The following is a 57,671-nucleotide window of genomic DNA, read 5'->3' as shown; positions in this document are numbered from 1 at the left end:
TTCATCTTTAAGTGCCTGTTTTGCTTTTATTTGAGCGACAATTCTAAGACTAAAAATAGTAATGCATATAACCGCAAAACTAATGGCAATCGCAACTAAACTAGTGTTAGATAATGATAAATATGACATGCTGATCCTAAGTAGAGATAACCTTTCTTGGTTTTAGTTATTCTAGTATGGTTAGCGCATATATAAAAGAGAGGATTGATGAGTAACAAAATGCAACTTCCTATTCAATTACAAAAACTTGGCTCAACACGCTTTGCACAGCTGTATCCGCAGCAACCTATACAAGAAGAAGTTGTAAAATTATGTGCTTTGAGCGACTTTGCTTTTCGCTGTTTAGAGTCGCAACCTCAACTAAAAGACTGGTTAATAAACCCCGATGAGCAATTTAGCCGAGATGTTCCCGCGCCATTCGACGGCCTTGACTTGCAGCAGGTAGATGAAAACCAGTGCAACAAAATTTTAAGGCAGTACCGAGAAAAATACTGGCTAAAAGTAGCGTACCTCGATTTGTGTTGCGATAACCCAATCAGTGACAGCATTAAATACATAAGCCTATTAGCTGATATGCTTATTAATAGCGCAAATAGATGGGCCCATGCGCAAACGGCAAAAACAGCAGGGGAGCCATTAGATGAGCAAGGTAACTCTTTGCCTTTAATGGTTTTAGGCATGGGTAAATTGGGCGGCCACGAGCTTAATTATTCATCAGATATAGATTTAATTTTTGCCTACCCGCGCAATGTACCGACCCAAGGTGGGCGCAAACGTATTGAAGCCCAAGTGTTTTACACCAAAGTAGCACAAAAACTGATTAATGCACTTAATCAAGTAACCGGTGATGGCCAAGTATTTAGGGTTGATATGCGCTTGCGTCCATTTGGTGAAAGTGGGCCTTTAGTGATGAGCTTTCACGCCATAGAAGATTACTACCAAGAGCAAGGGCGCGATTGGGAACGTTACGCCATGTTAAAAGGGCGGTTAATTGGCACACCCAATCAATATTGGGATGAATTTATACAGCTTTTAAAGCCCTTTGTTTATCGTCGATATATTGATTTTTCGGTGATCGAATCGCTGAGAAAAATGAAGCTTATGATAGCCCAAGAGGTTCGCCGAAAACGCCTGACCAACAATATAAAACTAGGTGCTGGTGGTATTCGCGAGGTTGAATTTATTGTACAAGCTTTACAAATGGTGCGTGGTGGGCGAGAAGCTAACTTACAAACCCAATCACTACTGTACGCCTTAGAGCAGTTAACGTTAAACCAAGCGATGGATGAGCAAGAAGCGAATGAGCTAAAGCGCAACTACTTACACTTACGTAAAGTAGAGCAATACTTGCAAATGTTTGACGATCAACAAACACAAACCCTGCCCGATGATGAGCTTAATCAAGAGCGCTTAAATTACTTACTCGAGTCTGAAAGTTTTAACCATACCATGAGCGATATTGAGCAGGTCATGGCCAAAATTCACGATGAATTTTTATTGGTGATAGGGGAGGAAACCGTTCCCCTTGATACCTGCGAAGGTGCGTTTATAAGTACTTGGGATCATGGTGATGTTAGCTTTTTAAACGATATAAAAGAGCAATGGCAAGTGCCACTTCATGATTTTAAACAACGTTTGAGTAAGGTAAATATAGGTAATCGTGGGCGAGATATTCTCGACAAACTAATGCCTTTATTGCTCAAACAGCTCAGTGACTTTAATGCTAGTGGTGAAACATTTACCTTGGTATGCCAAATTTTAAATAAAATTGTATCTCGTACTGCTTACCTTGAATTACTGTACGAAAACCAAGGTGCGCTAAAGCAGCTTGTTTTATTATGTTGCCATAGTAAATGGATAGGGGAGCATATTTCCCGTTATCCTATTTTGCTTGATGAACTAATAGACCCTGCTGCGCTTTACAAACCTACGCCGTTGAGCGCCTATAAAGATGAAATACGACAATATTTTTTGCGTATAGAACACGACGACCTAGAGCTACAAATGGAAGCGCTTAGGCAATTTAAGCAAACACATCAATTACGTATTGCGGCTGCCGATGCAACCGGTGTGATTGATGTTATGAAAGTAAGCGATCACTTAACGGCTCTTGCCGAGGTTGTGGTAGACCAAGCCGTTAATATAGCGTGGTATAACACGGTTAAGCGCTTTGGCATGCCGCCAAATACAGATGATGAACACAAAGGCTTTGCCGTTATTGCGTACGGTAAAACGGGCGGCTTTGAAGTAGGCTACGACTCCGACCTAGACCTTGTGTTTGTGCATAATCACGATGGTAATAGCAGCACCAATGGCGATAAATCGATTACCTCACGACAGTTTTATTTAAAACTTGCACAGCGCTTAATGCATTTATTTAATACCCGTACCGCCTCGGGCATATTGTATGAGCTTGATACACGCCTGCGCCCTGAAGGCGCCTCTGGTTTATTGGCTATTAACTTAGAGAGCTTTAATCATTATCAGCAAACCCAAGCATGGACTTGGGAGCACCAAGCGCTTGTGCGCGCCCGCGTTATATTAGGCCAAGATGAGCTAAGAGCGCGCTTTGCACAAATTCGTAAAGAGATATTATGTGCCCCACGCGATGTAGATACACTTAAGCAGGATGTGCTTAAAATGCGCGAAAAAATGCGCACGCACTTAGCTAAGGGAAACTCTGAGCAATTTGATTTAAAACAAGATGTAGGCGCCATGACCGACATTGAATTTATAACTCAATACCTAGTGCTCAAAAACGCAAATCAGTTTAGCCAGCTAACGGTGTTTTCCGATAATGTAAGAATACTCACAGACGCTGCCGCGATTGGTTGTATCACTAAAACCCAAAAGCAGCAGTTAATTCAGGCGTATATTGATTATCGCTCACGTTACCACGTTTTAAGCCTAAATCAGCAAGGTCGCTTGGTGTCGCGTAAGGAGTATCAAACCGATATAGAAAGTGTAACGGCATGCTGGAATGCAATATTTGAACTAGAAGCATAAACACTAAAAACCTAAGCACAGGCTTGGGTTTTTATTATGTATGGGTTTGGTTTATTTACGCTTCTAAGTATTAAGCTTTAAACAATTGCTGCGCACAAATTCAGAGGGCAGCTCAGTGATTACCGCTGCGCGCTGTCTGAAGCAAAAAAAAGTATAAACTTCATTTTCAAAGTCATCATTAATTGCACTACCAACTTGGTAAAGCGCTGAGGTAAAACTGCTATCAACCCTAAAATAATCTTTTACAACGTAGTCTTTACTCAAATACCAATATAATTGAATACCTTCGCTTTTAGCGTATTGGTCCAGTACGCCTTTTAACGTTGAGCCGTTTTCAAAGCGTCTTGGTTCACTTGTTCCTGTCCAGCTAGCTGGCATAGGGTCAACGGCTCTGCCGCGCTCTGCTAAAACACGATCAAGTGTTTGCTCGGGCTTTTTAAGCTGCAGTACAAACTTATCGCGCTCCTTATCGGATTTAACTTGGTTACGGATAGACGAATAAAAGCGAGAAAGCCCCTCGGCAGCTGCGTTTTTAGTCTCTTTTATGTCAAACAGTGGTCCCGCTCCGACTAACACATAGATAGCCAGTAAAATTAATGCAACTGCTAGTATTAAATGCTTAACCCAAAACCACATAACTCATGCTCATTTATTATCATTATTTATTTATACCACTACTTTTTATAAAAAGAAGGAGTATTTTTATCTGGGCGTGTTTTAAAACGGCGGTGCAGCCACATGTATTGCTCAGGCGCTGCGTTAATTGATTGCTCAACGCGCTGATTAACACGTGTTACATCTGCTTTATCATCGCCGCTTGGGAAGTTCTCAAGCTCAGGTACTATTTCTAAATGGTATTTACCGTGCTCATCACGTCGACTAATTAGGCTCATGGTTTCGCAGTGTTTACTTGCTGCAAAAAGTAATGTGCCTGTGGTGGTGGCTGTATCTGGCACTGCGTAAAAAGGCACAAATTCACAGCGGTTACGGCCGTAGTCTTGGTCGGGTAGGTAATAACACACCTTTTTATTTTTTAGTGACTTTAACAAGCCTTTTACGTCCTTTCGTCCAATTAAATACTCGTTAGAACGAAGGCGGCCATTGGTTGTAAAGTATTCCATGAGTGCATTGTTGTGTGGGCGGTAAAACCCAAGCCCTTGGCATTTGGTGCCCATAACACGACTCGCCATTTCTAAATGCAAAATATGCGGCACCAATAGCAATACGCCTTTACCTTGAGCCTGCACGCGCTCAAAGTGCTCTAATCCTTTGATAGAGCCATATGCTTTTTTAACGCGCCACTGCGGCCACCACCAGGCCATGCCAGTTTCAACCATGGCAATACCGGTATTTTCCATGTTTTTTAGCACAAGCTGTTGTTGCTCGACTTCGCTCATATCAGGAAAACACAGCTTTATATTAACCTCGGCAATATGGCGACGACGTTTCATAAATTTATGTACTAAGCGCCCCAATAACTTACCTAAGCTAAGCTGAATTTTTTGTGGCAACCACGAAATCAAATACAAAAAGAAAACGCCAATCCACGTTAGCCAATAACGAGGGCCTAAAAACGAGGCTTTAAAAGGAGATGAGGTGACCACAAAATACTCTCTAAAATAAAAACGCTAGTTTAACGCTTAGTGTTATAAAATACAAAAAGCCAGCAATGGCTGGCTTTAAACGTTACTTTTTAACTTATTAGGCTTTTTTTAAGCCTTGGTTAATACCCAGTAAATCGGCACTTGTTAGTGTACCTGCAGCTTGCTTTAAGCGAAGCGTAGATAACACGTAACGATAGCGTACATCAGCTAGGTTACGTTTTGCATCATACAAGTTTTGCGTGCTTACAAGCACATCAACAATAGTACGCGTGCCTACTTCAAAGCCAGCTTCTGTTGCTTTAAGCGCACTTTGCGCTGATACCACAGCTTGCTCTAGAGCTTTGTAAGTCGCGATGTCTGATACAACTTGGTTGTATGAGGTAATAACGGTACGCGTTACGGCGCGGTAATTTGTTTCGTAATCTTGGCTGGCTGAAACATAAAACGCACGGGCTTGTTTAGTTGCAGCTACGGTTGCGCCGCCTGTGTACAGAGGAACACTTAAATTAACGGCAACCGATGTTGAGTCGGCACGTGGTTGGTCGTTAAAGCTTAAACCATTTATATTTTGGTCAGTTAAAGAATCACCGTAGCTGGCATCAAGTGTTAGCTTTGGGTAGTGGCCAGCTTTAGCAAGCGTGATCTGATCCTTAGCAATATCAACAGTGACTTTAGCCACTTGTAAGCTGATATTATTGTTCTCAGCTACTTTTACAAAGTCAGTCGGTTTTTTAACCGGTTTTACTGTTGAAAATGTTTCGGTGTCTAAAAAATCAAGTTTTGCGTGGTATTTACCGGTTATTTCACGCAGTTGCTCGCGTGCGGTTTCAACGGCATTACTAGCAATAATTTCTTGTGCTACTGAGTTATCGTATTGTGCTTGCGCTTCGTGAACATCTGTAATCGCTGTAAGGCCAACTGCGTAGCGCTGTTTGGTTTGCTCTAACTGGCGTTCAATGGCACGCTTTTCGGCTTGCACAAATTCAAGGCTATCAATGGCGCTTAATACGTTAAAATAGCCTTCAGCAACGCGCACAATTAAGTTTTGTTTTGCGTTATCGTATTGCGCATTGGCTTGCAACGCTTGTTTTTCGGCAATATCAAGTGTATTCCATGCGCCTAAGTCGAATAAGGTTTGGCTTAAACTAACACCACGCGTGAATTGGTCGGTATCGCTGTTTATTTTAACTTGGTCAGCTAAATCACCAACGCTTTGAAAAGAGGTAGAATTGCTTTTTTCATAGCCCATGCTTACGCCAATTTGCGGCAGTAATGCACTCATTGCTAAATCGCTCTCGTAAGATTGCGCATCTGCTTGGGCTTTTGCTTTTAAAACTGTGGGATCGTTAGCGGTAGCAATTTCAAAAACTTGCATTAAATTTTCAGCACTTGCTGTGGTTGTGCCTAATGCGCACGACAAACTAACGAGCGCTGCAAGGATGTTCTTTTTCATGTTAGGTTCAGTCCTTAGACAAATTTTGTACTAAAAGCATGGTAACGTGTTTTGCTTAATAACTAAAAAAGAAATTAGTAAAACTGTATGTTCAAATGTAACAGAATATATTAACAAACTTTAATCGTTTAAATAAGCGGGATGTATAATATGGCAGATAAAAGCTTGGTTCAATTTACACATAAAGATGTGAGCTTAAAAGCAGTTAAAAGTCTGTATAATGGCTTTTTTAAGGTGGATATGTATGAGTTTGAGCATAGCCTGTTTAATGGTGGTACATCGCAACTTATAAAGCGCGAAATACTAGAGAGGGGCGATGCCATTGCTGTTCTACCTTATGATGTAACTACGCAAAGTGTACTATTAATAGAGCAAATACGTATTGGCGCTATTAACAGCAAACACTCGCCCTGGCTGCTAGAATGTATTGCCGGTATGACCGATGGCAGTACCGATTACGAAGGGGTGGTAAAAAAAGAAGCCTATGAAGAGGCTGGGCTTGAGCTTACTGATCTCGAATTTATGCTCTCTTACCTTTCAAGTCCGGGTGGTACCACTGAGCGCTTACATTTATACCTAGCACGGGCAGATTTAAGCCAAGTACAAAGTGGTGTATATGGCCTTGAAAGCGAAGGTGAAGACATTAAAACCCATATTTTAAGCCTTGATGATGCGCTTTCGCGCCTCAATAATGGTGAAATAGATAATGCGGCAACGGTAATCTGTTTACAGTGGTTGGCGTTAAATCGTGAAAAAATAAGCAGTAAGTGGACATAATTTTAACTTTTTAATACGGCGGTACTTTGACAGCACTTTTAGCAACCCAACGATATATTCAGAGCCTCCCAAAGTACATGACGCTTTGCGAGCATAATTACGTACGTCTTTCAAAACTACTACCTAAAGAGCGCAGCGCTAATAGTGTGCGTAAAGTTAAATTAGGTCATAGTGAATTTGCCATTATCATTGACGATAGTGCTAAGTACACACTGGATATTTCTATCAAACAGCTAACAGGGATGGTTAAAGGCGTTTCTCCTTTGTATTTAACAGTAAGGCTTTATCAAGATGCAAAAGTGGCTGAAATTATTCACCACGATTACCATCAACGGATAAAGCCATCTTATGGTTATCCAAACCCTAAAATGCACCAAAAAGATGAAAAGTATCAACTTAATGCATTTTTATATGACTGGTTAGTAGCCTGTGTAGAGCATGGCCGAGCAGTACTAAACTGGGATATAAACAATGGCTTGGTTTGATGAACATTATCACTTTAACCGCTCATCGCTGCGTGTTGCGCATATAACCGATAGCCATTTATTTGCCGACCCTAACGCAGAGTACTTTAACGTAAACACCGCCGCGCATTTTGCACAAGTATTAGCGCACATGGCCACGCAGTCATTAGATGCGGTTATATTTGGTGGTGATTTAACACAAGATCATAGTTTTGAATCTTATTTATTATTTGCCGAGCTTATTAATAACGCTGATTTGACCTGCCCAGTATTTTGGGTACCAGGCAATCATGATGAGATTGCCATGCTTAATCGTATCAGTGGTGGGCAAATAGTGTCGGCTAAACGCATTATCGCACAAGGATTTGAGCTGCTACTTATAAACTCAAAAGGCCCTACACCTGCAGGGTGGGTGTCTAGCGAGCACTTAAATGAAATCGCGGATTGTTTAGCAAGTTCGCAATCGCAGCATGTGGTGTTTTGTCATCACAACCCGCTTGCTATTAATGGCTACCTTGATAAACACATGCTTGAAAACGGCCCGCAATTATTAAACGTGTTAGTTAATAGCGCTAATGTAGCGGCGTTGCTGCACGGTCATGTGCATAATCACTATACGCAAACTTTTAGAGAGCTGAGTATTTATGCAACGCCCGCCAGTTCGGTGCAATTTACAAAAAATTGCCCGCAATGGCAGCAAGAAAACCACGGCCCCGCTTATCGAATGTTGCATTTAACTACACAGGACAATGCTTTAACAGTTAAAACGGATGTTGTATGGTTAAACGCGTAATTTATATTCATGGCTTTAATAGTTCTGAAAAATCATATAAAGCTGTGCGCTTTAGCGAGCTTATGGCAAACTATGACGTTGACTATTGCGTACCGCGTTTAAATCACGAGCCCTTACAAGCTATTTTACAGCTTGAGCATTTATTAACGCCAGATACCGCGTTACTTGGGAGCTCACTAGGTGGATTTTATGCCACCTATTTGTCGCAGCGTTATAACCTGCGAGCAGCATTAATAAACCCAGCAGTAGCACCGTTTAACTTATTAGCGCCGCTTATTGGCCACAATTATAATCCGTATCAAGATTATCATTATGAGTTAAATACCAGCCACATGGATGCTTTAAAAGCATTGTATGTGCCTAAATTAACATCCCCCGAATTGCTCTATTTGTTGCAGCAAACGGGAGATGAAGTGTTAAATTATCAACACGCAGTAAATTATTTTTCACAATGCAAACAGTTAGTTGAGTTTGGTGGCGATCACAGCTTTGTTGGTTTTGAACGCACCTTAGATAGTATTGTAGAGTTTCTTAAATTACCTAAAACAAATTAGCCTAAGCGCATATAAAGATAAAAATTATGAGTCAGCAAAATTATAACGCCGAAGCCATTGAGGTTCTCAATGGATTAGAGCCGGTAAAACGCCGCCCTGGTATGTATACCGACACGGTACGTCCAAACCATTTAGGCCAAGAGGTTATCGATAACAGTGTCGATGAAGCCATGGCGGGCCATGCCACTAAAATTGATGTGATCTTACACGAAGATAACTCTCTTGAAGTTATAGACGATGGCCGTGGTATGCCTATAGATATTCACCCTGAGGAAGGTATTCCAGGGGTGGAGCTGATTTTTACCAAGCTGCATGCAGGTGGTAAATTCTCTAACAAAAACTATCAGTTTTCGGGCGGTTTACACGGGGTAGGTATTTCGGTTGTAAATGCGTTATCGCACCGTGTTGAAGTAACGGTAAGGCGCGACGCTCAACAATTTAGAATGGCCTTTGAAAATGGCGATAAAGTTGAAGACTTAAATGTCATTGGCACTGTTGGTAAGCGCAACACCGGTACAACCGTTCGATTTTGGCCCGATGCGAGTTACTTTGACTCAGCTAACTTTTCAATTACTAAATTAAACCACCTATTAAAAGCAAAAGCGGTTTTATGTCCAGGCTTGCGCATTAAGTTTGTTAATAAGCAAACTAAAGAAACTCAAGAATGGTTTTACGAAACAGGCTTAAAGGATTACTTAATTGAAGCTGTTAAAGGCTTTGAAGTACTGCCAAAAGACCCATTTGTAGGCGAGTTTTCAAGCTCGATTGAAGGGGCTGATTGGGCTGTTGTATGGCAACCTGAGGGCGGTGAGTCGATTGCTGAGAGCTATGTAAACCTTATTCCTACCGCACAAGGTGGTACACACGTAAATGGTTTGCGCCAAGGCTTACTTGAAGCAATGCGCGAATTTTGTGAATTTAGAAACTTATTACCGCGTGGCGTAAAGCTTACCCCAGATGATATTTGGGAGCGCTGTAGCTATGTGTTATCGGTAAAAATGCAAGACCCACAATTTGCCGGCCAAACCAAAGAAAAGCTTTCTTCTCGCTCATGTGCAGCGTTTGTATCGGGTGTGGTTAAAGACTCATTTAGCTTATGGTTAAACGAGCACACAGACACTGCAGAATTGCTTGCAGAACTATGTATTTCAAATGCACAGCGCCGATTGCGAGCGGCGAAAAAAGTAGTGCGTAAACGCGTTACCTCAGGCCCTGCGTTACCCGGTAAACTAACCGACTGTAGTGCCGCCGATAACGACCGTACCGAGCTATTTTTGGTAGAGGGTGACTCAGCAGGTGGCTCGGCTAAGCAGGCACGCGATCGTGAGTTTCAGGCAATAATGCCACTGCGCGGTAAAATTTTGAATACGTGGGAAGTTGAATCAGGGCAAATATTAGCCTCGCAAGAGGTGCATGATATTTCGGTGGCGCTGGGTATTGACCCAGACTCAACTGATTTAACCGGCCTGCGTTATAATAAAATTTGTATATTGGCCGATGCTGACTCGGATGGACTACACATTGCCACCTTATTGTGTGCTTTGTTTGTGCGTCATTTTCCGCAACTGGTTAAAACAGGACATGTATACGTAGCTATGCCACCGCTGTTTAGAATCGACATTGGTAAAGAGGTGTATTACGCCCTCGATGAAGATGAAAAAACAGGTATTTTGGCCCGCATAGAAGCAGAGAAAAAGCGCGGTAAAGTAAACGTGCAACGATTTAAAGGGCTGGGCGAAATGAACCCGCTGCAGCTGCGCGAAACGACAATGGACCCAAATACTCGCCGCTTAGTGCAACTTACGCTAGATGAAGAAGAGCAAACATTAGAAATGATGGATATGCTACTTGCTAAAAAGCGCTCGTCAGACAGACGCCAGTGGCTAGAAGATCACGGTAATAAAGCACAGGTATAATAGGCTTGTGTTTAACACTTGGAGAGGCAAATGAATAAAATACTAGGAAGTTTATTATTGCTTGGCTTAACAACAGCCCCAGCGATGGCAAAAGACATACTAGACAAACTCACCGTAGCACCTGGGTTTGAGGTAAGCTTATTTGCTGATGATGTTGAAAATGCACGCCAAATAGCAGTATCAAAAAAAGGCATTGTTTACGCAGGTTCGCGCAAAGCAGGAAATGTGTATGCGTTAATCGATCATAACAGTGATGGCGTAGCAGATAAAAAAATGGTGATTGCTGAGGGGCTAAACATGCCCTCTGGTTTAGCAATTAAAGATGGCGACTTATACGTAGGTGAAGTACACCGTATTATTCGCTTTAAAAACGTAGACACGCAGTTAAAAGACCCTAAATTTGACGTAGTTTACAACGCGTTGCCATCGGATCGTCACCACGGGTGGAAGTTTTTACGCTTTGCACCCACCGGAGAGCTTATTATTCCGGTTGGTGTTCCGTGTAATATATGCGCCGAAGATGAGCGTTACGGGCGTATTTTTGCACTTGATGTAGAAACCAAACAAATTAAAACAATAGCCCAAGGGGTACGTAACTCAGTGGGGTTTGACTTTCATCCAAGCACGCAAGCATTATGGTTTAGTGATAATGGCCGCGACATGATGGGTGATGATATTCCACCTGATGAAATTAACCGCGTAAGTAAAGAAAACGAGCACTTTGGTTTTCCTTACGTTCACGCCGGTGCCATTGCAGATCCTGAGTTTGGTAAAGGTAAAAACATTAGCGACTACAGCCCGCCAGCGCTTGCGCTAGGTGCTCACGTTGCGCCCCTTGGTATTCATTTTTATACCGGTAAACAGTTCCCGGGCTCTTACAAAGAGCAGCTATTTGTTGCTGAACATGGCTCGTGGAATCGTACTAAAAAGTCAGGTTATAAAGTGGCTGTAGCCAATGTAGAGCAAGGGCGTATTACTAAATACACGCCATTTATTACCGGCTTTATGCATAACGAAACAACCTTTGGACGCCCAGTTGCATTTGCACAATTAAATGACGGCAGTCTGCTAATAAGCGACGATTACGCAAACGTGATCTACCGCGTAAGCTATAAGAAAAACTAGGTAAGCTTTAATGAGTGATACAGATACCTTGCTAATGCAAGGAATTGAACAACAAACAATGGGGCGTTTTACCGAAGACGCCTACTTAAATTACTCTATGTACGTAATTATGGACCGTGCATTACCGCATGTTGGTGATGGTTTAAAACCGGTTCAACGTCGTATTATTTATGCTATGAGCGAGCTGGGTTTATCGGCCGCTGCTAAATATAAAAAATCGGCTCGTACGGTAGGTGATGTATTAGGTAAATACCACCCGCATGGCGACAGTGCCTGTTACGAGGCTATGGTATTAATGGCACAGCCGTTTTCTTACCGTTACCCATTAGTCGATGGGCAAGGTAACTGGGGGGCAGCAGATGACCCTAAATCGTTTGCAGCAATGCGTTATACCGAAGCACGCTTATCAAAGTTCTCTGAGGTATTACTTAAAGAGCTAGGGCAAGGCACCGTTGATTGGACGCCAAACTTTGACGGCACTATGGACGAGCCATTAGTGTTACCGGCGCGCTTACCGCATATTTTGTTAAATGGCGTAACGGGTATTGCAGTAGGTATGGCAACCGATATTCCCCCACATAATGTGCGTGAAGTAGCCAGTGCCTGTTGTTTATTACTTGATAAGCCTAAAACCGAGCTTGATGAGTTACTTGAGCTTGTGCACGCACCTGATTATCCAACCGACGCTGAAATAATTACCCCAAAAGCCGATATTCATAAAATATACAAAACCGGCCGAGGCTCAATTAAAATGCGCGCGGTGTATACTGAAGAGCATGGCGATATTGTTATTACGGCGCTACCGCATCAGTGTTCAGGGGCTAAAGTGCTTGAGCAAATAGCAGCGCAAATGAATGCTAAAAAGCTGCCAATGGTCGCTGATTTACGAGATGAGTCTGATCACGAAAATCCTACCCGTATTGTGATTGTACCGCGTTCAAACCGCATTAAAGCTGAGCCGTTAATGGCGCACTTATTTGCCACCACCGACCTTGAAAAAAACTACCGTGTAAACTTAAACATGTTAGGCCTTGATGGCCGCCCGCAAGTAAAAGACCTACGCAGTATTTTATCTGAGTGGCTAACGTTTAGACGCGAAACAGTACGTAGGCGCTTACAGCACCGTTTAGATAAAGTACTGGCACGATTGCATATTTTAGAAGGTTTACTTGCTGCCTTTTTAAATATTGATGAAGTGATTGAAATTATTCGCACAGAAGATAAACCAAAACCTGTGTTGATGGAGCGCTTTGATTTAACCGATACTCAAGCCGAAGCCATTTTAGAGTTAAAACTTCGTCATTTAGCAAAACTAGAAGAATTTAAAATACGTGGCGAGCAAGATGAGCTGGCCAAAGAACGTGACAAGTTAGAGCAAACGCTTGGCTCAGACCGTCGTATGTCAACGCTTCTTAAAAAAGAAATTCAAGAAGCGGCCGACATGTATGGCGACGATCGCCGCTCACCTGTTATTGAGCGCGTAGAAGCTAAAGCACTGAGTGAAAAAGATTTAATTCCTTCAGAGTCGGTAACAGTCGTGCTTTCTGATAAAGGCTGGGCACGTGTTGGTAAAGGCCATGACATTGACGTAGAAGGGCTTAATTACCGTGCTGGCGATGAATACAAAGCCTCCGCTAAGGGTAAGAGTAATCAGCCTGCGGTATTTTTAGACTCAGCAGGGCGTGCATTTGCAACCGATGCGCACAGCTTGCCATCGGCACGTAGCCAAGGCGAGCCAATGACAGGGCGCTTTAACCTCACCACTGGAGCTAATTTTGAGCACGTGGTAATGGGTGAAGATAATCAAGTGCTACTTATGGCCTCTGACGCGGGTTATGGTTTTATTACTGACTTTAAAGACCTAGTAAGTAAAAATAAAAACGGTAAAGCCTTGGTGAGCGTGCCTAAGGGCGGAATTTTACTCTCACCAATCAGAGTAAACGATGTAGCAACCGATTACTGCATGGCTATTTCGAACGAAGGACGCATGCTGTTGTTCCCACTGCGCGACTTACCAAAACTGGGTAAAGGTAAAGGCAATAAAATTATCTCTATACCAGGGGCTAAAGTGCAAGCACGTGAAGAGTTTGTCAAAGTGCTGGCGGTGGTACCACAAGGCAGTAGCGTTACCCTTCATGCTGGTAAACGAAAGCTAACGCTTAAACCGAGTGACCTGGAGCATTATCATGGTGAGCGCGGGCGTAGAGGTAATAAGTTACCGCGAGGCCTGCAGCGTGTTGATGAAGCAGTGGTGGAGTTTACGCCGGCAGATGAGCAAAATGATGACACATTAGTCGAAGAATAAACCCGAAATATACACCTCTAACGGCCTGCTTTTGCAGGCCGTTTTTGTTTATGCTGTATTTTTCAGCTTACAGCTGTTCGCTATTGTCTCGTGATCGTCATAAAATCACGTTATAATAGTGAAATATGCGTGGCTTATAGCGCATTGCACACACATTTTGGAGAGAAGTTTGTTAGCTGTTATACGTATTTTAATTATGGTGCTGTTTATATTTTTCAGCTGCGTGTTTGGGTTGTTATTGTCGATTGTGAGACCGTTTCACCCTAATAATGTGCATGTGATAGCCGGCTGGTTTGGCTCAATGGCTAAAATGTTAGGGGTTAAACTTGTCCTTAAACGCCACCCTGATGCGCTCAATACTGGCCCTGCGGTTTACCTATCAAACCATCAAAACAATTACGATTTATTTACTGTATCGGCTATGGTGCCTGAAAATTGCGTTAGCTTAGGCAAAAAAAGCTTAAAGTGGATCCCATTTTTTGGACAGCTTTACTGGTTGTCGGGCAACATATTGATTGATAGAGCTAATCGCTCAAAAGCGGCAGGTACAATTTCAAAAGCCGCTGAAAAAATCAAACAAAAAGGCCTATCTATTTGGGTATTTCCCGAAGGCACAAGAAGCTATGGCCGCGGTTTACTGCCATTTAAAACCGGTGCATTTCACACCGCTTTAAGCGCAGATGTACCCATAGTACCGGTATGTATGAGCACAACTGATAAAACTATTAAGCTAAACCGCTGGGATAATGGTACAATTTACATTGAAATGTTAGCGCCTATATCACTTGATAAAAAAGTGGGTGCCCGTGAACAGGCCACCCAAGTGCATAGTATTATGGCTGCTAAAATAACTGAATTAGATGCTCAAGCGAGAGATAAATAATGGAAAACTGGCGTGAAATAAGTGAAGACATCGTAAGTTCACTACTTGAAGATGGCTCTGATCCTGAAATACTTTATGAAGTTGAGCATCATTTTGTATGCGAAGATTTTAGCAAATTAGAGCAAGCGGCACTGGCTGCCTTTAAATTAGGCTACGATGTTGAAGAACCGGCAGAGCTTGAGCTAGAAGATGGCAGCAAAATTTGGAGCTTTGATATTGTAGTCGAAGCTGAGCTAGACGTTGAAGTTATAATGGAAGACGTTGATAAACTTGCAGCGCTAGCTGTTGAGTGTGACGTTGAATACGACGGTTGGGGCACTTACTTTCAAGAGTAAGGCGTTAGCTAGTTGATAAAGGCGAGCATTTATATATGCTCGCTTTTTTGTGCACAGAGTAAACATGACTCTTTAAACCGCAGCCTATTTTCAGATATTAATTCATTTTTAGTGTAATGGCGCATTAATACCCCCCTTTATTTTGCCTTATTTAACGGCAAAAATTTAATACTTTTCGTGTTACCAATTTCATTTTTGTTATAACCAATTGTTATCTTCCATATAAAAAACTTAATTCTCCTTAATTTATTCATTAAAAGTTAAGCTTGTTCATATTCCTATTGGTAATAGGGCTTATTTCGATGTACTACTTATTCATTAAATTGAAAAAATATTTTTATTTATTGCTAACCTGTCCCTAATATATAACCTGTTGAATAGTTATAACTATTTACAAGTTGTAAATGTAATATTTAATAAAACTAATACTTATTTGCTATTACATCCTCTGTTGACATATTGGTAACAAAAAATATAGCCTTTAGCTCCCCATATGGCATTAATATTGGTATGGCCAATTTAAGGGTTTTAGATTGATTTTTGTAACCTGGGTTTTCTTGCCAAATCTATTCATACACAAAAATAGAAACCTGTTTACACAGGGTGATCTAAGTTTTAGTGACTGACACAAAACTAGGTAGTTAGGTTATTTTTATATTCAGGTTTAAAGGAATAAAGATAATGATTAACCATAAAAAACTGTTTTTTTACAGCGCAATTGCGACAAGTTCAGCGCTATCTCATGCTGCAACAATTAATAATGCAGGCTTTGAAAGTGGCTTTAGTAATTGGAACGAAACCGACCCAGCCGCTATTTCTTCAGATGCTTACAGTGGCTCAAAATCGTTAAAAAATTCAGGGCAGTCCAGCACGGGTTTATCAAGTGGTAGATATACAGCCTAACACTGAATACACCCTAAGTGCTTATGTGCTGGGTAAAGGGCAAATTGGTGTAAACGATTTAAATGGTTTATTTAAAAACCAAACCTTTAATGTTTCTTCGTGGACTAAAGTAACAAAAACATTTACCTCAGCAAACACCAATTCACTTCAGGTTTTTGCTAAACATTACAACAACACCAGCGATGTAAGGTTTGATAATTTTGCCTTGGTTGAGGGCAGCGGCAGTAATGATGGTGGCTCAGATGGCGGCAGCGATAACTCAAATGGTTCAACAATACCTAGCAGCATAACCAGTGGTAGCATTTTTGATTTAGAAGGTGATAACCCAAATCCTCTCGTTGACGATAGCACCTTAGTGTTTGTGCCGTTAGAGGCACAACATATTACGCCTAATGGTAATGGCTGGCGTCATGAGTATAAGGTTAAAGAAAGTTTACGCGTTGCTATGACTCAAACCTATGAAGTGTTCGAAGCTACGGTAAAAGTTGAGATGTCTGATGGCGGAAAAACAATTATATCGCAGCACCATGCTAGCGATACCGGGACTATATCTAAAGTGTATGTGTCGGATACTGATGAATCGGGCTTTAATGATAGCGTAGCGAACAACGGAATTTTTGATGTGTACGTACGTTTACGTAATACCAGCGGTAATGAAGAAAAATTTGCTTTGGGTACAATGACCAGCGGTGAGACATTTAACTTGCGGGTAGTTAATAACTACGGCGATGTAGAGGTTACGGCATTCGGTAACTCGTTCGGTATACCGGTAGAGGATGATTCGCAGTCATACTTTAAGTTTGGTAACTACCTGCAATCGCAAGACCCATACACATTAGATAAATGTGGTGAGGCCGGAAACTCTAACTCGTTTAAAAACTGTTTTGAGGATTTAGGCATTACAGAGTCAAAAGTGACGATGACCAATGTGAGTTATACGCGCGAAACTAATTAATTAGTGACTTATTATGGCCACTCAATTGAGTGGCCATAATAAAAAAACTTTATTTTATAACCATTTTTTATTTTTAAAGTACACACCAATACCGCCAGTAAGCACAATTAAAAAAATCACAAATGCACAAAATGCATAAGGGTTTTCGGTGCCAGGTATGCCACCTACATTTACCCCTAAAAGGCCCGTTAAAAAGCCCAGTGGTAAAAAAAGCGCAGCCACAACCGACATTACATACATGCGTTGATTTAATTGCTCAGACACCTGGTTAGTAATGGTTTGCTGAATAATTTGCGCACGCTCTATGGCGCTATCTAGCTCTTCTAAATAACGAATAAGTAAGTTAGTGGTTTCGTTTAGCTTTGCTTTATCTTCATCTAAAAGCCAGGGGTAATGGTTATTTACCATTAAACTTAACGCTTCCTTTTGCGGTTTTAAGTAACGCTTTAAGGCAATAGTTTGACGGCGCAGTTGAGATAAACCTTGGTTATCAAACTTTTTACTTGGCTCGTCTATTTCTTCTTCAAATTCATCCAGGGTTTCATCAAGCGTATCAATGACACTTTGCATGCGTGATGTCAGTTTTTGCGTAATAGAGCCGACCAACTCTGATATTGAGCATGGGCCGTGGCCAGCATTAAGCTCTGCTAATATATCTTGAATCGAAAGTAAGCGACGTTTGCGCGTTGTGATAACCACAGATTCGCTAATAAATAAACGAATTGACACCATGTCCTCAGGGCTTTGCGCTGGGTTTAAATTTACACCACGCAAAAACAGCATATGGCCATTGGTACTAGGTGTTAAGCGAGGGCGAGTTTCATCAGCAATAAGCGAATCAAGCTCAAAGTCGGTAAGGTGAGCCTGGCTTTTAAGCCACGTTACTGCCTCGCTTTGGCTGTAGTCCATATGTATCCACAGTTTACCTTGGCTAGGGTGCCAGTTATTTAAATCGCGGGTGTTTTCTATGGCGTGCGCGCCGCCTTTTTCATCAAGCACCAGTGCATGCAGTAAACCATTAATCATATTTTAAACTCATATAATAGTGTATTTTTAATACAGTTAACTATAGTGTATCTGCATAGTGCTTTACAAACTTACCTTAACTTTTAATAAGTTAGCGTTAAGGTAAAACCTATATGCAGGCTTGAATCGCTAAATAAGGCACTAAACAGCAAGGCGCGCATTGTGTGATTAGTTCCTATAAAAGATCAATTTAATTTACTCATCGACTAGATAAATTTATTTCGCTGGTGTTTTATGCGCCGTAGCGTATAAGTCACTTTTTTATTAAGGGCACATTTATGACAGCAAAGTTAACAGTTGGTTGGCGTGAGTGGTTAAGTTTACCCGAGCTTGGCATCGAGAAGATTAAAGCAAAAGTTGATACTGGCGCCCGCACTTCATGTATTCATGCAATTAACATTGAAGAGTACGAAGAAGACGGTGAAAAGTGGGTGAAATTTATAGCCCAGCCTTTGCAAGACGATGAGCAAACACGCATTACTTGCAAAGCAAAGGTTAAAAAAATTAAGGCCGTAACCAGCTCTAGTGGGCAAAAAGAGTTGCGCTACTTTATAGAAACAACATTGCATGCAGGGCAGCACAGCTGGCCAATAGAAGTCACTTTAACGAGTAGAGCAACAATGAAGTTTAGAATGTTACTAGGGCGTACAGCCATGGAAAATCGTATAGTCGTTGATCCGGCTTTATCTCATTTATTAGATAGTTAAGGTTTTAACTATGAAAATTGGTATTTTATCTCGCAACAGAAATTTGTATTCAACGCGTCGCTTAATTGAAGCGGCAGAGGCACGCGGTCACGAGGTAAAGGTGATTGATGCGCTTCGTTGCTATATGAATATAAACTCAGAGCAGCCAGAAATTCACTACCGTGGTGAAAATTTAAAAGATTTTGACGCCATTGTTCCGCGTATTGGTGCATCGGTGACGTTTTATGGTTGCTCTGTTTTACGTCAGTTCGAAATGATGGGGGTTTATCCTGTTAACGAATCGGTGGCTATTTCTCGTTCGCGCGATAAATTACGCTCACTTCAGCTGTTATCACGTAAAGGGGTAGGCATGCCGGTAACCGGTTTTGCCAGCAAACCAGATGACGTTAAAGACTTACTAGAAATGGTAGGCGGTGCTCCGGTGGTTATTAAATTACTTGAAGGCACACAAGGCATTGGTGTTGTACTTGCTGAAACACGTAAAGCGGCTGAAAGTGTTATTGAAGCGTTTATGGGTTTAAAAGCCAATATTATGGTTCAAGAATACATTAAAGAAGCCGGCGGAGCCGATATTCGTTGTTTTGTACTTGGTGATAAAGTAATAGCGGCCATGAAGCGCCAAGCGCAAGAAGGCGAGTTCCGCTCAAACCTTCACCGTGGTGGTAGCGCTACATTAGTACGCATTACCCCAGAAGAGCGTAAAACCGCCGTTGCTGCAGCAAAAGCAATGGGCTTAAATGTAGCGGGCGTTGATTTACTTCGCTCATCTCGTGGGCCTTTGGTAATGGAAGTAAACTCTTCTCCAGGTCTTGAAGGGATTGAAGTGGCAACAGGCAAAGATATTGCCGGTATGGTGATTGATTTCATCGAAAAAAATGCTGCTATTAAAGGAACCGCAACCCGTGGCAAAGGTTAAAATTAATCGTCCTTTTACCTTATTAGGTGAAAGTGTTGGCGTGGGCGAGCGTAAAACCCTTGCCTTAGAGGCTGCTAAACTTTACACCCATTCACCGCTCAATATTCCTATTGAGGTGGTTAATGGTGTAATGGAAGGCCCAGTGCTGATGGTGTGTGCAGCTATTCATGGTGATGAGCTAAATGGTGTAGAAGTTGTACGCCAGCTGCTCTCTAAAATAGATGCAAGCCAACTGCGCGGAACCATAATTGCTGTGCCAATTGTTAATGTGTTTGGCTTTATTCATAAATCACGTTATTTACCCGATAGACGTGATATGAACCGCAGCTTTCCGGGCTCTGAGCGTGGATCGCTTGCGGGGCGTATGGCACATATGTTTTTTAATCAGGTGGCGGTACATTGTACCCATATTATTGATTTACATACGGGGGCGATTCACCGTACTAACTTACCGCAAATACGCGCTAACTTAGATGATGAAGCAACCGCTGATATGGCCAAAGCATTCGGCACACCAGCGGTTATAAATGCATCCCTTCGTAATGGCTCATTACGTAGTGAAGCCGCTAATTTAGGTATACCGGTTATTACTTACGAAGCCGGTGAAGCCCTACGCTTTGACCCTATTGCCATTGCAGCAGGTGTGCAGGGTGTGGATTATGTGATGCGGCATTTAAAAATGATCCGCGGCAAGCGCCCTAAAAAGCTGCCCGAACCTATTATTGCAGGGTCTACAAGTTGGATACGCGCTGAGGTAGATGGCATTGTGCGTGCGCAAGTATCGCTAGGTGAACACGTAGAAAAAGGCCAAGTGCTGGCGTACATAAGTAGCCCATTAGGTGATGCCGAGCTTGAGCTTTTAGCGCCTAAAGGCGGTATTGTGATTGGCCAGCAAACTATGCCACTAGTAAACGAAGGGGATGCGGTATTCCACCTTGCTTACTTTGCAAATGATAACAGCTTAGTAGAGCAGCAATTAGAGCATTTTATTGACGAAATAAATGATTTAGATGAAGAGCTTAAAACAGCTGAGCTAAATAATTAGCACTATGTTAGCTAGTAAAAAGCCGCAGTGAGGTTTGCCTTACTGCGGCTTTTTTGCGGATATAACTTTTTAAACTATGTTTTTTTAGGGCCAATAATCCGTTTTATTACCGGTGCCTTTGTAGGCTTAGGTTCTTTATTTAATACCATAACCGGGCGTGTCACAAACAGGTTATTTGGGTAAACAACTCGGTGCCCATCCACATGCTCAAGTAGCACGTTCATTAAACCTAATTCGACAATGCGCCCTTCTATATGGTTTGCGCCATCAACAATACGCACCCAATTTCCCACATGAAAACCATTTTGAATAAACATGAGTAAAAAAGCGGTAAGGTTACTAAGCAGCGACCAAGCGGCAAATAAAGCGACCCCGAGCATAGCAAATAATGATGAGCCCAAAACTAATAGCCCGCGCAGCTCTATACCCCAAAATATAAGCACTAAGCACAGCACTACAAACGCGAGTATTATTTTTAATAACAGCTCAGCTCTAAATTTACGATGAACATCTACTTTTCCTTTTATGGCTTTTTCGAGCAACTTTTTAGTGACTTTTAATAAAAGAGGAAAAAGTAAAATGGCCATAAGGGTAACAATCAATTTATATTGCGTACCCATTAGCTCTAAAAGCGCAAACAATTCCAAAGTGTGATCCCGTACTGTTTTTAGGAAAATTTAAAGCGCTAGTGTAACGCTTTCGTTTATTGCTCGCTATTTAAAAGGTGTTTTTAACACTCACGAGCCACTGCACCGAATCAACATCGTCGTAGCTATCAAGCGGGGCGGCAATATCAAGGTGGATCATGGTGCCAGAGTTTGCTCTGCTAGGTGCTAAACGCAAACCCACCCCAACATTTTTTAAAACATGATCGTTTTCGCCGTTGTCTTCATCGTTAAACCAAGCGCGGCCAACATCAACAAAGCCCGCTGCACCTACTTTAAATAGCTGCAGTAAATCGTACTCCCAGTAATAGCGTTTTTCTAAGCTGACTAAAAAGCTTCGGTCGCCATGCTGGTAATCCATAGGATAGCCACGAAGGCCCGTTTCGCCGCCGAGTGTTAGCTGCTTATCGGCGGTTAGGTTTTTAGCATACTGGGCACGGGCTTTAACAAACCAGGATTGGTTTTCGCTGGTATTTAAGTAGTACTGCACTTCGCTGGTGGCTAAAAAGTTTTCTAGTTGTTTTTGCTCTTTATTCCAATAACCATCCACTTGAGCACTAAAACGCCACAGCGTTCTGTCGGTAGTAAAGTGTGCTTTTTTAGCTTTTAACGAATACACGGCTCTGCTGTCATCATTACTTAGTGATTCATCTGAGTAACCTAATAGGGCTTTAATATTCCACCCTAAATTTAAATCTTCGGTGCGCGAAATACTGTCAAAATTACGCACTTTTATATAACTGTCTTCAAACCAATGACCACTCACATAGGGGTAACTTAGTTGTCTGTTTTTGGCCAAGGGAGCAAAGGTTGTTTCTATTTCTGCAAAGCTGTCTTCTTGGTTTACATAGCCAAGCGTTAAGCGCTGTGTCCAGCTATCAGATAATGCTTTAGAGTGGCCTAAAAAAGCGCTAAAAAAATCGGTTGTTTGATCAAACTCGCTGTATTCATCACCACGGCGATACAACGACTCTTCTCGCTGTTCAGAAAAGCTTTTAATACCATAGCTATAAGGTGTATCTATGGCGTAAAACGGATAGGTTAGCTCTAATAAGTGGCGTTTTCCGTCACTGTTGTCGGCATACTCTAAGCGCCCGCGATACCGGCTAGATAATATATTAGGATCATCATAAACAAATAAATAACCATTACGATCGCTGTCGGTGGTGCGTGAAAACGACAAACGCTTACCCCAACCCAGTAAATTGGACTCACGAAAACCAATGCTCGATTTATTTTCGCCACCGCTGCGACTAAAGCTTATTTCGGGTAGTAAGGTCCATAAATCGCGAGTTACCACCGTTACATCTACGTTGCCGTCGCAGTTTTCAACCGCGCTTATTTGCGCATCATATAAATAGTTTTGTTGGCGTAATAAACGCTCTGACTCAGCGAGCTTTCTGGCATTGTAATTATCACCTTGTTTAAATAACAGAATATTACTAATAACGTCTGGCTCGGTTTGAATATGCGCGCGGTTGGCAAAACGAAAAAGCGCGTTATTTTCCTCCTCCAACTCGGTATTAAAAACGTTAAGTTGTTTAAGGGTAATTGAGGTTATTTGGGCGTCGCTGCGACTATTAATCAGTGTGGTTTTATCTTCAACCTCACGGCGTAAATTATTGCTTTTGTCTGAGTGAGTTTGCACAGGGGAGCAGGTGTTAGTTTTATTGGGTGGTTGTTGTGCAAAGGCCTTAGGCGCACTAAAGCTTACAAGGGCTAAGCTTATACAACAGTGTGCAATCCATTTTCTATTCACCATTCAACCTCTTCAATACTACTGCAAATATGAGTCGTAATATCAGCTTACATCATTGTTATTACAATGTAAGTAAAAGGTATGGATTTTGAAACTAATTAATTGTTACCGTTATGCACCTTTGTTAATTAGTGCTTATGCGAGGCGTTTTAGCTTAAGTAAAAAGCAAGGGCTGCTAATAAATGCTCGGCTTCTTGGCCTTCGCCATTAATCCAAATACTTTCGCTGTAGTGTTCAAAATTTAAATTAAAGGTTTGCTGTTGATAGCTAAAGCGCAATTGATGACGGTCAGCACCCCCTGCGTAGTCAATAATTGTTATTTCATCTGCGTGTAAAAACAGCGTGCTCCACAGCTCAAAGTCTTCATCGTGTGGGGCTTCTACCGGGCTTATAACAATGCATTTATGGGCGTGATTGTATTCAATTTGGGTCATAGTTTACTTAATTGCTAGCAAGGTAATTACGAATGGCCGTTAAAAATTCGCCGCCATATTTATTGAGTTTGGTAAAGCCAACGCCCGACACCTTTAAAAATTCGCTGTCGTTGGTGGGCATTAATTGCGCCATTTCGGCTAAGGTTTTATCGTTAAATACAACGTACGGCGGTACATCGTCGGCATCAGCGAGTTCTTTACGCAGAGCCCGTAAGCGGGCAAATAGTTTTTTGTCGTAGTTAAACTGCGCCAGTTTATCTTGGTATACGTGTTTAGCTTGTAAGCGCGGCTCGGCAAGCTGTAGAGCGTATTCACTTTTAAGCACTGCGCGTGCTGCTTCGGTTAAGCGCAGCGAGGCACCTTGGGTAATATCTTGGCTTAACAAGCCTTGGTGTATAAGTTGGCGTAATATACTGAGCCAAAATTCACTGCTTTTGTCTTTGCCTATGCCATAGGTGCTGAGTTCGTGGTGGTTGTTGTCGCGTATGCGGCTGGTATTAGCCCCGCGTAATAATTCTACAATATAGCCTAAGCCAAAACGCTGCCCAGCTCGATACACACACGAAAGCGCTTGTTGCGCTACTAATGTGCCATCAAAGCTTTTTGGTGGGTTAATGCAAATATCACAGTTGCCACATTGCTCGCGTTTATACTCGCTAAAGTAGTTTAATAGTATTTGCCGGCGGCATGTTTGCGCCTCGGCAAAGCTGGCCATGGCATTAAAGCGTTGTTCTTCTACGCGGCGGCGTTGTTCATCGTCTATGTCTTCAAAAAAGCGCCTAACGCGGCCTATATCGGCGGGATCAAAATACATAATGGCTTCTGCGGCTAAGCCATCACGCCCAGCGCGGCCAGTTTCTTGATAGTAGGCTTCAATACTTTTTGGAATATCGTAATGCAGAACAAAACGCACATTTGGTTTATTTATGCCCATACCAAAGGCAACGGTCGCAACGACTATTTGAATATCATCGCGGGCAAATCCGGTTTGCACAAATTGGCGTTGCTCGTTGCTCATGCCGGCATGGTACGCAGCGGCATTTAAACCTGCATCAGCGAGTTTTTCGGCAATGTCATCAACGCGTTTACGGCTAGTGCAGTAAATAATACCACTTTGATTTTTTTGCTCTTTTAAATAGCGCAGTAGTTGCGCCATGGGCTTGAACTTTTCTTCGATGGTGTAACGAATATTCGGTCTGTCGAAGCTGCCGGTATGTATATAGGGCTGTTGTAATTTTAATTGCTCAACTATATCAAAGCGGGTCGCTTTATCGGCCGTGGCGGTCAGTGCCATCATAGGTACATGGGAAAAGCGCTGCTTAAGCTCATTTAATCTAAAGTAATGAGGTCTAAAGTCATGCCCCCAATGCGATACACAATGTGCTTCGTCAATTGCAAATAAGCTGATATTTAAGTGGCTGAGTCGCTCGGTAAATTCATGCTGAAGCACTTTTTCAGGGGCTACATACAGTAATTTTATTAGCCCTTGGTGCAATTGTTGGTACACTAATTGTTGCTCTTCGCGAGCCAGGCTATTATTAATGTAAGCGGCTTTAACACCTAATGCTTGCAGTTGCGTTACTTGGTCTTGCATGAGCGAGATAAGCGGTGAAATTACCACAGTAACCCCTTCGAGCACTAACGCTGGTACTTGGTAACACACTGATTTACCGCCGCCTGTAGGCAGTAGTACCAAAGAGTCTTGGCCATTAATGGCCGCGTCGATCACCGCTTTTTGGCCATCACGAAACTCGCTGTAGCCAAACACTTGTTTAAGAACCGTGTCGGGCTTGCGGACCAATGTGCTAGGTGTAGGGGTTAGAGTATTCATCGGCGGCTATTTTAGTGGTTTTTTTATAGGATGTCTTTAGCTTAGAGGTAAATGATTTAATTAGTGCCTCGTGGTTTTGCTTCAGGTATGCTTAACTCATCGTACCAGTGTTAATTTAAACATAGAGAATAATAATGAATAAAGAAATGTTAATTGAACAAGTTGGCGCACTGTTTGTAAATGGCATGCCATTTAATCAGTTTTTAAATATCTCGGTAGAGTCGCTCAGTCCTGAGCAAGCTAAAATTACCTTTCCCTGGCAGGATGTATTTATAGGCAATCCTGCGCAAAAAATTCTTCATGGCGGTATTATATCGGCGGTGCTCGATAATGTGGGCGGCATGCTTGCAGCAGCCAGTGTTATTGATAAATTAACCGACCTCGATATCCCTAGCGTACAGCAAAAGCTGGCTACCTTAGGCACTATTGATTTGCGCACAGATTATTTGCGCCCTGGCAAAGGGGAGACATTTACAGCCAGTGCTACTTTGATCCGCTCTGGTAATAAAGTGTGTGTATGTAGAATGGAGCTACACAACGAAAAGGCAATCCAAATCGCCTTTGGTACAGGTACGTATTTAGTAGGGTAAAGCTGCTAATTACGTACGGCTAAAATAAAAAGCTTTGCCTTGCGCTGAGCTTTAGTTACCGCAAAATAAATCACTTAATAACACAAATTGGTATAAACTGTCGGCCTTTTAGTATGAATAAGTAGTATGTATGTCGATTGCAAACGAGCAGCGTAAAGGCGGTATTTTTGCCTGTTTAGCTTTTTTAATGTGGGGTTTAGCGCCTATTTATTTCAAACAAATACAGCATGTTTCTGCTTTTGAAATTTTAACTCACCGTGTTGTCTGGTCTGTGGTTTTTTTAGTGCTTGTGGTCAGTGTGCTTAAATACTGGGATAAGGTTAAGCGCATAGTTGTCCAGCCAAAAATTATTTTAATGTTAGTACTTACCTCTTCTATATTGGGCTTTAATTGGGGGCTGTTTATTTGGGCGGTTAATAATAATCATATGCTCGATGCCAGTTTAGGGTATTACATAAACCCATTACTTAATGTGCTGTTGGGTATGCTATTTTTAGGCGAGCGGCTGCGAAAGTTACAAGGGTTTGCAGTGTTTTTAGCCTTTGCGGGCGTAGTATTGCAATTGGTCAGTTTTGGCTCGTTTCCGGTGGTCGCGTTTTCGCTTGCCACGTCTTTTGCTATTTATGGCTTACTGCGTAAAAAGTTGCCTGTTGAAGCGCTGCCAGGCATTTTACTCGAGGCCCTAATTTTACTGCCGGTTGCATTAATTTACTGGTGGGTAATGGCACCAACACCTACTTCCGACTTAGCCCTAAACGATTGGCATACCAATGCGCTGTTAATTAGTGCCGGTATTATTACTACGTTGCCGCTGCTTTGCTTTACCGGAGCGGCCAAACGTTTGCAGTACACAACATTGGGCTTTTTTCAGTACATAGGACCAAGTTTAATGTTTATGCTTGCTGTGGTGTTTTACGATGAAGTATTTGATGCAGAGCGGGTGATTACGTTTGCCTGTATTTGGAGTGCACTGGCTATATTTACTTGGGACTCTTATCATCAATCGCGTAAGCGTAAAAAAGCGGCTGTAACCGCCGCCGAAGTTTAATACCTATGCGCAATAATAGTTTAAGCAAGTTGCTATAAAGCAGCGTTAAGGTTTAGCTTATTACTTTATTACGGCCGGTTTCTTTTGCATCATACAGCTTTAAATCGGCCTGTTTAAGTAACTCATCTATTTGGTAAATAGGGCCGCTTGCAAAACCAATAGAAATTGTAAATTTAATTTTTTCTTGGCTAAACTCTTGGCTATTAAGCTCTATAAATTGCCTAAATCCTTCAAGGCGTTTTAGCGCTTGCGCTGTGGTTGCATCAGTAAAGTAAACGGCAAATTCTTCACCGCCTAAGCGAGCGACTAGCTGCTTTTCAAAGTACTTTTTAAAACACACCGCCAACCCTTTGAGAACCTCATCGCCTGAATCGTGACCGTATGTATCGTTAATCGATTTAAAATGGTCTATATCAAGCATGGCGAGTGCACCATCTTGATTTGATTTTTTTAAATACTTGAGTGATTTGCTCGACTCTTCAAAAAAGTAGCGTCGATTAGGCAGATTCGTTAAGTAGTCAGTATTTGCTTGGCGCTTAATTGTTGCTATTTGCTCAAGCATGTCGACGTTTTGACTTAGTCGGCAGTAAAACTCTTCGCTGTTAAAGGGTTTATGGAGGTAGTCGTTGGCACCATTTTTTAAAAATAGGCTCGATAATGCTGACGAGTCAGCACCTGAAATACCGATAATGGCTTTTTCATCATTACTGTAAAGCCGGCGAATTTCGGCGCATAGCTCATCACCATTCATGTTTGGCATTTCGTTATCGGTAATAATAACAGACACGTCTTTTTGGCTTTCAAGTACCTCTAGCGCGTCTTTGCCGTCCTTTGCTTCGAGTATTTGATACTTATGGCGCTTTAGTAAACTACAAATGTATCTACGGGTAGAGGTTGAATCGTCGACGACCAACACTTTTACGTTCTCGTTACGTGGTAAACGGCTTAGTTGTTTTTCTAGGTATTGGTAAGCTTGTTTGTTTTCTTTGATTATGTAATCAATTATTGGGTATTTTTCTACCGTGTCGCGAGTTTGTTTATCTATATTGCCTGTCATTACTATGGTGGGAATGTCGGCATTAATAGTATACGGAATCGCCTCACCGGCAGGAGCATCGGGAAGGATAAAATCAACAACAGCGCAAAAGTAGCTATTGTGTTTTATTAGCTCTTTTGTTGCCGCTAAAGACTCGGCTATATCTACTTCGTAACCTGCTTTAAGCGCGATATGCTTTTGCACACGCGCTATAGTAGGCGTATCTTCAACTATGAGTATTTTTCGCGTCACGTAACAACCTTGTTTGATATTTTGCAAAAGTATTTGCTTATACAAGTTGTAACTGTTAAAACGCAAAAAAGCAAATATCTTAGAGGCTTATACGCTATCTGATTCGCTATAATCGTCTTGGCTTATTGGTACCGGCCCTGACATTTTTGAACGGCCAAAAAGTGTATGAAACTTGGTTTTACAGGTTGTTAGTTTTAAATATTTAACCCAGGCTTTTTCGATTGGGTTTGTAGGTTCTTTACTGCCACAAACTACGTCAACAAATTGCTCTTGTAGCGTATTTTGGGGTGCTAAAGTTTTATTATAAAGGCCTTTTAGTACAACGCCGTGTTGCTCTAATATGCTGGCTTCTAATAAGGTGAAGTTTCCGCTGCGGCTAAACCCGCGAGGAAAGTTTTGATCATCATAAAATTGACGTTGGCTAACAAACGCTTGGCGAAGTAGTGAAATATCGTTGCTCATAACTGTATCCTCATACCCTGTTTATTGCTGGAGTATGATGCAAGTTTGACAATTTATTAAACAAGTTATTTTTATCGTGAGGATAAAAAATTGGATATAGATTTATTAAAAACATTTGTAGAGGTTGTGCGCACGCGTCACTTTGGTAAAGCGGCTGAAAACCTGTATATCACTCAATCGGCAGTAAGCTTTCGGATTCGCCAGTTAGAGCAGGGGTTGGGTGTAAACTTGTTTATTCGCCAGCGTAACAATATTCAATTAACGGCGCCAGGAGAGCGATTGCTTCCGCACGCTAAAATGATCATCACCGGCATGCAGCGTGCCAAAGTGGATGTGGCACTTGCCGATAACATGCACAAGCAAATAAGTTTAGCGGGTACACCTAATATATGGGATGCGTTTTTACAATTTGGCATTACTAATATTGTGTCAGCTATGCCTGGGGTGTCGTTGGTCGCAGAGGTTAAAGCCCAACAAGAAAGCACACGGTTATTATTAGAGCGTACGCTTGATTTAGCCATTTTATTTGACCCCCCTAAAGTAGACGAGCTTGTGGTTGAGCGAATTTGCGAGCTGCCAATTATTCCGGTTAGTGGCTATGACACGGCCACTAATGAGAACTTTTTTGATAACCAATATGTATATGTTGATTGGGGTACTACGTTTTCACTATGGCATGCGCGCCAATTTACCGGTAAAACGCCGCCTTATTTTAGAACCAGTACGGGGCGTATTGCCCTTGATTTAATTCTTCAGTGTGGCGGCAGTGCGTTCATCCCCGAGGTGCTTGTTGAGTCTCACCTAGAAAAGGGTGAGCTGTTTCATGTAAAAGACGTAGAACATACTTCGCGTGATATTTTTGTGGCCTACCACAGAGACAACGAACAAAAAGAGTTAATAGAAACCCTGATTAACTTATTACCTAAAATAAATGCTTATCAGCCTGTTGATGAACACTAAATACCGACTATGATTTTTAATGAGGTTGAATAGGTACAATTTTGTTTATTAAATATTCATGTCGGTTTGTTTTCAGAATTTAGACACTTTTATTAAAATAAAAAGACAAAAATGTTTCCTTTGTAATATATCTGTCATTTAACGGTGACAAACTGCAGCTGTTTTAAAAATTAGTCTTGTGATTATCGAGGAAATAACATGAATTTTGTAAAATCGAGCTTATGTGTTGCACTAGTAAGTGGTTTATCTTTTAGCGCGTTTGCAGACGTTGATGTATACGGTAAAGCGAATGTTACTGTGCAATCGTCTGATGATGGCGAAGGGTCTTTCACTGAAATTAAAAGTAATGCATCTCGCTTTGGACTAAAAGGGTCTGAAAAGATTACTGATGGATTAGAAGCGGTTTATAAGTTTGAGTTTCAAGTTGATGTATCTGATGCTGACTCTAAAGGTGATAACGACGACAATATTTCTGCACGTAACCAGTATGTAGGTTTAAAAGGTGCATATGGTCAAGTTGTTGTGGGTCGTAACGATACAGCGCTTAAACAATCGCAAGGTAAGTTAGATTTATTTAATGACCTTGAAGGCGATATTAAAAATGTCTTTAAAGGTGAAAACCGCTTAGGTGATTCAATCACTTATACATCTAAAAGCTACGAAGGCTTTAAAGTACTTGCTACATTTATTGCCGAAGATGACGTAGATGCAGATAACGGTTATTCAATGGCGGTTACCTACGGTGACTCTGCACTTAAAAAGAGTGCGGTTTACGCCTCTGTTGCAGCCGATAGCGAAGTAAATGGCTACGATGTAGTGCGTGCATCAATTCAAGGTAAAGTAGAGAGCTTTAAATTAGGCGCTATGTACCAAACTCAAGAAAAAGTAGACGGTAGCGCAGAAGCTGACGGCTATTTATTAAACGCAGCCTACAGCATGGGTAAAAACACGTTTAAAGTGCAATACCAAGCAATGGACTTTGATGACAGCGACGACAAAACGGCAGTTTCTGTAGGTGTTGATCATAAGTTTAATAAAAACATTAAAGTATTTGGTTTTTACTCAAGCTTTGATATGGACAACAATGTTGACCAAGACTACGTTGGCCTAGGTATGGAATACAAGTTTTAAGCGTTGCTTAAACACTCCCTTTATTGACCGCGCTCTAATGAGCGCGGTTTTTTTTGCTTTAAATTATTTACTTACCCGCCCATAATAGACCCTCATTTGGAATGAGGTGAAATTCCTCAACTATTCCCGTAACTGTAATTAGCATCACGCTTTAAGTCAGATACAAATGAGACATATCAATCAGCATGAGAAGTTCTAGATTGGTATACTTTTTTAACGAGCGGGTAAACTCATTTTTATTGATACACTAGTCTTTTAGCTGTGTGTTAGTGAGTGCACGCTTTCCAAGGACTCACTTTTGCAAACTACATTAGCGCCAAATACACCCTTTTTAAACGTTCAAAATGTGTCGTGGGAAGTCGATGAACACGCCATTTTAAACAATATTAATTTACACATAGCTAAGGGTAAGTTTATTGGGTTAATTGGCCCAAATGGGGCGGGTAAGTCGAGCTTACTGCGCTGTTTGTATCGCTTTAATAAACCGACCGCTGGTAACGTTACCTTTAATCAGCAGGATATTTGGCAGCTTAAAAGTGAAGACTACGCAAAATATGTTGCTGTAGTTCTACAAGAAACGCCCGCGCAATTTAACCTAACATTATTTGATGTGGTTGCCCTTGGGCTTACACCTCATAAATCATTATTTAGCGCCACCACCCACAGCGACAAACAAAAAATTACACAGGCAATAAAAACCGTAGGGCTTGAGCAACAGTGTAAGCAAAATTTTGAATCGCTTTCGGGGGGCGAAAAGCAACGTGCATTGATTGCCCGCGCTATAGTGCAGCAACCGCAATTACTCATCATGGATGAGCCAACCAGCCATTTAGATGTTAAATATCAAATACAAGTGATGGAACTAGCAAAATCGCTAGGGGTCACTGTGTTTGCCTCATTTCATGATTTAAATTTAGCAGCCGCTATGTGCGATGAGCTGGTGGTTATTAATAAAGGTAAAATAACACATACAGGTTCGCCTGCGCAGGTACTTAGTGAAGACATGCTAGCGGATGTTTTTGGGGTATGTGCGCGCGTAACTAGCCACCCTCAGCGCACAGAAAATGGCCAAACTATTCCTCATATTACTTACTTTTATGGCTATTAATTAAATGGATATAACAAAAATAAACCAGTGGACAATATTTATAGCAGCCGTATTAATTGCACTGGGCAGCCTTTTTAGCGCACTGAGCTTTGGCGCCGCAGATACGCCGTTAAGTGATGTGCTCACAGGAATTTTATCAGCAGGAGAGGGTTCGTTTAACGCGCGTATTATTTATGAGCTTAGGTTACCTCGTACCTTACTTGCCTTTATGGCGGGCGCAGGTTTGGCTATTGCAGGGCTTATTTTACAAACGGTTACCCGTAACCCGCTCGCTGATCCGTATTTATTTGGCATATCGTCAGGCGCGTCGTTTGGGGTCGTACTGCTTATGGCTGTTGCGGGTATTAGTGCAGGGTTTATGTTATCGGCTGCTGCCTTATTAGGAAGCTTTTTAGCAATGGGCTTATTGATACTTATTGCTGGGCGGCAAAAAAGGTCGCAAGTAGAGTCTATGTTGCTAGCGGGGGTGGCACTGTCGTTTTTATTTAGCGCATTTACAAGTTTATTGCTGTATTGGAGTGACCCGCAAGCAGTGGCTGGTATTTTGTTTTGGACGTTAGGTAGTTTTGCCCGCGCACAATGGGCCACGTTATGGTTGCCATGCGTGGTTATAGTGGTGTGTATTAGCTTTATGCTGAGCTTTAAAAGGCAGTTAAATGCGCTGCTTCTTGGCGATGAAAGCGCGATAACGCTTGGGGTCCGTGTGCACCGTTTTAGAATTTTAATGCTGGTATTGAGCTCGTTAATAACGGCCGTGCTGGTGGCCTTATGTGGCGGTATTGGTTTTGTAGGTTTAATGGTGCCGCACATAGTGCGCTTTTTTATATCTCAGGGCAGTACTGCTGGCTTACTAATTACGAGCTTAGTGGGCGGCACGTTTATGGTGTGGGTCGATGTGCTTTCGCGCTCATTACTTAAAAACCAAGAGCTCCCTGTAGGGGTAATTACAGCAGCTATGGGTAGCGTATTTTTTTTAAGCTTACTCTTTTTTAGAAAAACAAAGGCATAGTGCTGATGAAAACCTTAATGATTCAAGGCACTACGTCAGATGCCGGAAAAAGCACCTTAGTCGCTGCGCTTTGTAGAGTGTTTGTAAAGCGAGGTATAAAGGTCGCGCCTTTTAAACCGCAAAATATGGCGCTTAATAGCGCGGTTACAAAAGAGGGCGGCGAAATAGGCCGTGCGCAAGCTTTGCAAGCCATAGCCGCTAAAGTAGAGCCTCAAAACGACTTTAACCCCATATTGCTCAAACCCAATAGTGATACGGGAGCACAAGTCATTGTACATGGAAAAGCCATTAGTAATATGGAGGCAGGGGCGTATCATAACTATAAACAGGTTGCGATGGATGCAGTGCTTGCCTCGCATAAACGCCTAGCAAAGCAGTTTGATTTATTATTGGTTGAGGGCGCAGGCAGCCCCGCAGAAATAAACCTACGCGAGAACGACATTGCCAATATGGGTTACGCAGAAGCGGTAGATTGCCCTGTCATTATTATTGCCGATATAGACAAAGGCGGTGTGTTTGCGCATTTAGTGGGCACACTTGCGTTATTAAGCGAATCCGAGCAAGCGCGCGTAAAAGGCTTTGTTATAAACCGCTTTAGAGGCGATATAAGCTTGCTACAAAGTGGGCTAGATTGGCTTGAGCGCTACACAAAAAAACCAGTGCTTGGAGTGCTGCCTTATTTGCATGATTTAGCACTTGATGCCGAAGATGCTGTAGCAATAGATAACACGGTGACGACTGCCACCATTAATGTAGCCGTGCTTTTATTGCCGCATATTAGTAACCATACCGATTTTGATGCATTGCGGCTGCACCCAAATATTAATATAAATTATGTACGCCACACACACGCGATCCCACCGGTTGATCTGATTATTATTCCTGGCAGTAAAAACGTGCTGGGTGATTTAAGTTTTGTAAAAAATGAAGGCTGGGATATGCAAATAAAGCGCCACTTACGCTATGGTGGCAAAGTATTGGGGGTGTGTGGTGGTATGCAAATGTTGGGGTATACCATAAATGATCCCAACGGAGTCGAGTCGTCATTAAAGCAAGTAACTGGGCTTGCCCTATGCGATTTTGAAACCACACTTAGCACGCAAAAAGTACTCACTAAAGTAACGGCGGCTATGCAGTTAAATAACTTGCAAACACCGTGTAGCGGCTACGAAATTCATGCCGGCATTAGTGAAGGCGCAGCACTTAATAAGCCATTTTTAACGTTTAACGCGCACCCTCATGGGTTTGAAAACGATGGCTTTATTAGTGACGACAATGCCATTGCTGGTACTTATTTACACGGCTTGTTTGATGAACCCGCTGCCACACTGCAAATTTTAAAGTGGGTAAAAAGCGATGCAACCATACAACCTGTGAGTATTGTAGCGCACCGCGAGCAACAACTTGAGCGCTTGGCCACTATGTGCGAGGCGCATTTGAACATGCAACACATTATATCGATTTATGAAGGAGATAATAATGACGGATACAAATAACGATAAGCACCAGCAGCGCCAACAAAAAGTAAAAGAGCAGGTAGATGCACGCGTGGCTGCTGCGCAAGATGTTAAAGGGATATTTCAGGTAATTACGGGTAATGGTAAAGGTAAATCTACCTCAGGCTTTGGTGTGGTTGCTCGCTGCGTAGGGCATGGTAAAAAAGCCGCTGTTTGTCAGTTCATTAAAGGCACATGGGAGTGTGGAGAGCGTAACTTATTACAAGGCGCAGGGGTTGAATTTGCCGTTATGAATACCGGTTTTACATGGGATACGCAAAACAAAAAAGCCGACACCGCAGCCGCGCAAGCAACATGGCAAGAGTCAAAGCGTATGCTTGCTGATAGCAGTATTGATTTAGTATTACTAGATGAGCTTACCTACATGGTGACTTACGGTTATATTGATTTAGATGAGGTAGTAAACGCGCTAAATAATCGCCCTCCCATGCAGTCGGTTATTATTACAGGTCGAGCAGCGCACCGCACGTTAACAGACCTTGCCGATACAGTAAGCGAAGTGCGCAATGTTAAACACGCCTTCGACTCGGGTATAAAAGCACTAGAAGGGTTTGATTACTAATGTATAAAGCGTTTTTTACTGCACTGCTGTTATTGTGTTCAGGGGGCAGTGCCGTGGCCCGTGATACAGCTGCGCCAAATAAACTGCGCGTTGTAGCACTTGCACCGCATATAGTAGAAAACCTATTTGCTATAGGTGCGGGAAGTAATATTGTTGGCACTGTTGATTACGCCGATTACCCAAATGAAGCTAAAAGTATTGAACGCATTGGTGGTTACTATGGTATTTCTCTTGAAAAATTATTAGCGCTAAAACCCGATTTAGTGATTGGTTGGAAAAGCGGTAATCAAAGTGAAGATTTAGAACAAATTAAACGCCTTGGTATAAAAGTACATTTAAGTGATCCAAAAAAAATAGAAGAAGTTGCAAACGAGCTGATTGCTTTTGGAAAATTTACAGGGCGTATTGAGCAAAGCAAGCAAGTAGCAAACGCATTTATTACTAAACTCAAAAAAATTAAAAAGCAGCAGCAAAGCAAAAAAATATTGACTGGTTTTTATCAATTATGGCCAGAGCCAATGATGACGGTAAGTGAAAATACATGGATAAACCAGCTTATAGAAACATGTCATGTAAGCAATGTATTTGCACACAGCCCAACCGACTACCCGCAAATAAGTATTGAAAACGTGGTGATTAAAAAACCACAGATTATTATTATTCCTGATGAACAGGCCGATAAGCCACAACCTAAAATTAATTGGCAAAAATGGCCAGAAGTCCCCGCTGTAAAACAGAACCAATTTATACGTGTAAATGCCGATTTATTACATCGTTTTACACCGCGCATGCTAGATGGACTGGCAAATATGTGTGATAAAATAGATGCATCACGCAAACAAATTAAGAGTATACAATGAGCGATTGGCCAGCCTTTTTAGAATATGAATTACAGCAACCTTATATGCAGCAAACATTAGATTATGTAGCAAAACGCCGTGTCGAAGGTGTTGCTGTGTACCCACCCAAAGAGCAAGTATTTAGTGCCTTTGAAGCGACAGCTCTTAACAATATTCGCGTGGTTATTTTAGGCCAAGACCCATATCACGGAGAAGGCCAAGCCCATGGCTTATGTTTTTCTGTGTTGCCAGAGGTTAAAAAGTTACCGCCGTCGCTAAAAAATATGTACAAAGAATTGGCAACGGATATTCCCGATTTTGAAATACCAGACCATGGCTACTTACAAAGCTGGACAGAGCAGGGCGTGTTTTTACTCAATACGGTACTCACGGTTGAGCAAGGCCAAGCGCACTCGCATAAGCATTTAGGGTGGGAGCAATTTACCGATAACGTGATAGCCCATATAAATGCACACTGCAAAGGAGTGGTGTTTATTTTATGGGGCGCTCATGCGCAAAAAAAAGGTAAAAATATTAACAGCGCTCGCCATCATATTTTAAAAGGGCCGCACCCGTCGCCGCTTTCTGCGCATCGTGGTTTTTTTGGCTGTAAGCACTTTTCACAAACAAATGAACTGTTACAAGCCCAAGGCGATACGCCCATTAACTGGCAGGTTTAATTGATATATTAAAAAAGGCTTTCGTATCATGAAAGCCTTTTGCTTAGTTATTTTGTTTAATGCCCATGCGCAATAATTATCAATTATTTTGAAGGGGGAAAACCTGGCGTTAGCTTTACTATCGATACGGTTTTCCTGCCGCAAAATAAATTGCTTAATTGAGCGCAATTAGTTTGAAATTAAAAATCTAGCTCATCAATTTCAATGCTGTCTGTAAAAAAGTCTAACTCCTGTAGTTCTTTACGTAACCGTTGTTTGTCTTTTATGGCCTCAATCTCGCGCCACTTTCTTTTTTTATTCTTTTGAGAGGTTTTTCTTGTTGTATCAGGACCTTCTAATATCTCTAATATATCGTTTAGGCTATCCATGACTATCTCCTATTGATTTTAGTGAACCTCGAGAATACCTATACCACAGGCCTAGCTAAAATAGAATAAAAAAGTGACGAATTTGTTACAGGTATGTGATGCGTTGATGAAGTTTAATACTAACTAGCTTTATTGAGCGCGTTATTTTTAGATAGAAAAAATATTAAAAGTTAGTTATTTAGCTGTGTAGGCAATGGTACATGCTGTGCCAGGTTAGTATAAAGCAGTGCGGATTATATTAAGGGCATAAAAAACGCCGCAGGTGCGGCGTTTAATACATAATTAGCGCGTATTACATTGCTTTAAAACGTGCTTCTAGCTGCTCTTGTGCATCTGCGAATGAGCGGATACCTTCAGCTAGTTTTTCAGTTGCCATTGCATCTTGGTTATGTAACCAACGGAACTGTGACTCAGTAAGAGGGGCAGGCTTTGGCTCTTTAGGAATATCACTTTGTAGTAAGTATTCTTCTGCGCCTTCTAAATTGCCTAAGTCTTCTAGTAGGTTAGGGCTAATTGTTAGCTTGTCACAACCTGTAAGCGCAATAATTTCGCCAGTGTTACGGAAGCTTGCGCCCATAACAACGGTTTTGTAATCATGGCGTTTATAAAACTCAAAAATGCTACGTACAGATTGAACACCTGGATCTTGTAACGGATCGGTTGGTTTTTCCATACCATTTGCTACGTGCCAATCTAAAATACGGCCAACAAATGGTGAGATTAAAAATACGTTTGCATCAGCACATGCACGCGCTTGCGCATCGCTAAATAATAAAGTCAGGTTACATTTAGTCCCTTCTTTTTCTAGCTGTTCGGCCGCTTTAATGCCTTCCCATGTAGACGCAACTTTGATTAAAATTTTGTCTTTGCTTACACCTTCTTTTTCATAAAGGCTAAGCAGGGTATGTGCTTTATCAATAGTTGCTTGGGTGTCGAATGATAAACGAGCATCTACTTCAGTAGAAATATAACCAGGTACAATTTCGCTAATTTCTTTACCAAGTAATACGGCAAAGTAGTCACATGCAAGTTCAAGCTGTTTAGCTGCATCTTGCTCTGTTTCTTTTGCATAGCTCCAAGCTTTATCTAAATAAGGCTTGTAAGCTTCAATCTCGCTCGCTTTTAATAAAAGCGACGGGTTTGTGGTTGCATCTTCTGGTTGATGCTTTTTGATCGCTTCAATATCGCCAGTGTCGGCTACGATAGATGAATGTTGTTTTAGCCTTTGTAGAGCGCTAGTCATTTGCCTTCCTCATTCCAAGCAAGTTAAAAGAAAATCTAAACTACCTTAATATAAGTATTCAATACTGCAACAGTGTGACAATGCTTGATAGGTCTTATGTCCTTATCAATAGAAAAACGACGATGCATGATTTATTAAGGTAGGATTTAGGCCATTGCGATTAATTTTCAATGGTATTTTATAAACAAAACGTGCTTTTCGTCTCATTTAATGTTGAAATTGACATTAAATAAATTACAAGTCAATAGCTAACTATGATCACTGTTATTTCACCCGCAAAAAATCTTGATTACGAAACGCCACCCGCAACAGATAAGTTCACTCAACCTGAATTACTAGAGCACAGCGAAGAGCTCATGAAAGTATGCCGTGAACTAACTCCAGCGCAAATTGGCAGCCTAATGAAAATTAGCGATAAGCTTGCAGGGCTTAACGCTGCGCGCTTTAGCGAATGGTCGCAACCATTTACGCAAAGTAATGCTAAACAAGCGGTACTAGCCTTTAACGGCGATGTGTACGGTGGTTTAGATGCTGCAACACTCACTGCCGCTAACCTCGATTATGCGCAAAGCCATTTACGGATACTTTCGGGTTTATACGGCTTATTAAAGCCGCTTGATTTAATGCAAGCTTACCGCCTAGAAATGGGCACTAAGCTTGATAACCCTCGCGGGAAAAATTTGTATGAATTTTGGGGTAGCATTATTGCTAATAAATTAAATGAGGAATTAAAAGCGCAAGACGCACAATACCTCGTTAATCTTGCTTCAAACGAGTACTTTAAAGCAGTAGATAAAAAAGCACTCAATGCGCAAATTATTACCCCGCATTTTAAAGACTGCAAAAATGGTCAATATAAGGTAATTAGCTTTTACGCTAAAAAAGCGCGCGGCATGATGGCCCGTTACATTATAGAAAACCAGGTAACACAGCTTAGCCAATTAAAAGAGTTTACTGTGGCGGGTTATTACTTTAGCCCTGAAGCAACAGCAAAAGAGCTTGAGCCAGTATTTATGCGCGACGAGCAAAACTAAGCGTTTATACTCAGCAAACAATGAGTTAAAAAGCCATGCATTGCATGGCTTTTTTTATGCTGGCGCTAAACTTGCTAACTTCACCTACTATTAATGAGATAAAAAATAGATAGGTGTAAAAATATGATCAGCATACCTTCAGTAGCCGAAGCCGAAAAACTCATCGAAGAAAAACTCGGAGGGTGGTTTGATGTAGTAATAAGCCACATCCCAAACTTTATTGTGGCAGTGGTAATAGCCATTGTATTTTCAATAATAGCGCGCTTTGCCGGCCAGCTAATGAAAAACCTATTAAGGCGCTCACTCGACTCTAAGCAAATTGCTGATTTAATGGCGTCTATTTTTAAGGTTATTGTGTTATGTGTGGGCCTATTTATCGCTTTAGATTTTATGGGGTTAAAAGGCACAGTCACATCGTTACTAGCGGGTGCGGGTATTGTGGGTTTAGCCATTGGCTTTGCTTTTCAAGACATGACCGAGAACTTAATTGCCGGTATTGCTATGGGAATACGCAAGCCATTTAAAGCGGGTGATGTAATTGAAACCGACGACGTATTTGGCTCTGTACATTCTATAAACCTGCGTAACACGCTAATAGAGAGCTTTTACGGGCAGTTAATACTGGTACCTAACAAGGTATTATTTAGAAATGTGTTAAAAAATTACACCACTTTAGGCGTTAGGCGCATAGAGGTACCGGTGGGTATTTCATACGGCGACGACATTGAAAAAGCCAAAGAAGTTATCGTTGATAAAATTAACGAGTTTGACTTTGTAATACGTAAAGATGAAACCGCTGTGTACGCAGAAGGTTTTGGCGACAGTAGTATTAATTTACTGGTGTGGTTTTGGATAAAATACCCAGGCGAGCCAGACTTTATGACAGTACGCCATAAAGGCGTAGTCGCTGTTAAACAAGCACTTGATGCTGCAGATATTAGTATTCCATTCCCAATACGTACGTTAGATTTTGGCATTAAAGGCGGTGAAAAGCTCGATGCCATGATAAGCGATAAAATAAACCAACAGTCACCCAAACAACAAGGCGGGAGTAATACGGGTTCAAATCAAAGCGAATGAGCGACTAATACAGGTTTAAACTAGCCCAGTAATAGTTACCCACTAGCAGCGCATTTTTACATAAAAAGTGCGCTGCTAGTAATTTCAAAGCGCTAAGTCGGGTTAAATTTAACTATACTTTTAATCAATTTATTTTAAGTTAATACTTATTTGCTTTTCGCTGCCATCGAATTTTTGATTAGTAGTAAAAGCGTTTCACCACTGCTTTTTGTCATCGATTTTTTTGTAACCTCAGCAGGGTAATCTGGAATAGGGCAGCTATCTAGCTCTATTACCTTGTCGCCTACTTTTAATCCTGCCAGATCAGCAACAGAATCTGCATAGACTTTTATAATATCTATTTCACTAATTTATGGGCTAAAAAAGCCGGATACAGACACATCTGCAGCAAAGCCAAAAGTAGCTTCCTCTGCATGGCCAATAAGAGGGATTAGCAGTAGTAAATAAACCGTTTCATGTATTAGCTTCCTTGTGTAAGTGATGGGGTATTTGCATGCGTTAAGCCATATATTATTAACTGTTATCCATGGTGTGGTTGATTAGCAAACACTTGTAGATTGCCAACGGTATTAAAAATGCGCTGATTAGATGAACTTTACAGCCTTGTTATAGCATTCTTTTATCAAAGCTGTAGTAAGTCACTAATTTAAAAGAGTGGGAAAAGGCGGCTAAGTGTTTGCTCTATTTTTAATAGGGGAGCTAAAGCTAGAAGTTTAGATACTAAAGTGTGCTGTTAAGCATAAAAAAGCGCGGCTTGTGTTGGAGAAACAAGCCATGCAGAGGAATAAGTTATATAAACAAAAATTGTAATGCGGTATTAGATAACACTAATTTTATTACGGATAATTTTAACGCCATCCATATTTTCTAAAAACTTTTGCGCAAGTGCACGCTGAAAACCTGTTTGCGCTTCACCGTATAGGTCAACTTCACCGTCTTCAACCTGCACGCGAATATCGCTTAATGCTAAGTTTGGGTTAGTGCGTAACGTATTGGTGATTGTTTGTTGTAAGTTAGGTTGAGTAGCCACACTGCTTACTACGGCTAAGTTAGTTGCTGCACTTACTTTTGTAGCGCAAGCTAATAAAAATAAACAACAAAATGATACTAAAGCGATAGTTAACTTAAAGCGGTTCATAACTTCATCCTTACATTACGGTTAATCGTGCAGCTATTCTTAGCTGAGTTACTTTCTCAGTTACAATTTCGATGCCAGTTTTAATTTGTTGAAATATAAGGTTATTTTATTAAGTGGGAATTCAGGTGGGCAATAATTACATTTTAATGGGAATGAGTTACATGCTTGGGTTACATTTGTAACGGGTACAAAAAAGCCGGCAACTGCCGGCTTGTTTATTTATGGTGTGCTATTTCTTTTTAATTTTAGCTTTGGCTTTTTTCTTAGCTTTCATTTTTACCGGATCTTTACGCTTTTTAGCGGGTGGCTTAGCTTCTTTATGCTGTGGCTCAAGCCCTTTAATTATACGGCGCTTAAGTTTTTGATCTGTGTATCGCTCAACCTTGTATAAAATGCCAATGTCGTGCGCTTCAACTAATGATATAGCGATCCCTTTTTTACCCGCACGGCCAGTACGGCCTATACGGTGTACATAGACATCGGCAGTGCGCGGCATATCAAAGTTAATTACGTGGCTAATGTCAGAAACATCAATACCGCGAGCCGCAACATCGGTTGCTATTAATATGCGCGTTTTGCCACTGTGGAAATTTTCCATCGCTTTCATGCGCTTATCTTGCGGCATTTCGCCACGCAGCCACGCGGCTTTTACGCCATTGTTAGTTAGCTCACCAATTAGCGTTTCTAGGCGCTCACGGGTTTTTACAAACACAATGGCTTTACTTACATCTGGGCCGTTTAGGGTATTAACCAACAGCTCAAGCTTGTGGTGGTAATCATCAGCAAGGTGAACCCATTGATGAATTTTTGCTTTTTCTTTGCGTGACGATTCAGCTTCAAGTAAAGCAGGGTCGTTTAAAATACGCTCAGCAAATAACTCAACGCTATCGCCTTCTAACGTTGCAGAGAATAAAAAGCACTGACGACGGTTTTTAGCTTCGTCACATATGCGCAGCATTTCTTTTCTAAAGCCCATGTCTAACATGCGGTCGGCTTCATCAAGAATAAGCATTTCTACGTTCTCAGCATGGAAATTTTCGGTTTCAAGATATTCCATTAAACGCCCTGGTGTGGCGATTAAAATATCATTATTGTTTTCAAAAATTTCTTTATGGGTGCCGTAGTTTATACCACCTGTTACTACACCAATTTTAAGGTGAGTGCCTTTAGCAAGCAGTTCACACTGCTCATGAATTTGATAAGCCAGTTCACGGGTTGGGGTCATTATTAACACACGTGCAAAACCTGGGTCGCGACGCGGAAAATCCATTAAGTATTGAATAGCCGGAATTAAAAATGCCGCCGTTTTACCTGTGCCAGTAGGTGCTGATGCTAAAATATCGCGACCTTGCAGCGCTTCAGGAATAGCTTGTTGTTGAATGCTGGTTGGTGTCTCGTAGCCCATTTTATCAATGGCGTTGAGTAGTTTAGTATCAAGATCAAATTCAGAAAATTGCATAGAGTGTCTAAAATAAGGGACAATTATCTGCAATTATACGCGCTATACGCCAGTTGGTGAATGAAAAGGTGAAAAAATGTCAGGGTTTACGTTTAAACAATTTAAGGTTGAGCACGATAGCTGTGCTATGAAGGTCTCAACCGATGGCATTTTACTTGGCGCATGGGCGTATTTAAAAGGCGCCAACACATTACTCGATATAGGCACAGGTACCGGTTTACTTGCGCTTATGTGTAAACAGCGGCAACCAGCACTTAGCATAACCGCTGTTGAAATTGATGAAGCTGCTTACAAGCAAGCGCAGCAAAATATAGCCTCTAGCCCGTGGCCAAATATCACAGTAAAGCACACTACTATACAAGCGTTTAAACAGGCGGCGCCATTTGATGTCGTGATTTCTAACCCCCCTTATTTTAACCGCAGTTTAAAAGGGCTAAGCGATGCCCGTAACACCGCACGCCATACCGATGGTTTAAGTTTTGACGAACTAATACATGCCTATATGCGTTTAAGTCATGAGTATTCGTGCTTTAACGTAATTTTACCCACCACAGAGGCGGGCTTATTCATTGAACTGGCAAAACAAAACGGGCTTTATTTAAACGCGCATTGCCAAGTAAAAACCACACCAAGTAAAGCATTTAGCCGCAGTTTGATGCGCTTTAGCTTAGTAAACACTTTGCTTGAGCTTACCTCCCTATGCATAAAAGATGAAAACAACCGCTACAGCGATGATTATATTGCGTTATGTAAAGCGTTTTACTTGAAGATGTAAGTTTTAAGGCAGGTAATTATCTAGTAATAAAGGATAGTTTACCCATTATGCATACGTATTCAGTTTTTATTTGAGCAACTCTCAAACTAGTGTTAACCACTTGTAAATAACGTTGAGTGTGTTGTTTAACTCGCCCAACACTGGAAACACACACTATGAAACTCAGTAAAATGATCACCACTGCAGGTTTTAGCTTAGGTTTAACCTTACCAAGTTTAGTATCGGCTGCACCTACAACATTTGTGCATTTATTTGAATGGAATTGGCAAGATGTAGCCCAAGAATGTGAGCAGTTTTTAGGACCAAAAGGGTACGCTGCTGTACAGGTGTCTCCGCCTAACGAGCATATTACAGGTAGCCAATGGTGGACTCGCTATCAACCTGTGAGCTACCAACTTCAAAGCCGCGGCGGTAACCGTTCGCAATTTATAGATATGGTTAATCGCTGTAACGCCGCAGGCGTTGATATATATGTTGATACTTTAATAAACCATATGGCAGCCGGCAGTGGTACGGGCACTGCTGGTAACACTTTTGGTAATAAACAATACCCTATTTATAGCCCACAAGATTTTCACGAAAGTTGCTCTATTAACCCAGAAGATTACGGTAATAACCGTTATCGCGTGCAAAACTGTGAGCTAGTAGGGTTGGCCGATTTAAACACTTCTTCAAATTATGTGCAAAATACATTAGCGGCATATATTAATGACCTCCAAGCTATGGGTGTTAAAGGTTTTAGGTTTGATGCTGCTAAGCATGTTGCTGCAAGTGATATTCAAAGTTTAATGGCAAAAATAAATGGCTCGCCAGTGGTGTTTCATGAGGTGATAGATCAAGGTACTGAAGCGGTTGCTGCCTCAGAGTATTTAAGTATAGGGCTAGTTACCGAGTTTAAATACAGTACGCAGCTTGGTAATACCTTTAGAAATGGCTCGCTTGCATGGTTAAGTAATTTTGGTGAAGGCTGGGGCTTTATGTCAAGTTCATCAGCTGTGGTATTTGTAGATAACCACGACAATCAGCGCGGCCATGGTGGTGCGGGTAATGTAATTACCTTTGAAGATGGCCGTTTATACGACCTAGCCAACGTATTTATGTTGGCATACCCGTATGGGTATCCAAAAGTAATGTCGAGTTATGATTTTCACGGCGATACAGATGCGGGTGGGCCAAGTGTACCGGTGCACAATAATGGTAATTTAGAATGTTTTGCAAGTAACTGGAAGTGCGAGCATCGTTGGTCTTATATTGCGGGTGGTGTCGATTTTAGAAATAACACAGCCGATAACTGGGTAGTAACAAATTGGTGGGATAACACCCATAACCAGATTGCATTTGGACGTGGTAGCTCAGGTCATATGGCAATTAATAAAGAAGACTCAACACTTAATGCAACAATTCAAACAGATATGGCGCCTGGACAGTACTGCAATGTGTTAAAAGGCGAGCTTTTGGGTAATGCTACTAGTTGTAGCGGTGAAGTAATAACAGTTAATAGCAACGGCACCATTAATTTAAATGTAGCGCCATGGGATGCAATAGCAATTCATAAAAATGCTAAATTAACCCAAGGGACAGCGCCTAATAATAGCGACTGGCAAAGAACCGTTATTTTTATTAATGCTCAAACACAAAGTGGACAAGACATGTTTGTACGCGGTGGTATAGATCACACCTATGCAAATACAAACCTTGCTAGAAACTGCCAAACAACAAATGTTGAATGTGCTATGCCAATTCGCCATAACAATCTAAAAAACAACACCACAACACCTTGGAAAGCAAACGATAACTACCTAGATTGGTATGGAATTGAACAAGGCCAAAACAGTGAAGCGCAAGGTACTGCCATGGATTGGACTGCAAATGTTTGGCCAAGTGAATATGGCGCCCAAAAATCGGTAGCAGTAGATGGCTTTGGTGTTACACCCCTTAATATATGGGGCGAACACTATTGGATGCTTGATGTTGACATGGATTGCAGTAAAGCCGTTAACGGATGGTTTGAATTAAAAGCATTTATAAAAAATGGCCAAGAGTGGGAAGGCGATATAAGCCAAGCAAATACCCCCTATACAAGTACTAACCATATGGCACAGCGCGGCAAAATTAATATGTTTGAATTTAACCGCTCAAGTGTAGAGGTACGTGACTTTTAAATACGTACTTTAAAACGCGTACGTTAAAAAACTATCAGCCAATTTAAAAACCAAGTGGGTTAACGCGCACTTGGTTTTTTACTTTTATATGTACCTAAATAGCAGTTTAATGTCATGGTGCGTTTATAAATCAGCTGGTATTATCGTTTTATTCGCCATTTTTAATTTAGGCAACACAATGAAAAAGTTAAACAAACTTCCGTTACTAACTACACTCGCTGCGGCTTTATTTATAAGCCAAGGTGCGCTTGCAAACATGACTCCTGTTGGGCTTTGGAAAACCATAGATGAAGACACCAACGAGGCTAAATCGTACGTACGTATTACTCAAAACGATAAGGTGCTCAGTGGTAAAGTTGAGACTATTTTAGACCCAGCTAAACAAACCGGTATTTGTAAAGAGTGTGATGGGGCATTAAAAAATCAGCCTATTTTAGGGATGACCATAATCACTGATGTAAAACCAGAAGATGATGGCGTGTGGGGCGATGGTGAAATACTTGACCCTACAAATGGTAAAACTTATACCGTGCAACTAACGCCACAAAACGACGGTAAAACATTAGAAGTACGTGGCTATATAGGCTTTTTTTACCGTAACCAATATTGGCAACGTGTGGAGTAGCACTACTCGTTTGCTGTTTTTAAAAATTCGCGTTTTAGCCACGCTCGTAATGCGCTTACCTGTGGGTGATTAAGCATGGCGTGGCTCGTTGCAAAATAAAACTGCTGATGCGGATTTACAATGCTTTGGCCAATTTGCGTGAGCATGCCGTGCTTTATATCGTCGCGTACAAACTGTTTGTGGGTGACCAAAACGCCAAGCTGGCGCATCGTGGCTTGCGTTGCTTGCACTGAAATATTAAAGGTTAAGTTATTATGCTGCTTAGGCTGCGCTAAATTATTAGCCTCGCACCACGTTTGCCAATCGTTTTGCCTACGTGGGTTGGTAACGTAGATTGCTTTAAAACGCTGCAGCAAATTTTGCGCGGTTAACTCATCTTTATTTAAGCCAACTAAAAGCTGTGGGTTACAGACTAAAATTAACTGATCGTCGGCTAGTTTTTCACAGTGATATTTTTGCCACTTATCGGGCTGGCCATGAATAATCGCGGCATCAATCCCTTCACGCTCTAAATCAAATTCTCCCACCAAGTTAGAAATACGAATGTCACTGTTTGGCGAAATTCGCTGAAAATCAGCCACCCTAGGGATCCACCAGTGCAGTGCTAGTGAGTTAACCATATTGAGTGTTAAATAAGTTGGCTCATTCGCTGTGTTACTTGCCTCTTGGCTGGCTGCTAAAATTTCAGCCATGGCCGGGGCTATGCGTTTGTAATAGCGCTCACCCACAGGGTTGAGCTCAACGCGGCGACCAATGCGATTAAAAAGCAGTGTATTAAGTTGTAACTCTAACGCTTTAATAGACTGACTTACCGCCGAGTGACTAATACTTAGCTGCTCAGCCGCGAGCACCATGCTGCCAGTTTCGGCAACAGCTATAAACGTATAGAGAGATTTTAACGGCGCTGATTTGATCATAGGTTATTTATTAACAGTTAAGTTTTACTTACAGGTTAGTTTAATATTATTCGCTTTTAAATTTATAAAGTACACGTAAAATTAGCGCCATAAAAGCCAATGCCAATTTTTTGAAAAATAATAAATAGATTAAAAAAATTAAGCCTTTAATTTTGCTTTTTACATTCATTTTTTATTCAAAGGATAACTGCGGTGACGTTAAATTCTCGTGCTAGTGTGTTTATGCTGCTCTCTACATTTACCTTGGCGTTAAATAGCTTTATAGCCAAGTTACTTACCGATTACTTTAGCACCAGCGAAGTGGTTTTTTTACGGGTGTTTTTGCCCGCGATTATTATGCTGGCATTGGCGGCAGGTATTAAATGGCAGCTACCTAATAAATTAGCATGGCGAACCTTTGCTATTCGCGCAATTTTTATAGTGCTGTGCCAAAACTGCTTTTTAGTGGCGCTAAATACTTTAACGCTGGTGGAGGCGGTTATTTTATTTAGCACTGGGCCATTATTTATACCGCTAATAGAACGGGTGTTTTTTAAAACTAAATTAAATTGGTTATTGCTACCTACAATGGCGCTGATGTTTGCGGGTGTGATTATTCAAAATATTCATAGCGACGGCATACAATGGCGCTGGAGCTTATTAATTGGTTTAGGGGCTGGTATTTTTAATGCCTGCTCGCAAATCACCTTGTTTAGAGCCAGTAAAATTAACCTTCCGATGATGGTTATTAACGGTTGGAGCTTTACACTGGCTGCCATTTTTATGGTGCCAGTATTAATGTTTACCAGCGAAGGTGAGCGCTTTTACCAAGGTTTTGCAATCGATATAAGCAATTACAGTTTATTACTGATGGTGGCATTAATTGGGTTTTCGACCGCTGCAACGCAGTTTTTTAGAGGAAAGGCGTACCGATTAGCCAGTTCTAACTCGCAGCTAGCACCGCTTATTTATTCTAACTTATTATTTGCGTTGTTATTTCAGCTAATTTTTTACGATACAACATTAAGTTTATCGCAAGTAATAGGCTCTGCGCTTATTGTACTGGCATGTATTATTAATACCTTTGCGCCTAATTGGTTATTGCAAAGGCAAGCAAAAATACGTGAAAAAAAGAGCGCTAAAAAACTTAGTTATTTGTAATGCGTTGGCCTAAACATGGTTTAGGCCAAACTCGTTATAGCGTTTCGCTATACTCTGTCATTATTTGTTCAACCCAGCTGGCTATGCGCTCATCGCTTAGCTCGTATTGGCTGTCTTCATCAAGCGCTAGGCCAACAAAGTGTTTGCCATCGGGGGTAAGTGCTTTTGACGCTTCAAACTCGTAGTTTTCATCGTTTGGCCAAAAACCAAGTTGCGTAAACGTCTGGGTATTTATTTCATCGTGAAGCATACCAAGGGCGTCTTGAAACCATTGCCCGTAACCTTGTTGGTCGCCCATGCCAAATAAAGCAATGGTTTTACCATTTAGGTTTACATCTTTAATGTCGTCCCACTTAGACTCCCAGTCTTCTTGTATTTCTCCAAAATCCCATGTTGAAATACCAAAGATGATAAAGTCGTACTGCTCTGCATTTTTAAGTGGTTCGTCTTTAATATTGTGTAAGGTCACTACATCGGCGCCAATAAGGTCGCGAATTTTTTCTGCTGCCATCTCTGTGTAGCATGTAGTAGAGCCAAAAAATAAACCAATCTGCATCGTATTTATCACTGTGTAATTGCCTGTTATGATAGGGCGCAGTTTACCGTAAGGTATTTTTAATTGATACCTTCTACCGTGGGTATTACCAACATGAGATCACAACGTGACAACGCTACCTGACGATTTACCTGAACCAAATACCGAGCTAAACAGCAACAGCGACTTTTTAGAAACCTTTTTAGATAGCTTGTACTTAGAGCAAGGTGTAAGCGAAAACACCCTTAGCGCGTATCGCAGTGACCTAGATAAGTTTTGTCAGTTTTTAAAAGGCGAAAGCTTAATGACGGTAACCAGCTTAGATATAGAAAGCTATCTAGCGTATCGCGTAGATTTAGGGTTAAAACCACGTAGCACGGCACGCAGCATAAGTGCGTTAAAGCGGTTTTATCAGTATTTTGTACGTGAAAAACGTATCGCAAGCTCACCGCTTGAAAACATTGCGCAACCAAAAGCGGGCCAATCGTTACCTAAAACGCTCTCAGAAGCCGAAGTAGAGGCATTATTAAGCGCACCCAATATTGAAGATCCAATGGGGCTGCGCGATAAAGCCATGCTAGAGCTACTTTATGCAACTGGTTTACGTGTAACTGAGTTGGTGGGGCTGCGTATGGAGCAAATTAACTTGCGCCAGTCGGTTGTGTTTGTAAAAGGTAAAGGCAACAAAGAGCGCTTAGTACCCTTAGGCGAAGAAGCCATGTACTGGCTTGAGCAGTTTTTAAAAGGGGGGCGTGCGCAAATGATAAAACACGCCACCGATTTTGTGTTTCCTTCAAAACGCGGTGTAGGTATGACCCGACAAACCTTTTGGCATCGTATTAAACACTATGCTATTTTGGCGTCTATTGAGTCAGATTTATCGCCGCATACATTGCGTCACGCCTTTGCAACACATTTACTTAATCATGGTGCCGACTTAAGAGTGGTGCAGATGATGTTAGGGCACAGCGACTTATCGACTACACAAATTTATACCCATGTTGCCAATGAGCGATTAAAATCGGTACACTCAGAGCATCATCCGCGCGCGTAATATGAAATTTAATATCAGCTTAGCGGTCAATTTAGTACGTATTATTAGATAGAGAAAATTATGAAAAAATTAATGTTAGCAGGTGCAATGTTGTGCACAAGTATTAGTGCATTTGCAAATGGCGTAGCCACAACGCCAGATGCTAATGATCCTATTGTTACTAAATTTGCCACGTTAGGTGTAACAGTTAAGCAAATAAACCCAAGCCCCGTTGCCGGTTTAAAAGAGCTTATTACAAATAAAGGTGTACTTTACGCCAGCCCAGACGGCCAGTTTTTAATGCAAGGCACGCTAATTGATTTAAACAACCGCAGCAACTTAACCGAGCAAGCGTTAAATGGTGTCCGTGTTGAAGGTATTAAAGAATACCAAGATTCAATGATTGTTTATAAAGCGCCTAACGAAAAACACCAAATTACGGTATTTACCGATATTAGTTGTGGCTATTGTCGTAAATTACACCGCGAACTAGACGACTTGCTTGATGCAGGCATTACTGTTCGTTATTTAGCGTTTCCGCGTGGTGGACTGCAAGGTTCGGGCTACGCCGATTTAATGAACGTATGGTGTGCACGCGACCAACAAGAAGCACTAACAGAAGCTAAATCAGGCGAAGACACTAAAGTAGTTGCCGGTTGTAGCGCACCAGTAGCTGAGCATTACCAGCTAGGCCAAAGTTTTGGTATTAGCGGTACGCCAGCCATTATTTTAGAAGACGGTACAATGATCCCTGGCTACCAGCCAGCCGCCGCATTAAGTGCAGCGCTTGAGGCGAACAAAGCAGGTTAATTAAAAATCTGAGTACCTGTTTAATACCAATCCGCGATAATACTTAATCATTTTGCGGGGCTAAACATGCTGCTACAGGCGTTAAAAAATGCTTATTTACGACTGCATGGATGCAGAAGATAGAGCAATGCAGGAGCAATTGCCGAGAACAACTAAATAGCGAATTTTTTGCCTAGCTATCAACACGTTTTTTCAGCCTCAAAATAGATCACTTAATTAAGTGAATTGGTTTAAAAAGGCCTTTATGGCCTTTTTTTGTCTTTTTATTATGAACACCATAAGTTAAAAACCAGCATGAAAAAACTGATCATTGCGCGCGAAAATGTAGACGATTCTTACCTGCCAAGCGATCTGCACCCTGTTATTAAGCAAATTTATGCTACGCGTAACGTGCAAAATGCACACGAGCTAAATAATAGTGCAGCCACGCTAATCGATTTTAAACTGTTTAAAGACATCGACAAAGCCACCGAGCTATTAATTGATGCGCTGAATGCGCAAAGCCGCATTTTAATTGTTGGCGACTTCGATGCCGATGGCGCAACCAGTACAGCCACCTTAATGCAAGGCTTGGCAATGTTTGGCTTTAATAACTTAGACTACCTTGTACCGGATAGATTTAGCTTAGGTTATGGTTTAAGCCCAGCGCTTGCTGAGCAAATTGTTGATATAAAACCAGAGCTGGTCATTACGGTAGATAACGGTATTTCATGTATTGCAGGCATAGACATACTAAAAAAAGTGGGCATTAAAGTACTGGTTACTGATCACCACTTGCAAGGGGAGCAGCTCCCTAATGCCGATGCAATTGTTAACCCAAATCGCCATGATTGCCGTTTTCCTTCAAAATCAATTGCGGGTGTCGGCGTTGCCTTTTACTTGCTTATAGCCCTTAGAAGCACGTTACGAGAGCAAGGTTATTTTGAACGCCATGCTATGCCAAATTTAGCCGACTTGCTTGATATAGTTGCCCTAGGCACCGTGGCCGATGTAGTCGCGCTTGATGCAAATAACCGCACTTTAGTACATCAAGGGTTAGCGCGTATTCGCAGCGGTAAAACACGCCCAGGTATTACTGCGCTTATTGAAGTGGCTAATCGTAATGCTGCGCGTTTAAGCGCCAGTGACTTTGGTTTTTCGTTGGCCCCGCGTTTAAACGCAGCAGGGCGACTAGATGACATGAGTTTGGGCATAGCGTGCTTATTAAGTACCGATATAAACCAAGCAAGGCGTATTGCCAGCGAGTTAGATAGCTTAAACCATGCACGGCGCGAAATAGAGCAGGGCATGCAAGCCGAGGCGCAAGCAGTGCTTGATAGGCTCGCGTTTAGTAACGACAACATTCCCGATGCCATTTGTTTATACCAAGAAGATTGGCACCAAGGTGTGATTGGTATTTTGGCGGGTCGCTTAAAAGAAAAATACCACCGTCCAACCGTTATTTTTGCCGGTGGCGAAAACGGTGAAATAAAAGGCTCGTGCCGCTCTATTGAAGGGCTGCACATGCGCGATTTACTCGAAGGGCTAAATACCGCCGACCCGCACTTAATTAATAAATTTGGCGGCCATGCCATGGCGGCAGGGCTAAGTATTGATGAGCAAAATTTTAATGACTTTAAAAACGCGTTTGATGCAGCTGTAAGCGCGCAGTTAAGCGAAGAAAGTAAACGCTGCATTGTATTTACCGATGGCGAGCTGCCAAACGAGTGCTTTACAATGGACTTTGCTCAGCTATTAAAGCAATCAGGTCCATGGGGGCAGCAATTTCCTGAGCCGGTATTTGAGCACACCTTTGAAGTTATTCAGCAGCGTATAGTAGGCGAAAAACACTTAAAGCTGGTGCTTAAACATCAATCTGGGCGCTTAGTTGACGCCATTGCATTTGGAATAGATGTAAAAGCATGGCCCGACACCGAGGCCCGTTATGTTAAAGTGGCTTATCAGCTCGACATAAACGAATTTAGAGGCAAGTTTAGCCTGCAATTAATTGTTCGCGAGCTTGAAAAAGTGCATTAAAAAATATGCACAATGCATGCATAAAAGGCTAATAAAGCGCGCGGTTTTTTGTTAAAATCGGGCGTTTTTATCATTTGACGATAATTTATTGCGTTTAGTGCTAATTTTAGCGCGCAATAATCTAGCCATTTTGGAGTAATGTACATGTTTGAAGTGAATCCTGTGATTAATCAAATCAAGGAAATTCGCGAACGTACTGAACTGCTTCGGGGGTACCTTTGACTACGCTCACAAACAAGAGCGCCTAGAAGAAGTAAACGCCGAACTTGAAGATTCAGCCGTATGGAATGAACCTGAGCGCGCACAAGCACTTGGTCGTGAAAAATCAGCCTTAGAAGCGGTTGTTGAAACAATCGACAACTTGGTAGCGGGTGCTGACGACGTAGAAGGTTTATTAGAGCTTGCAGTAGAAGCAGAAGACGAAGACACGTTTGTTGAAGCGCAAACTGAACTTGAAGGCTTAAATAAACAGCTTGAGGGTTTAGAGTTTCGCCGTATGTTTTCGGGCTCTCACGATGCAAACGATGCTTACCTTGATTTACAGTCGGGTTCTGGCGGTACTGAAGCACAAGACTGGTGTAACATGTTATTACGCATGTATTTACGCTGGGGCGAAGCTAAAGGCTTTAAAGTTGAGCTAGTAGAAGCAACCGATGGCGATGTAGCCGGTATTAAAGGTGCAACAGTGCGCTTTGTAGGCGAATACGCATATGGTTGGCTGCGCACAGAAACAGGTGTACACCGTTTAGTCCGTAAAAGCCCATTTGATTCAAGTGGTCGTCGTCATACCTCGTTTGCCTCTGCGTTTGTTTACCCAGAAGTAGATGACAATATTGAAATTGATATTAATCCGGCTGACTTACGTATAGACGTTTACCGTGCATCGGGCGCGGGTGGTCAGCACGTCAATACCACCGAATCGGCAGTACGTATTACTCACGTACCTACCAACACGGTTGTTCAGTGTCAAAACGAGCGTTCGCAGCACAAAAATAAAGCCCAAGCAATGAAGCAGTTAAAAGCAAAATTATTTGAGCTTGAACTTCAGCAGCAAAATGCTGAAAAGCAATCGCAAGAAGACGCAAAGTCGGATATTGGCTGGGGAAGCCAAATTCGTTCTTACGTACTTGACGATGCACGTATTAAAGATTTACGAACTGGCGTTGAAAACCGTAATACGCAATCGGTACTTGACGGCAACCTAGACAAATTTATTGAAGCCAGCCTAAAATCTGGCCTATAACCACCAAGCTAAAAAAGAGCTAAAAAATGACTGATCAAATCCAAGACGAAAATAAGTTAATCGCTGAGCGTCGCGGCAAATTAGACGCTATTCGCGAAAATTGCCCAGCCAACGGTCATCCTAATCAGTTCCGTCGTGAACATTACACGGCTGATTTACAGGCTGAGTTTGGTGATAAGAGTAAAGAAGAATTAGTAGAGCTTAAGCACGTTGTATCAATTGCTGGCCGTATTTTAGCTAAGCGTGGTCCTTTTATGGCCATTCAAGACATGAAAGGCCGTGTACAAGCTTACGCATCTAAAGATGTGCAAAAAGACTTAAAAGCAAAATATGGCCAACTAGATATTGGCGATATTATTGGTGTTAAAGGTGCGCTTAATAAATCAGGTAAAGGCGATTTATACGTAGAAATGACCGAGTACGAACTACTTACTAAGTCACTACGCCCATTACCAGAGAAGTTTCATGGTTTATCAGATCAAGAAACCAAGTACCGCCAACGTTATGTTGATTTAATTACTAACGAAGCAACGCGCGAAACATTCCGCATTCGCTCTCAAGTAGTTGAAGGTATTCGTCGCTTTTTAGCAGAGCGCGACTTTATGGAAGTAGAAACGCCAATGCTACAGGTTATTCCTGGCGGTGCGTCTGCGCGTCCATTTGTGACTCACCATAACGCACTTGATATAGACATGTACTTACGTATAGCGCCTGAGCTTTACCTTAAGCGTTTAGTAGTAGGTGGTTTTGACCGCGTATTTGAAATTAACCGTAACTTCCGTAACGAAGGGTTATCAACGCGTCACAACCCAGAATTCACTATGATTGAATTTTACCAAGCATACGCTGATTACATCGACCTGATGAACATTACCGAAGACATGCTACGTACAGTTGCAACAAATGTTTTAGGTAGCCCAATTGTAGTTAATACCACTAAAGATGAAAACGGCGAAGTTATCGGCTCAGTAGAGTACGACTTTGGCAAACCGTTTGAGCGCCTAAGCATGGCTGATGCTATCTTAAAATATAACCCTGAGTTTGATGCTGCGGTATTTAATGACCCAGAAAACCACTTTGAAGAATTAAAAGCGTACGCTAAACAAGTGCACGTTAAAATTCCTGAAAATTGTGTATGGGGCCCAGGTAAGTTTTTATGTGAAATATTTGAAGAGACGGCTGAGCACATGCTTATCCAACCTACATTTATTACAGGCTACCCGTGGGAAGTATCGCCACTTGCGCGCCGTAACGACGAAAACCCATTTGTTACCGACCGCTTTGAGTTTTTTGTTGGCGGACGTGAGCTTGCAAATGGCTTCTCGGAGCTTAACGATGCACAAGATCAAGCAGAGCGCTTTACTCGCCAAGTTGAAGAAAAAGACGCCGGCGATGATGAAGCAATGCATTACGATGAAGACTACATACGCGCACTAGAGTACGGCTTACCGCCTACTGCCGGTGAAGGTATTGGTATTGACCGCTTAGTAATGTTATTTACTGATTCACCAACCATTAAAGATGTTATTTTGTTCCCGCATATGCGCCCACAAGCTGACTAAGCTTTAACAAAATAAATGTGATAAACGCCGCTAAATTTTAGCGGCGTTTTTGTGTGAGTATAAAAATAAGCGCCAATGCAGAAAAAGTTGGAGAGTAAATTGCTTTATAAAAACAGACGAAAGAGAGGATAAGATTGTTCGCTTTTTAATTAATTAGTACTAAACTAAATTTTAAAGCTAGTTATTAGTACTTATTAATAGTTAATTCAGATTGGGTTATTTAATGTAGCCTTGTTTTAAATAACCTTAATAACAGTGCTATAACGTAATTTTATGACTGTTTTTTAAACATTGTGTTGTATTTATGTAAAAAACTTAGCTAAAATACGCCAAAATTTTGAGCTGGGTTAAAATAGCACTCTAAATATGAATTCTCAAATGGACTTAGAATATAATATGAAAGACAACCGAGTTGAAGAATCGCCAGAAACTGACACCACAGAGCAAAAGCGACAAGCTTATTACCGAGCCTGTATTGCTGAGTTTCAGCAATTAGGTTACCAAGAGCAATATTTAGCGCAGCTCAAAGATGATTTAGTGCCTTTAATGGGCGTTAACCCACAAGACAAAAACATTTAAATCGTTTACTTTTCAAACCAATTATACAATTAAAGCTGACTTATGTGCGTTCTGTAACCAGATAGTCATTTTTGGCATAAAAGTGTTTGACATATTTTCTGAAATCTTTATTATACGCCCCACAAGACGGAGAGGTGTCCGAGTGGCCGAAGGAGCTCCCCTGCTAAGGGAGTATAGAGTTTGTAGCTCTATCGAGGGTTCGAATCCCTCCTTCTCCACCATTTCTTTTAATGGCAGTCTTGTAAAGTAAAGATTGGGCGCATAGCTCAGCTGGATAGAGTACCTGGCTACGAACCAGGCGGTCGGAGGTTCGAATCCTCCTGCGCCCACCACTCTTTACACACTCTGCTTAGAGTATAAATAAGTTAAAGTGTTTGGTTTAAAACCAAATCGGTCGGAGGTTCATTCTTACAAGATACGTCCTGCTTCCAGCACTTTTTACATACTCTGCTTAGAGTATAAACAAGCAAACAGTAAAAGTGGGCGCATAGCTCAGCTGGATAGAGTACCTGGCTACGAACCAGGCGGTCGGAGGTTCGAATCCTCCTGCGCCCACCACTTTTACAGACTCTAACTTAGAGTATAAAAAAGTAGAAAGTGTTGGCTAAAGCCAAGCGGTCGGAGGTTCACTCTTAGAAGTTACGTCCTACGCTCATCACTTTTACACACTCTGCTTAGAGTATAAACAAGTAACTAATGAAAGTGGGCGCATAGCTCAGCTGGATAGAGTACCTGGCTACGAACCAGGCGGTCGGAGGTTCGAATCCTCCTGCGCCCACCACTTTCATACATAAGCCGACAAAAGTCGGTTTTTTTGTGTCTGAAATAACATATAAGTTAAGCGCATATTTTACGGTGTGTACTTATATTTATTGTTTCAGAAACTCCACTTAGAGTATAAATAAGAAAAAATGAATGTGGGCGCATAGCTCAGCTGGATAGAGTACCTGGCTACGAACCAGGCGGTCGGAGGTTCGAATCCTCCTGCGCCCACCACTTTCATAGACTCTGCTTAGAGTATAAATAAGTAAAGTGTTGGCTTAAAGCCAAGCGGTCGGAGGTTCACTCTTAGAAGATACGTCCTGCGCCCACCACTTTCATACATAAGCCGACATTAAGTCGGTTTTTTTGTGTCTGAAATTTGAGAAAGCTATCAGCTATCAGTTAAGCGTAAGCGTCCGGCCAACCACACCTAGCAACACCATTTTTTGTATTTGAAAATACCTTCAACTTTTTATTGGAGGTCATTATGAATTCACCCATCCCTAAACGTTGGCTAGAAATCCTAGCGCTTCGCTCATC

The 57,671-nt window shown here is 41.6% G+C and carries 53 protein-coding genes, 5 tRNA genes, 1 pseudogene and 1 riboswitch (1 of these 60 running past the window's edge); of the genes and pseudogenes, 41 read left to right on the top strand and 18 right to left on the bottom strand.

The window, feature by feature from the left end:
- A protein-coding gene (locus PSI06_RS02245; protein WP_273602711.1) for a DUF350 domain-containing protein crosses the window boundary here: on the bottom strand, positions 1-129 show its 5' end (the start). 765 nt of this gene lie to the left of the window's left edge; only the first 129 of its 894 coding nucleotides appear in the window; it begins with the start codon at positions 127-129; its stop codon lies off the left edge, out of view.
- A gap of 78 nt (positions 130-207) precedes the next feature.
- Here PSI06_RS02245 and glnE point away from each other — a divergent pair, with 78 nt between their 5' ends.
- Positions 208-3,006, top strand: coding sequence for a bifunctional [glutamate--ammonia ligase]-adenylyl-L-tyrosine phosphorylase/[glutamate--ammonia-ligase] adenylyltransferase (gene glnE / locus PSI06_RS02240; protein ID WP_273604974.1), 2,799 nt, complete (start codon positions 208-210; stop codon positions 3,004-3,006).
- A 63-nt stretch (positions 3,007-3,069) separates the two neighbouring features.
- Here the strand turns inward: glnE and PSI06_RS02235 are convergent, their stop codons facing one another.
- The 3 genes from PSI06_RS02235 to tolC form a co-directional block, all read right to left on the bottom strand.
- On the bottom strand, positions 3,070-3,642 hold the full coding sequence (locus tag PSI06_RS02235; RefSeq protein WP_004587959.1) for a TcpQ domain-containing protein: 573 nt from the start codon (positions 3,640-3,642) through the stop codon (positions 3,070-3,072).
- A 38-nt stretch (positions 3,643-3,680) separates the two neighbouring features.
- Positions 3,681-4,610 (bottom strand): LpxL/LpxP family Kdo(2)-lipid IV(A) lauroyl/palmitoleoyl acyltransferase, encoded by a 930-nt coding sequence (gene lpxL, locus PSI06_RS02230; RefSeq protein ID WP_273602709.1) that lies wholly within the window; start codon positions 4,608-4,610, stop codon positions 3,681-3,683.
- A gap of 97 nt (positions 4,611-4,707) precedes the next feature.
- Entirely contained in the window at positions 4,708-6,063 is a 1,356-nt protein-coding gene (gene tolC / locus PSI06_RS02225; RefSeq protein WP_273602708.1) for an outer membrane channel protein TolC, read from the bottom strand.
- Positions 6,064-6,213: 150 nt separating this feature from the next.
- Here tolC and PSI06_RS02220 point away from each other — a divergent pair, with 150 nt between their 5' ends.
- From PSI06_RS02220 to PSI06_RS02170, 10 genes and pseudogenes are all read left to right on the top strand, one after another.
- On the top strand, positions 6,214-6,840 hold the full coding sequence (locus PSI06_RS02220; RefSeq protein WP_004587962.1) for an NUDIX domain-containing protein: 627 nt from the start codon (positions 6,214-6,216) through the stop codon (positions 6,838-6,840).
- A gap of 26 nt (positions 6,841-6,866) precedes the next feature.
- Complete coding sequence (locus PSI06_RS02215) at positions 6,867-7,325, top strand: DUF1249 domain-containing protein (protein WP_024031550.1); 459 nt, start codon at positions 6,867-6,869, stop codon at positions 7,323-7,325.
- On the top strand, positions 7,312-8,097 hold the full coding sequence (locus PSI06_RS02210) for a metallophosphoesterase (protein WP_273602707.1): 786 nt from the start codon (positions 7,312-7,314) through the stop codon (positions 8,095-8,097). The genes PSI06_RS02215 and PSI06_RS02210 overlap by 14 nt, the downstream gene beginning before the upstream one ends.
- Positions 8,082-8,651 carry a YqiA/YcfP family alpha/beta fold hydrolase gene (locus PSI06_RS02205; RefSeq protein ID WP_273602706.1) on the top strand — a complete coding sequence of 190 codons (570 nt, stop codon included), beginning with the start codon at positions 8,082-8,084 and terminating at the stop codon, positions 8,649-8,651. Before PSI06_RS02210 ends, PSI06_RS02205 begins: the two co-directional genes overlap by 16 nt.
- 26 nt (positions 8,652-8,677) lie before the next feature.
- On the top strand, positions 8,678-10,567 hold the full coding sequence (gene parE / locus PSI06_RS02200; protein ID WP_055254871.1) for a DNA topoisomerase IV subunit B: 1,890 nt from the start codon (positions 8,678-8,680) through the stop codon (positions 10,565-10,567).
- Positions 10,568-10,597: 30 nt separating this feature from the next.
- Entirely contained in the window at positions 10,598-11,692 is a 1,095-nt protein-coding gene (locus PSI06_RS02195; protein ID WP_024031553.1) for a PQQ-dependent sugar dehydrogenase, read from the top strand.
- A gap of 10 nt (positions 11,693-11,702) precedes the next feature.
- Positions 11,703-13,997, top strand: a complete 2,295-nt coding sequence (gene parC, locus PSI06_RS02190; protein WP_096041195.1) for a DNA topoisomerase IV subunit A — start codon at positions 11,703-11,705, stop codon at positions 13,995-13,997.
- A 169-nt stretch (positions 13,998-14,166) separates the two neighbouring features.
- Positions 14,167-14,880: a 1-acylglycerol-3-phosphate O-acyltransferase gene (locus PSI06_RS02185; protein WP_273602705.1), complete on the top strand. Its 714-nt coding sequence runs from the start codon at positions 14,167-14,169 to the stop codon at positions 14,878-14,880.
- Positions 14,880-15,215 (top strand): ribonuclease E inhibitor RraB, encoded by a 336-nt coding sequence (rraB, locus tag PSI06_RS02180; RefSeq protein ID WP_004587970.1) that lies wholly within the window; start codon positions 14,880-14,882, stop codon positions 15,213-15,215. The genes PSI06_RS02185 and rraB overlap by 1 nt, the downstream gene beginning before the upstream one ends.
- 681 nt (positions 15,216-15,896) lie before the next feature.
- Positions 15,897-17,073, top strand: a pseudogene (locus tag PSI06_RS02170) (polysaccharide lyase family 7 protein).
- A gap of 54 nt (positions 17,074-17,127) precedes the next feature.
- Here the strand turns inward: PSI06_RS02170 and PSI06_RS02165 are convergent.
- Positions 17,128-18,099 (bottom strand): zinc transporter ZntB, encoded by a 972-nt coding sequence (locus PSI06_RS02165; RefSeq protein WP_273602703.1) that lies wholly within the window; start codon positions 18,097-18,099, stop codon positions 17,128-17,130.
- 278 nt (positions 18,100-18,377) lie between these two features.
- Between PSI06_RS02165 and PSI06_RS02160 the strand changes: the two genes are divergently transcribed.
- Genes PSI06_RS02160 through PSI06_RS02150 form a run of 3 tightly spaced genes read left to right on the top strand, consistent with a single transcriptional unit; the run spans position 18,378 to position 20,767 of the window.
- Positions 18,378-18,806: an ATP-dependent zinc protease family protein gene (locus tag PSI06_RS02160; protein ID WP_248442692.1), complete on the top strand. Its 429-nt coding sequence runs from the start codon at positions 18,378-18,380 to the stop codon at positions 18,804-18,806.
- A gap of 10 nt (positions 18,807-18,816) precedes the next feature.
- Positions 18,817-19,722 carry a 30S ribosomal protein S6--L-glutamate ligase gene (rimK, locus tag PSI06_RS02155; protein WP_004587974.1) on the top strand — a complete coding sequence of 302 codons (906 nt, stop codon included), beginning with the start codon at positions 18,817-18,819 and terminating at the stop codon, positions 19,720-19,722.
- Positions 19,709-20,767 (top strand): succinylglutamate desuccinylase/aspartoacylase family protein, encoded by a 1,059-nt coding sequence (locus PSI06_RS02150; protein ID WP_096041198.1) that lies wholly within the window; start codon positions 19,709-19,711, stop codon positions 20,765-20,767. Before rimK ends, PSI06_RS02150 begins: the two co-directional genes overlap by 14 nt.
- Positions 20,768-20,841: 74 nt before the next feature.
- Here PSI06_RS02150 and PSI06_RS02145 read toward each other — a convergent pair whose 3' ends face one another.
- The 4 genes from PSI06_RS02145 to recQ form a co-directional block, all read right to left on the bottom strand.
- The gene (locus PSI06_RS02145) at positions 20,842-21,414 is read right to left on the bottom strand and encodes a mechanosensitive ion channel domain-containing protein (RefSeq protein ID WP_029772372.1); all 573 of its coding nucleotides are present in this window, start codon (positions 21,412-21,414) and stop codon (positions 20,842-20,844) included.
- 70 nt (positions 21,415-21,484) lie between these two features.
- The gene (locus PSI06_RS02140) at positions 21,485-23,194 is read right to left on the bottom strand and encodes a POTRA domain-containing protein (RefSeq protein WP_273602702.1); all 1,710 of its coding nucleotides are present in this window, start codon (positions 23,192-23,194) and stop codon (positions 21,485-21,487) included.
- A 146-nt stretch (positions 23,195-23,340) separates the two neighbouring features.
- Positions 23,341-23,625, bottom strand: coding sequence for a DUF3630 family protein (locus tag PSI06_RS02135; RefSeq protein WP_029772370.1), 285 nt, complete (start codon positions 23,623-23,625; stop codon positions 23,341-23,343).
- Positions 23,626-23,632: 7 nt separating this feature from the next.
- On the bottom strand, positions 23,633-25,456 hold the full coding sequence (gene recQ / locus PSI06_RS02130) for a DNA helicase RecQ (protein WP_054983758.1): 1,824 nt from the start codon (positions 25,454-25,456) through the stop codon (positions 23,633-23,635).
- Positions 25,457-25,590: 134 nt separating this feature from the next.
- On the opposite strand from recQ, the gene PSI06_RS02125 reads away from it, so the two are divergent.
- A complete protein-coding gene (locus PSI06_RS02125; protein ID WP_264390061.1) occupies positions 25,591-26,046 on the top strand; it encodes a thioesterase family protein in 456 nt (151 codons plus the stop codon).
- 130 nt (positions 26,047-26,176) lie between these two features.
- Positions 26,177-27,094, top strand: a complete 918-nt coding sequence (rarD, locus tag PSI06_RS02120) for an EamA family transporter RarD (protein WP_273602701.1) — start codon at positions 26,177-26,179, stop codon at positions 27,092-27,094.
- A gap of 52 nt (positions 27,095-27,146) precedes the next feature.
- Here rarD and PSI06_RS02115 read toward each other — a convergent pair whose 3' ends face one another.
- Entirely contained in the window at positions 27,147-28,382 is a 1,236-nt protein-coding gene (locus PSI06_RS02115) for a response regulator (RefSeq protein ID WP_039972264.1), read from the bottom strand.
- Between the two features lie 87 nt (positions 28,383-28,469).
- Positions 28,470-28,844, bottom strand: a complete 375-nt coding sequence (locus PSI06_RS02110; protein WP_004587983.1) for a DUF413 domain-containing protein — start codon at positions 28,842-28,844, stop codon at positions 28,470-28,472.
- A 90-nt stretch (positions 28,845-28,934) separates the two neighbouring features.
- On the opposite strand from PSI06_RS02110, the gene PSI06_RS02105 reads away from it, so the two are divergent.
- The 8 genes from PSI06_RS02105 (at position 28,935) to ung (ending at position 36,650) form a co-directional block, all read left to right on the top strand.
- Positions 28,935-29,804, top strand: a complete 870-nt coding sequence (locus PSI06_RS02105; RefSeq protein WP_004587984.1) for a LysR family transcriptional regulator — start codon at positions 28,935-28,937, stop codon at positions 29,802-29,804.
- Positions 29,805-30,002: 198 nt separating this feature from the next.
- A complete protein-coding gene (locus PSI06_RS02100; protein ID WP_054983757.1) occupies positions 30,003-30,935 on the top strand; it encodes a porin in 933 nt (310 codons plus the stop codon).
- 98 nt (positions 30,936-31,033) lie between these two features.
- A riboswitch (cobalamin riboswitch) is annotated at positions 31,034-31,165 on the top strand.
- A 68-nt stretch (positions 31,166-31,233) separates the two neighbouring features.
- Positions 31,234-32,043, top strand: coding sequence for an ABC transporter ATP-binding protein (locus PSI06_RS02095; RefSeq protein WP_273587753.1), 810 nt, complete (start codon positions 31,234-31,236; stop codon positions 32,041-32,043).
- Positions 32,044-32,047: 4 nt separating this feature from the next.
- On the top strand, positions 32,048-33,052 hold the full coding sequence (locus tag PSI06_RS02090) for a FecCD family ABC transporter permease (RefSeq protein WP_055254854.1): 1,005 nt from the start codon (positions 32,048-32,050) through the stop codon (positions 33,050-33,052).
- A gap of 5 nt (positions 33,053-33,057) precedes the next feature.
- Complete coding sequence (locus tag PSI06_RS02085) at positions 33,058-34,548, top strand: cobyric acid synthase (RefSeq protein ID WP_273602700.1); 1,491 nt, start codon at positions 33,058-33,060, stop codon at positions 34,546-34,548.
- The gene (gene cobO / locus PSI06_RS02080) at positions 34,532-35,131 is read left to right on the top strand and encodes a cob(I)yrinic acid a,c-diamide adenosyltransferase (RefSeq protein ID WP_055254850.1); all 600 of its coding nucleotides are present in this window, start codon (positions 34,532-34,534) and stop codon (positions 35,129-35,131) included. The genes PSI06_RS02085 and cobO overlap by 17 nt, the downstream gene beginning before the upstream one ends.
- A complete protein-coding gene (locus PSI06_RS02075) occupies positions 35,131-35,991 on the top strand; it encodes a cobalamin-binding protein (RefSeq protein ID WP_273602699.1) in 861 nt (286 codons plus the stop codon). Before cobO ends, PSI06_RS02075 begins: the two co-directional genes overlap by 1 nt.
- Positions 35,988-36,650 carry a uracil-DNA glycosylase gene (gene ung, locus PSI06_RS02070; protein WP_273602698.1) on the top strand — a complete coding sequence of 221 codons (663 nt, stop codon included), beginning with the start codon at positions 35,988-35,990 and terminating at the stop codon, positions 36,648-36,650. The genes PSI06_RS02075 and ung overlap by 4 nt, the downstream gene beginning before the upstream one ends.
- A 179-nt stretch (positions 36,651-36,829) precedes the next feature.
- On the opposite strand, the gene PSI06_RS02065 is transcribed toward ung, so the two are convergent.
- Both PSI06_RS02065 and tal read right to left on the bottom strand, forming a co-directional pair.
- A complete protein-coding gene (locus PSI06_RS02065) occupies positions 36,830-37,018 on the bottom strand; it encodes a DUF3545 family protein (RefSeq protein WP_004587992.1) in 189 nt (62 codons plus the stop codon).
- Between the two features lie 292 nt (positions 37,019-37,310).
- The gene (gene tal, locus PSI06_RS02060; RefSeq protein WP_004587993.1) at positions 37,311-38,261 is read right to left on the bottom strand and encodes a transaldolase; all 951 of its coding nucleotides are present in this window, start codon (positions 38,259-38,261) and stop codon (positions 37,311-37,313) included.
- A gap of 254 nt (positions 38,262-38,515) precedes the next feature.
- Here tal and yaaA point away from each other — a divergent pair, with 254 nt between their 5' ends.
- Both yaaA and PSI06_RS02050 read left to right on the top strand, forming a co-directional pair.
- Positions 38,516-39,295 (top strand): peroxide stress protein YaaA, encoded by a 780-nt coding sequence (yaaA, locus tag PSI06_RS02055; RefSeq protein WP_024031572.1) that lies wholly within the window; start codon positions 38,516-38,518, stop codon positions 39,293-39,295.
- A 123-nt stretch (positions 39,296-39,418) separates the two neighbouring features.
- Positions 39,419-40,375, top strand: a complete 957-nt coding sequence (locus tag PSI06_RS02050) for a mechanosensitive ion channel family protein (RefSeq protein ID WP_029774207.1) — start codon at positions 39,419-39,421, stop codon at positions 40,373-40,375.
- 146 nt (positions 40,376-40,521) lie between these two features.
- Here PSI06_RS02050 and PSI06_RS21630 read toward each other — a convergent pair whose 3' ends face one another.
- The 3 genes from PSI06_RS21630 to srmB all read right to left on the bottom strand — a co-directional run bounded on the left by PSI06_RS21630 (position 40,522) and on the right by srmB (position 42,972).
- A complete protein-coding gene (locus tag PSI06_RS21630; RefSeq protein WP_443197786.1) occupies positions 40,522-40,707 on the bottom strand; it encodes a hypothetical protein in 186 nt (61 codons plus the stop codon).
- A gap of 485 nt (positions 40,708-41,192) precedes the next feature.
- Positions 41,193-41,513, bottom strand: coding sequence for a BON domain-containing protein (locus PSI06_RS02045; RefSeq protein WP_004587996.1), 321 nt, complete (start codon positions 41,511-41,513; stop codon positions 41,193-41,195).
- Positions 41,514-41,742: 229 nt separating this feature from the next.
- The gene (gene srmB / locus PSI06_RS02040; protein WP_273602697.1) at positions 41,743-42,972 is read right to left on the bottom strand and encodes an ATP-dependent RNA helicase SrmB; all 1,230 of its coding nucleotides are present in this window, start codon (positions 42,970-42,972) and stop codon (positions 41,743-41,745) included.
- Between the two features lie 76 nt (positions 42,973-43,048).
- On the opposite strand from srmB, the gene PSI06_RS02035 reads away from it, so the two are divergent.
- From PSI06_RS02035 to PSI06_RS02025, 3 genes are all read left to right on the top strand, one after another.
- On the top strand, positions 43,049-43,747 hold the full coding sequence (locus PSI06_RS02035; protein ID WP_029774208.1) for a tRNA1(Val) (adenine(37)-N6)-methyltransferase: 699 nt from the start codon (positions 43,049-43,051) through the stop codon (positions 43,745-43,747).
- Positions 43,748-43,902: 155 nt separating this feature from the next.
- On the top strand, positions 43,903-45,909 hold the full coding sequence (locus PSI06_RS02030; RefSeq protein ID WP_273602696.1) for an alpha-amylase: 2,007 nt from the start codon (positions 43,903-43,905) through the stop codon (positions 45,907-45,909).
- A gap of 178 nt (positions 45,910-46,087) precedes the next feature.
- Positions 46,088-46,534 carry a DUF2147 domain-containing protein gene (locus tag PSI06_RS02025; RefSeq protein ID WP_055254841.1) on the top strand — a complete coding sequence of 149 codons (447 nt, stop codon included), beginning with the start codon at positions 46,088-46,090 and terminating at the stop codon, positions 46,532-46,534.
- Between the two features lie 2 nt (positions 46,535-46,536).
- Here PSI06_RS02025 and PSI06_RS02020 read toward each other — a convergent pair whose 3' ends face one another.
- Positions 46,537-47,451: a LysR substrate-binding domain-containing protein gene (locus PSI06_RS02020; RefSeq protein WP_273602695.1), complete on the bottom strand. Its 915-nt coding sequence runs from the start codon at positions 47,449-47,451 to the stop codon at positions 46,537-46,539.
- Between the two features lie 192 nt (positions 47,452-47,643).
- Between PSI06_RS02020 and PSI06_RS02015 the strand changes: the two genes are divergently transcribed.
- Positions 47,644-48,591: a DMT family transporter gene (locus PSI06_RS02015; protein ID WP_273602694.1), complete on the top strand. Its 948-nt coding sequence runs from the start codon at positions 47,644-47,646 to the stop codon at positions 48,589-48,591.
- Between the two features lie 34 nt (positions 48,592-48,625).
- Here the strand turns inward: PSI06_RS02015 and fldB are convergent, their stop codons facing one another.
- Positions 48,626-49,147, bottom strand: coding sequence for a flavodoxin FldB (gene fldB, locus PSI06_RS02010; RefSeq protein ID WP_096041208.1), 522 nt, complete (start codon positions 49,145-49,147; stop codon positions 48,626-48,628).
- 106 nt (positions 49,148-49,253) lie between these two features.
- On the opposite strand from fldB, the gene xerD reads away from it, so the two are divergent.
- The 11 genes from xerD (at position 49,254) to PSI06_RS01955 (ending at position 57,365) form a co-directional block, all read left to right on the top strand.
- Complete coding sequence (xerD, locus tag PSI06_RS02005) at positions 49,254-50,180, top strand: site-specific tyrosine recombinase XerD (protein ID WP_004588003.1); 927 nt, start codon at positions 49,254-49,256, stop codon at positions 50,178-50,180.
- Positions 50,181-50,240: 60 nt separating this feature from the next.
- Positions 50,241-50,969, top strand: coding sequence for a bifunctional protein-disulfide isomerase/oxidoreductase DsbC (gene dsbC, locus PSI06_RS02000; RefSeq protein WP_004588004.1), 729 nt, complete (start codon positions 50,241-50,243; stop codon positions 50,967-50,969).
- Between the two features lie 294 nt (positions 50,970-51,263).
- Entirely contained in the window at positions 51,264-52,985 is a 1,722-nt protein-coding gene (gene recJ / locus PSI06_RS01995; RefSeq protein WP_273602693.1) for a single-stranded-DNA-specific exonuclease RecJ, read from the top strand.
- Between the two features lie 144 nt (positions 52,986-53,129).
- Positions 53,130-54,228 (top strand): peptide chain release factor 2 gene (gene prfB / locus PSI06_RS01990; protein ID WP_096041210.1). Its coding sequence is split into 2 segments (ribosomal slippage): positions 53,130-53,204 and positions 53,206-54,228, totalling 1,098 coding nucleotides; the frame shifts between segments, so codons are not numbered across the junction.
- Positions 54,229-54,254: 26 nt separating this feature from the next.
- Positions 54,255-55,790, top strand: a complete 1,536-nt coding sequence (gene lysS, locus PSI06_RS01985) for a lysine--tRNA ligase (protein WP_273602692.1) — start codon at positions 54,255-54,257, stop codon at positions 55,788-55,790.
- Positions 55,791-56,186: 396 nt separating this feature from the next.
- Positions 56,187-56,369 (top strand): hypothetical protein, encoded by a 183-nt coding sequence (locus tag PSI06_RS01980; RefSeq protein ID WP_024031585.1) that lies wholly within the window; start codon positions 56,187-56,189, stop codon positions 56,367-56,369.
- Between the two features lie 128 nt (positions 56,370-56,497).
- A tRNA-Ser gene (locus PSI06_RS01975) sits at positions 56,498-56,590 on the top strand.
- A gap of 34 nt (positions 56,591-56,624) precedes the next feature.
- A tRNA-Arg gene (locus PSI06_RS01970) sits at positions 56,625-56,701 on the top strand.
- Between the two features lie 149 nt (positions 56,702-56,850).
- Positions 56,851-56,927 (top strand) — tRNA-Arg (locus PSI06_RS01965).
- A gap of 146 nt (positions 56,928-57,073) precedes the next feature.
- A tRNA-Arg gene (locus PSI06_RS01960) sits at positions 57,074-57,150 on the top strand.
- Positions 57,151-57,288: 138 nt separating this feature from the next.
- Positions 57,289-57,365, top strand: a tRNA-Arg gene (locus tag PSI06_RS01955).
- Positions 57,366-57,671 lie beyond the last annotated feature (306 nt).

The sequence above is a fragment of the Pseudoalteromonas sp. GABNS16E genome (assembly GCF_028598715.1).
GTDB classification, from domain to species: Bacteria; Pseudomonadota; Gammaproteobacteria; order Enterobacterales; family Alteromonadaceae; genus Pseudoalteromonas; species Pseudoalteromonas atlantica.
This window is presented reverse-complemented; position numbering and strand designations above follow the sequence as displayed.

What these genes read in the sequence shown, in the direction of transcription:
- glnE (WP_273604974.1), top strand. Translation starts at nt 208, where the DNA reads ATGAGTAACAAAATGCAACTTCCTATTCAATTACAAAAACTTGGCTCA.
- PSI06_RS02235 (WP_004587959.1), bottom strand. Translation starts at nt 3,642, where the DNA reads ATGTGGTTTTGGGTTAAGCATTTAATACTAGCAGTTGCATTAATTTTA.
- tolC (WP_273602708.1), bottom strand. Translation starts at nt 6,063, where the DNA reads ATGAAAAAGAACATCCTTGCAGCGCTCGTTAGTTTGTCGTGCGCATTA.
- PSI06_RS02220 (WP_004587962.1), top strand. Translation starts at nt 6,214, where the DNA reads ATGGCAGATAAAAGCTTGGTTCAATTTACACATAAAGATGTGAGCTTA.
- PSI06_RS02210 (WP_273602707.1), top strand. Translation starts at nt 7,312, where the DNA reads ATGGCTTGGTTTGATGAACATTATCACTTTAACCGCTCATCGCTGCGT.
- PSI06_RS02205 (WP_273602706.1), top strand. Translation starts at nt 8,082, where the DNA reads ATGGTTAAACGCGTAATTTATATTCATGGCTTTAATAGTTCTGAAAAA.
- parE (WP_055254871.1), top strand. Translation starts at nt 8,678, where the DNA reads ATGAGTCAGCAAAATTATAACGCCGAAGCCATTGAGGTTCTCAATGGA.
- PSI06_RS02195 (WP_024031553.1), top strand. Translation starts at nt 10,598, where the DNA reads ATGAATAAAATACTAGGAAGTTTATTATTGCTTGGCTTAACAACAGCC.
- parC (WP_096041195.1), top strand. Translation starts at nt 11,703, where the DNA reads ATGAGTGATACAGATACCTTGCTAATGCAAGGAATTGAACAACAAACA.
- rraB (WP_004587970.1), top strand. Translation starts at nt 14,880, where the DNA reads ATGGAAAACTGGCGTGAAATAAGTGAAGACATCGTAAGTTCACTACTT.
- PSI06_RS02165 (WP_273602703.1), bottom strand. Translation starts at nt 18,099, where the DNA reads ATGATTAATGGTTTACTGCATGCACTGGTGCTTGATGAAAAAGGCGGC.
- PSI06_RS02160 (WP_248442692.1), top strand. Translation starts at nt 18,378, where the DNA reads ATGACAGCAAAGTTAACAGTTGGTTGGCGTGAGTGGTTAAGTTTACCC.
- rimK (WP_004587974.1), top strand. Translation starts at nt 18,817, where the DNA reads ATGAAAATTGGTATTTTATCTCGCAACAGAAATTTGTATTCAACGCGT.
- PSI06_RS02140 (WP_273602702.1), bottom strand. Translation starts at nt 23,194, where the DNA reads ATGGTGAATAGAAAATGGATTGCACACTGTTGTATAAGCTTAGCCCTT.
- PSI06_RS02135 (WP_029772370.1), bottom strand. Translation starts at nt 23,625, where the DNA reads ATGACCCAAATTGAATACAATCACGCCCATAAATGCATTGTTATAAGC.
- recQ (WP_054983758.1), bottom strand. Translation starts at nt 25,456, where the DNA reads ATGAATACTCTAACCCCTACACCTAGCACATTGGTCCGCAAGCCCGAC.
- PSI06_RS02125 (WP_264390061.1), top strand. Translation starts at nt 25,591, where the DNA reads ATGAATAAAGAAATGTTAATTGAACAAGTTGGCGCACTGTTTGTAAAT.
- rarD (WP_273602701.1), top strand. Translation starts at nt 26,177, where the DNA reads ATGTCGATTGCAAACGAGCAGCGTAAAGGCGGTATTTTTGCCTGTTTA.
- PSI06_RS02110 (WP_004587983.1), bottom strand. Translation starts at nt 28,844, where the DNA reads ATGAGCAACGATATTTCACTACTTCGCCAAGCGTTTGTTAGCCAACGT.
- PSI06_RS02100 (WP_054983757.1), top strand. Translation starts at nt 30,003, where the DNA reads ATGAATTTTGTAAAATCGAGCTTATGTGTTGCACTAGTAAGTGGTTTA.
- PSI06_RS02090 (WP_055254854.1), top strand. Translation starts at nt 32,048, where the DNA reads ATGGATATAACAAAAATAAACCAGTGGACAATATTTATAGCAGCCGTA.
- PSI06_RS02085 (WP_273602700.1), top strand. Translation starts at nt 33,058, where the DNA reads ATGAAAACCTTAATGATTCAAGGCACTACGTCAGATGCCGGAAAAAGC.
- cobO (WP_055254850.1), top strand. Translation starts at nt 34,532, where the DNA reads ATGACGGATACAAATAACGATAAGCACCAGCAGCGCCAACAAAAAGTA.
- PSI06_RS02075 (WP_273602699.1), top strand. Translation starts at nt 35,131, where the DNA reads ATGTATAAAGCGTTTTTTACTGCACTGCTGTTATTGTGTTCAGGGGGC.
- ung (WP_273602698.1), top strand. Translation starts at nt 35,988, where the DNA reads ATGAGCGATTGGCCAGCCTTTTTAGAATATGAATTACAGCAACCTTAT.
- PSI06_RS02065 (WP_004587992.1), bottom strand. Translation starts at nt 37,018, where the DNA reads ATGGATAGCCTAAACGATATATTAGAGATATTAGAAGGTCCTGATACA.
- tal (WP_004587993.1), bottom strand. Translation starts at nt 38,261, where the DNA reads ATGACTAGCGCTCTACAAAGGCTAAAACAACATTCATCTATCGTAGCC.
- yaaA (WP_024031572.1), top strand. Translation starts at nt 38,516, where the DNA reads ATGATCACTGTTATTTCACCCGCAAAAAATCTTGATTACGAAACGCCA.
- PSI06_RS02050 (WP_029774207.1), top strand. Translation starts at nt 39,419, where the DNA reads ATGATCAGCATACCTTCAGTAGCCGAAGCCGAAAAACTCATCGAAGAA.
- PSI06_RS02045 (WP_004587996.1), bottom strand. Translation starts at nt 41,513, where the DNA reads ATGAACCGCTTTAAGTTAACTATCGCTTTAGTATCATTTTGTTGTTTA.
- srmB (WP_273602697.1), bottom strand. Translation starts at nt 42,972, where the DNA reads ATGCAATTTTCTGAATTTGATCTTGATACTAAACTACTCAACGCCATT.
- PSI06_RS02035 (WP_029774208.1), top strand. Translation starts at nt 43,049, where the DNA reads ATGTCAGGGTTTACGTTTAAACAATTTAAGGTTGAGCACGATAGCTGT.
- PSI06_RS02030 (WP_273602696.1), top strand. Translation starts at nt 43,903, where the DNA reads ATGAAACTCAGTAAAATGATCACCACTGCAGGTTTTAGCTTAGGTTTA.
- PSI06_RS02025 (WP_055254841.1), top strand. Translation starts at nt 46,088, where the DNA reads ATGAAAAAGTTAAACAAACTTCCGTTACTAACTACACTCGCTGCGGCT.
- PSI06_RS02020 (WP_273602695.1), bottom strand. Translation starts at nt 47,451, where the DNA reads ATGATCAAATCAGCGCCGTTAAAATCTCTCTATACGTTTATAGCTGTT.
- fldB (WP_096041208.1), bottom strand. Translation starts at nt 49,147, where the DNA reads ATGCAGATTGGTTTATTTTTTGGCTCTACTACATGCTACACAGAGATG.
- dsbC (WP_004588004.1), top strand. Translation starts at nt 50,241, where the DNA reads ATGAAAAAATTAATGTTAGCAGGTGCAATGTTGTGCACAAGTATTAGT.
- recJ (WP_273602693.1), top strand. Translation starts at nt 51,264, where the DNA reads ATGAAAAAACTGATCATTGCGCGCGAAAATGTAGACGATTCTTACCTG.
- lysS (WP_273602692.1), top strand. Translation starts at nt 54,255, where the DNA reads ATGACTGATCAAATCCAAGACGAAAATAAGTTAATCGCTGAGCGTCGC.
- PSI06_RS01980 (WP_024031585.1), top strand. Translation starts at nt 56,187, where the DNA reads ATGAAAGACAACCGAGTTGAAGAATCGCCAGAAACTGACACCACAGAG.